This window comes from Xanthomonas massiliensis (genome assembly GCF_900018785.1).
Taxonomy (GTDB): Bacteria; Pseudomonadota; Gammaproteobacteria; order Xanthomonadales; family Xanthomonadaceae; genus Xanthomonas_B; species Xanthomonas_B massiliensis.
The window spans coordinates 907858-964511 of sequence record NZ_FCOY01000007.1; the positions used below are offsets into that span (position 1 = coordinate 907858).

The window sequence follows — 56654 nt, forward strand, 5'->3', positions numbered from 1 at the left end:
CGGACGGGCCGGCTGCCCCGCGCCGCTGCCGCAGCGCCCCCCTGGACGCCAGCCGGTGCCGGAAGCGCCAGCCGCGGCCGGCGGCGCTAGCCCATCCCGCCGTTGATGCCGATCACCTGGCCGTTGATGTAGCCGGCCATGTCCGAACACAGGAAGGCGACCAGCGCGGCCACCTCCTCCGGCGTGCCGGCGCGGCCGGCCGGCACGAGTTGCCGGATCGTCTCGGCCGGGAACGCGTCGGCGGCCATGGCCCCGGCGATCACGCCGGGCGCGACCACGTTGGCGGTGATGCCGCGGCTGGCCATCTCGCGCGCCAGCGAGCGGGTGGCGCCGTGCAGCCCGGCCTTGGCCGCCGCGTAGTTGGCCTGGCCGCGGTTGCCCAGCACCGCCGCCACCGAGGACACGCTGACGATGCGGCCCCAGCGCGTGCGCGCCATCGGCAGCAGCAGCGGCTGGGTGACGTTGAAGAAGCCGTGCAGCGAGACGTCGATGACGCGCTGCCACTGCGCCTGGCTCATGCCGGCCATCGGCGCGTCGTCGTGGATGCCGGCGTTGTTGACCACCACCTGCACCGGACCGGCCTGCAGCAGCGCGGCGATCGCCGCGGCGCTGGCCGCGGCATCGGCCACGTCGAAGGCCACCGCCTCGGCGCTGCCGCCGGCAGCGACTATGGCGTGCACCACCGCCTCGGCCCGCGCCGGGTGGCCGTGCGCATGCACGATCACGTGCATGCCCTCGGCCGCCAGGCGCCGGCAGATCGCGCCGCCGATGTCGCCGCTGCCGCCGGTGACCAGGGCACGGCGTGGCGGGGATGGGCAAGACGAAGGCATGGCGGGCGACCGGGAAGACGGGAGGGCGGCCATCCTAGCCCGCGCGGCGGCCGCGCCACATCCCTGCGTCCGGCCGGTGCCCGCCCCCGGCCTGGCGCCGCCGCCGATCGCCCTGGCCGGATGGCCACGCGTTCACGCCGGGTGGGGCGCCAGCATCACCGCCGCCCGGCCCTCGGCCAGCACGCTGCCCTCGTGGAGGATGCGGAACGCGTACTGCTGGCTGTCCTCGCCCTGCATCAGCACCTCGGCCTCGCCGCGCAGCGGGCCCGCCAGCCGGTCGATGCGCGCCACGTGCAGGCGCACGTCGCGCAGCGCCACCAGCCGGCCCGGGCGCGGCGCCTCGCCGCGGCCGCGCCCGAGCAGGCCGCCGTGCACCGCCATCGCCTGCGCGCCGTATTCGCACAGGTGCACCGCGTGCAGGCACCCGTCGCGGCGCAACGGGTGCCGCGGGTCGCGATGGCCGTCGCTGGCCAGGACGATGTGGCCTTCGTCCCAGGCCAGCACCCGTTCCCACAGGCACATCAGCCCCTGGTGCGGCACCAGCGCGGCGATGGCCTCACGCGTGTCCATGGCCGTCCCCGTCCTGGCCGTTCCCGCCGGGGGCGGCGTCGCCGCGCGCGTGCTCGCGCGAGACCAGCAGCGCCAGCACGAAGTTGAGCAGCACGCCCAGCGCCACGGTCGAGCCGATCGCGCGCAGCACCGGGATCGACGAGGCGGCCAGCAGCGCGAACACCAGCAGCGTCATCAGGCTGCACACGATCAGCGCGTGCAGGGTGCGCAGCTGGTCGGCGCGGTCGTCGCCGGCATGGTCGAAGAACAGCGCGTAGTCCAGCCCCAGGCCGGCGGCCAGGATCAGCGCGATCAGGTGGAACAGGTTCAGCTCCACCCCCAGCCCGCGCTGCACCGCCAGGATCAGCAGCGTGGTCAGCGCCATCGGCAGCAGCACCCGCACGATGCGGCGCGGCGTGCGCAGGGCGATGGCGACGGTGGCCACCAGCAGCAGCGCCGCCACCGCCAGCGCCGCCAGCACGCGGCCGCGGTAGGCCGCCACCAGCGACTCGGAAGCGGCCTTGAGATCGAGCAGTCGCGCGCCGGTGCCGGCGACGGCGGCGGCGAGCACCGCCGGGTCGCGCACCCCCGACAGCGACACCAGCGCGGTGACGTGGTCCGGCGCCTGCAGCAGCAGGGCATCCACCGGCGCCGCCAGCGGCGTGCCGGCGAGCATGGCCGGGGTCAGCGGCGGGGCGGCGCGCGCCGCGGCCAGGTCGGCCAGGAACGGGGCGAAGGCATCCGCGCGCAGCGGCGTGGTGGCGACCGCCGCGGCCAGCATCCGCTGCGCCTGGGCGGCATCGGGCAGGCGTGCCTGGCGCGCCTGCTGGGTGCGCGCGTCGGGCAGGTAGCGCGCGGCCAGGTCGTAGCCGCCCAGCGCGCCGCGCGCGACCAGCGCATCGAGCCGCGCCTGCAGCGGGCGCGAGGCGCGCAGCGCGGCCTGGGCATCCGCCGCCTGCAGCGCCAGCACGTAGCGCACGTCGGGCGCGCCCAGCTCGGCGCGCAGCTGCTCGTCCTGCAGCAGGGCCTGGCGCGGCACCGGGGTCAGGCGCGACAGGTCGTTCTGCCAGAACGGGCCCGGCGCCCAGGCCAGCACCGCCAGCGCGGCGAGCGCGAGCAGGGCCAGCGACCAGCGCGGCCGCGGCAGCCGGGCGATGCCGCGCCACAGCCGCGCCATCAGCCGCGAGCGGGCGTGGTCGTAGGGCGAGGGATCGATCAGCGCCGGCAGCAGCCAGCGCGTGGTGGCCGCGGCCACCAGCAGCCCGGCGATGGTGAACACCGCCAGCTGGCGCAGGCCGTCCACGCCGGAGAACAGGAAGGTGACGTAGGCGATGCAGGTGGAGGCCACGCCGGTGGCCAGGGTCGGCCACAGGTGGCGCGCATTGGCGCGCGGGTCCAGCCCCGGGCGCTGGTGGCTGAACAGATGCACCGGGTAGTCCTGCACCACCCCGATCAGGGTGAAGCCGAACGCCACGGTGATGCCGTGCACGCCGTCGAACAGCAGCGCCACCGCGGCCAGCCCGGCCAGGCCGGCGCTGGCCAGCGGCAGCACGCCCAGTACCGGGATCTTCCAGCTGCGGTAGGCGACCAGCAGCAGCACGACCAGGCCGACCGTGTCGAGCGAGCCGATCCACTGCGCCTCGGCCTGGGTGCGCCCGCCGATCTCCACCGAGAACGCGCCCGGACCGGTGAGGGTGAGCCGGGTGGGCGTGGCGGCGGTGGCGGCGGCGACCGCGGCGCGCACCGCGTCCACCGCGCGCTGCTGGCCGCTCGGGTCGAAGCCGGCCGCGTGGGTCTGCGCGACCAGCAGCGCCTGGCGGCCGCCGCGGTCGAACCACACCCCGTCGATGTGCTGCGGCCCGTGCGCCGGCTGCAGCGCCTCGGCCACGTGCAGCGTCTCCAGGGTCGGGTCGCGCGGCAGCAGCGGCTCCACCAGCGCCGCCGCCGGCGAGCCCAGGTCCTCCACCCGCGCCTGCAGCGCCTCGGCCAGGGTGGCCTGGTCGAGCAGCGCGGCGTCGAAGCTGTCGCTGAGCAGGTAGCGATAGGGCAGCAGGCGCGGCGGGATCGCCTCCAGGCCGGCGGCCTCGCCGTTGGCGACGTACTCGAAGGCCGGATCGGCGGCCAGCGCGGCGCGCACCGCGCGCGACTGCCGCGCCAGCGTGGCCGGGTCGCTGCCCGACAGCGCCATCAGCAGCAGGCGCGAGCCCGGGCCTTCGCCGAGCTCGTCCAGCAGCAGCTTCTGCGCCGGCGTGCGCGCGGCCGGCATGAACTTGCGCAGGTCGCCGGACAGTTGCAGGCGGTTGCCCAGCCACGCCCCCGCCAGCACCAGCAGGCCCAGCCACAGCAGCGCCAGGACGATGCGCTGGCGCGAGGACAGCGGGCGCATCAGGCGCGTTCCCGGCACGGCGCCGGGCTCACCGGCGCTGCCCGTGGCACAGCGCGGCCAGGGCGTCGGCATCGTCGAGCGTGGCGGCCGTCGCCGCCGCGCCGGCCAGCAGGGTGCGCTGCGCCGGGCCCTGGGCCGGCTCGCTCTCGATGCAGCGCAGTTCCGCGCCGCTGCCGAACAGGCGCAGCACCCGCAGCTGCGCGGCCAGCGCCGGCTCGCGCGGCACCAGTTCCAGCCGCCACTGCTGGCGGCTGCCGTCGGCCTGCAGGCGGTACAGCGCGTCCAGGCGCGCCCGGTCGCCGGCCAGCAGCGCGCCGAAGCTGTCCTGCAGCAGCGCCAGCTGCGGCGCGCGCGCCAGGTCGAAGCGGCGCTCGGGTCGGCCAGGGCGCACCAGCGTGGCCTGCTGCCCGCGCAGGGTGGTGGTCTCGCGGTACGGCGCCTGCACCTCGCGCACCAGGGTGTCCGCGGCCGGGCGCGCGTAGCGTCCCTGCAGCCGCAGCGGGGCCTTCAGCAGCGGCGAATCGCGCAGCTCGACGAACGGCGTGGACGCCGGCGCCGGGCGCGCGATCTTCTGCAGGATCCAGCCGGGATCGGGCGACTCAGGCGGGGCGGCGTGCAGCAGGCCGGCCAAGGCGGCCAGCAGCAGCGCCGGCCACGCGTGGGAGGGACGCATCGGCATCGGGGAATGTCCAGAAATCGTAGAAGTTGAACCAGTTGTACGGGGCGGCGCGGGCGTGATGTTCCAGCCGCGCGGCGTAATCGGCGATGAGCGGGGCCAGTGCCTGGCGGCGGCGGCCGCGCGGCACCGCCGGCACCGGGCCGCGGTCCTCGAATACCAGCCGGTAGCGGTTGCCGCCCTCGTACAGGCCGAAGGCCAGCACCACCGGCACCCCGAGCGCGGCGGCGAGCAGCCACGGCGACAGCGGGAACGGGGCCGGCGCGCCGAGGAACGGGGCCGCCTGCACCGCCTCGCCGGGGCGCGCGCGGTCGGCCAGCAGGGCCACCAGCGCGCCCTCGTCCAGCGCCTGGCCGATCGCCAGCGCCACGCCGGTGCCGTCGCCGCCGGCGTCGATGATGCCCGCCGCCAGCGCCGGGTTGAGTTCGCCCAGCAGCGCGGTCAGCACCGGGTTGTGGGCCACGTCCAGCACCACCCGCAGGCGCGCGTCCGGGGCCTGCGCGGCGAGCACGCGCAGCGCGTCGAAGCTGCCCAGGTGCGAGCCCAGCACCAGCACGCCGCGGCCCTCGTCCATGCGCGCGCGCAGCGCCGCCAGGCCTTCCACGCGGATGCGGAAGCGGTGCAGCTCGCCGCCGAGCAGGAACACCCGGTCCAGGATGGTGGCGGCGAAGGCGTGGATGTGGCGGGCTACCTGCCACGGCCCGGCCGGGCGTCCGAGCACGCGCGCCAAGTAGCGCCGCGAAGCCCGGCGCTCGGGCCCGCGCACCAGCAGGAAGTAGGCGGTGATCGGATACAGCAGCACCCGCCCGATCCCGCGTCCGCCGCGGCGGACGACGCCGCACACCAGGGACAGTGCGAGGCGCCCGCCGCCTTCGGGCCGCTCGCTCCAGCCGCTCACGGCGCGGCCCCGGCCTCGACGATCTCGCCGCTGGCGATCGGACCGTGCGGGCCGTGCACGCGGAAGCGCCAGCGCGGCGCGGCGCCGTCCAGCTCGATGCGCGCGGGTTCGCCCGGCCGCAGCGGGCCGACGAACTTCACCTGCGGCAGGCGCACCTGCGCCCGGTCGCCGATCCCGGCCGCGGCGAGCACGTGTTCGAGCACGACCACCCCGGGCACCAGCGGATCGCCGGGGAAATGGCCGGCCAGGCACGGGTGGTCGGGCGCCACGACGAATTCGGCGGCGGCCGCGCTCATCGCAGCAGGTCGCGCCAGAAGGCCGGGCCGAGCGCGCCCAGGCGGCGCACGAAATCGGGCAGGTCGCGGTAGGGCCGTTGCGCGAAGCGGCGGTGGCGCAACAGGTATTCCCCGGCCATCAGCCCGCCGACCACGCCCCAGGCCAGCAGGTTGGCGAACAGCGAGGCGGTGCCGTCGGCCACGCTCCAGCGCGGCGCATGGCCGAGCCGGGCGAGCACTCCGCCGGGCACCGCGCACAGCGCCAGCCCGGCATCGACCGCGGCCAGCAGCGCCAGGCTCCAGGCCCACATCGCGGTCACCCGGCGGCCGTAGCGGTACAGGGCGGGGGTCATCGCCATGCCGGCCTGGCGGTGCAGGGCCTCGATGATCGCGGCCACCAGCGGCTGGCGCCCGCGCCGCAGGCTGCGCGCGAAGAACCACGCCGCCCAGGCGGTGAACAGCGCCGGCGGCAGCGCCAGCAGCAGCAGCGCCCGGGGGGAATGCCACAGCGGCACCAGCGCCGCGAGCAGCGCGGCCAGCGCCAGCCAGGCCCAGGGACGGCGGCAGGCCAGCGCCTCCAGCAGCAGCATCAAGCCCAGCAGCAGCGCGGCCAGCACCGCCAGCGGCGGGCGCCCGCTGGCCCCGGCCCAGTAGGCCAGCGGCGAGTACGCCAGCGCCAGCACCGCCAGCGCCGGCATCGCCCACGGCGGGGCGCGGCGCGGCGCCTCAGCGGGTACGGTGCGACTGGACATGGGCCGACAACGCCCGCAGCGAGGCGAAGATGCGGCGGTTGTCGCCGTCCGAGCGCATCTGGAAGCCGTAGTGCTTGCCGATCGCCAGCGCCAGCTCCAGCGCGTCGATCGAGTCCAGCCCCAGCCCCTGGTTGAACAGCGGCGCCTCCGGATCGATTTCCTCGGCGCGCACGTCCTCCAGGTTGAGGCTCTCCACCAGCAGGTCGGCCAGTTCGCGTTCGGCTTGGGTTTGCTCGGACATCCCGTGTTTCCAGTCCAGGTAAGGCACGAAAGGGGCGACAAGATCGGCCATCGCCGCGGCCGGTGCAAGATCGGGCGCCCCGGACCGCACGCTATCATGCCCGGCCCACGCTCCCGTGCCCGCCGCATGACCGATACCCCGCACGACGCCGTTCCCGCCCTGGCCCTCCAGGTCGACTACGTCCACGACGTGGCGCCGCAGGTCCTGCTGGACGACCCGCAGGTGCTGGCGCTGGTCGGCTACGGCGATGCGCCGCTGCCGGGGGACCCGCGCTGCCTGCGCGTCGGCCTGCGCCCGGCCGGGACCGCGGCGGCGCTGGAGGTGTGGCGCTGCCGCGGCCCGGTGCGCCACGGCCGCGACGGCGACATCGCCTGGGCCGGCGACGGCGAGGTCCAGTTCGGCGCCATCGAGGTGGCCGAGGTGGACGGCGACGTCGCCGCCGCGGCCGAGCACGCCTACGCGCGCCTGTCGGCGTTCGTCGCCGCCAGCGCCACCCCGCACCTGCTGCGGGTGTGGAACTACCTGGACGCGATCCTGGAAGGCGAAGGCGACGCCGAGCGCTACCGCCGCTTCAGCGTCGGCCGGGCGCGCGGCTGGCGCGGCCTGGACACCGCCACGCTGCCGGCGGCCACCTGCATCGGCCGCGAGGACGGGGTGCGCGTGGTCCAGGTGTACTGGCTGGCCACGCGCGAGCCCGGCACGCCGCTGGAGAACCCGCGCCAGGTCAGCGCCTGGCGCTACCCGCGCCAGTACGGGCCGCAGCCGCCGAGCTTCGCCCGGGCGATGCTGCCGCCGGCCGGCGCCTGGGCGCCGCTGCTGCTGTCCGGCACCGCCAGCGTGGTCGGCCACCGCACCCTGCACGCCGGCGAGCTTACCGCCCAGCTGCGCGAGACCTTCGACAACCTGGAGGCGCTGTTGCAGGCCGCACATGCGCGCCGGCCGTCGCTGCCGGCGCAGTGGAGCACCGAGTCGCGGCTGAAGGTGTACGTGCGCCACGCCGCGGACCTGGCGCAGGTGGCCGCGGCGCTGCACCACCGCTTCGGCGATGCGCTGCCGTGCCTGCTGCTGCAGGGCACGGTGTGCCGCGACGACCTGCTGCTGGAGATCGAGGGCAGCCACGACGGCTGACCGGCGGCGACGGATCAGCCGCGCAGCAGCGCCATCAGCGCATCGCGCGGCAGCTTGCCGGTCTCGGCGCGCGGCAGCGCCTCCAGGAAGCGGATGCGCCGCGGCAGGAACACCGGGTCCATGGCCGCGCGCAGCGCCGCCAGCAACGCGGCCTCGTCCAGCCCCGGGGCGACCACCACCGCGCCGATGCGGGCCACGCCGCGCTCGTCCGGCGCCAGCTGCGCCATGGCCGCGTCGTGCACGCCCGGGACCGCCAGCAGGCGCGCGGTCAGCTCGCCCAGCGAGGCGCGCTTGCCGGCGATCTCCAGCAGATCGGCCTGGCGCCCGCGCAGCACGAAGCGCCCGCCCTCGTCCACGTCGACCAGGTCCGACAGCACCACCGGCGTGTCCAGGTGCGGCGCCAGCACCTGCGCCCCGTCCGGGCGCGGGCGCACCGCCACGCCCGGCATCGGCGTCCAGGCCGCCTCGCGCGCGGTGCGGCGGTGGGCGACGATGCAGGTCTCGGTGGAGCCGAACACCTCGCACAGCGGTGCGCCGAAGCGTTCCTCGGCCTGGCGCGCCAGCGCCTGCGGCAGCGGCGCGGTGGCCGAGACGATGGCCGCCAGCGGCGGCAGCGCCACGCCCGATTCCACCAGCGCGCGCAGGTGCACCGGGGTGGTCACCAGCACCCGCGGCGCCGGCACCTCGGCCAGCGCGGCGGCCACGTCCTGCGGGAAGAACGGCCGCCCGCCATGCACCGCCACCGGCGCCAGCAGCGGCAGCATCACCGACAGCTCCATGCCGTACATGTGCTGCGGCGGCACCGTGGCGACCACGCTCGCTACCGCCCCCTCCCACAGCGGCGCCAGCGCGGCCAGGTTCTGCGCGGTGGACCGGGCGAAGGCGCCGAGGGTCTTCGGGTACGGCCGCGGCCGCCCGGTGCTGCCGGAGGTGAAGCCGACGATGAACGGCGCGGCGGCCGGCGCCCGCGGCACCGGGCCGTCGGCCTGCGGCAGCGCGTCCGGCAGCGTCCACACCGGGAACGGGGCCTCGACCGCGATGTCGGCCAGCGCGTAGGCCCCGGCGTGGCCCTCCAGCACCTCGGCCACCACCGCCGGCGCCCGCGACGGCGGCAACAGCGTCGTCTGCCCGCGCAGCGCGGCGGCGGCCAGGGCGACGATGAAGCGGTAGCGGTCCTCGCACAGGTTCACCACCTCGCCCGCCGCCGGCAGGCAGGCGGCCAGCCCGCGCACGTGCGCATGGAAGGCGGCCAGCGGCACCGCGGCGTTCCCCCCGTAGGCGAACGGCCGCGCCGCATCGCCCGCGCCGAGCACCACCGGCGGATCCAGGAGGGCGGAAGGAGAGACCGACATGGCAGCGACCCGGCAGCAGACGAAGGCCGCTAGTGTGGCGGCCCGGCGCCGACTTTGCATGCGCCGGCGCGGCGCACTAGCGGCCGGTCCCGGGCCGGCAGGCGCCCCCTCGAGGGCACCCGGGCGCCACCGGTGGCACCCCATTGCGCCGCCCGCCACGGCGCGGCCGCACCGCCGCGGCCAGGACGATGCCACCGGTGCCGGCACGGCCGCGCGCCATCGCCGGGATCGCCTCGCGCGGGGCAGCGCCGCGGCCAGGACGGTGCCACCGCTACACGCCGGGCCGGCGGCGGCGCGAGATCGAGCCGGTCAGCGCGCGCGACTGGGCGCGCTTCCTGTTCGCCTGGCAGCGTCCGCCCGCGGCGGCGCGGCCGCGCCATCGCCGGGATCGCCTCGCCCGGGCACCGCCGCCGCTGCCGGCCGTGACCATCGGCGCAATCGGGCGGGCGGGGCCGCTGCTACCCTTGGCGGCTTGCACCACTTTCCCGGATTTCCCATGCGCCACCTGCCGTCCGCGCTTGCGCTCCTGCTCGTCCCCCTCGTCGCGGCCAGCGCCGCGGCCCAGTCCCCCGCCCCGGCCCTGACCCTGGAACAGGTGATGGCCGATCCGGACTGGATCGGCCCGGCCGTGGAACAGCCGGCATGGCGCTGGGACGGGCGCGAGGTGACCTACCAGCTCAAGCGCGACGGCAGCCCGGTGCGCGACGCCTATGCACAGGCGCTGGACGGCGCCCCGGCGCGGCGCGTGGAGGATGCGGCCCAGGCCGACCTCGACGGCGCCGACCCGGTCTACGACGCGGCGCGCACGCGCATGCTGTTCGTGCGCAACGGCGACGTGTTCCTGCGCGAGCTGCGCGGCGGCCGCCTGCTGCAGCTCACCCGCACCGACGCGCGCGAATCGCGCCCGCAGTTCGCCGCCGACGGCGGGGTGATCTGGCGCGCCGGCAACGACTGGTTCCACTGGTCGCCGGCGGGCACGGTCAGCCAGGTGGGCGTGGTCCGGGCCGAGCGCGACCCGGCGGCGGCGCCCGGCGAGGACGTGCTGCGCGACCACCAGCTGGCGGTGCTGGACACCCTGCGCCGCGACCGCGACCAGCGCCAGGCGTTGCAGGACCAGGACAGCGCCCTGCGCCGCGCCGATCCCACCCGCGCCCAGGCGCCGGTGTACCTGGGTGCGGACGTGGAGATCGTCGACAGTGCGCTGTCGCCGGACGCGCGCCACCTGCTGGTGGTCACCCAGGCCAAGGGCGCCGACGCCGGCAAGGCGGCGATCGTGCCGCAGTACGTCACCGACACCGGCTACGTCAGGCCGCAGGAAGGACGCACCCTGGTCGGGCGCAACGACCCGCTGCCGCAGACCCTGTGGCTGGTGGATGCCGTGGCCGGCAGCGCGCGCCGGCTGGACACCGCGGTGCTGCCCGGCATCGACCGCGATCCGCTGGCGGCGCTGCGCAAGGCCGCCGGCAAGGCACCGCTGAAGGGCGATCGCGCGGTGCGCTTCGAGACCGACGGCGACGGCAGCGGCCCGGCCATCCACTGGAGCGACGACGGCGGCCAGGTGGCGGTGCTGGCCCGCGCGGTGGACAACAAGGACCGCTGGATCGCCACCGTGGACCTGGACAAGGCGGTGCTGCAGCCGCGCCACCGGCTCACCGACGCGGCCTGGATCAACTGGAGCTTCAACGACTTCGGCTGGATGCCGGACAACCGCACCCTGTGGCTGCTGTCCGAGCAGGACGGCCATTCCCACCTGTACACGCTGGCCCCCGGCGGCAAGCCGCAGCAGCGCACCTCCGGCAACTGGGAGGCCTCGCTGCCGCAGCCCGCGCCGGACGGCAGCGCCTTCTTCTTCCTGTGCAACCGCGCCTGGCCGGGCAAGTACGAGCTGTGCCGGCTGGACCTGGGCGATGGCCGCGTGCGCGAGCTCACCGACCTGTCCGGCGTGGAGGGCTATGCGCTCTCGCCCGACGCCAGCCGCGTGCTGGTGGCCTACTCGGGCAGCTACCTGCCAACCCAGCTGGCGCTGGTGGACGCCGTTGGCGGGCCGGCGCGCGTGCTCACCGACACCCGCACCGCCGCGTTCAAGGCCCAGCCCTGGGTCGCCCCGCAGTTCGTGCAGGTGCCGTCCCGGCACGGTGCCGGCAGCGTGTGGGCCAAGTACTACGGCCCGGCCACGCCGGAACCGGGCAGGAAATACCCGATCGTGATGTTCGTGCACGGCGCCGGCTACCTGCAGAACGTGCACATGCAGTACCCGGCCTATTTCCGCGAGCAGATGTTCCACACCCTGCTGGTGCAGCACGGCTACATCGTGCTGGACATGGACTACCGCGGCAGCGCCGGCTACGGCCGCGACTGGCGCACCGCCGTGTACCGCGACATGGGCCACCCGGAGCTGGACGACTACCTGGACGGGCTGGACTGGCTGGTGGCCGACAGGCAGGGCGACCGCGGCCACGCCGGCATCTACGGCGGCAGCTACGGCGGCTTCCTGACCTACATGGCGCTGTTCCGCGCCCCCGGCACGTTCAGGGCCGGCGCGGCGCTGCGCCCGGTGGCCGACTGGATGCACTACAACCACGAGTACACCAGCAACATCCTCAACACGCCCGACCTCGACCCGGAGGCCTACAAGCGCTCCTCGCCGATCGAGTACGCCGCCGGCCTGCGCGACCGCCTGCTGATCGCCCACGGCATGGTCGACGACAACGTGTTCTTCCAGGACTCGGTGGACATGACCCAGAAGCTGATCGAACTGCACAAGGACAACTGGGAGATCGCCCCCTACCCGATGGAGCGCCACGGCTTCACCCGCGCCGATTCGTGGCTGGACGAGTACAAGCGCATCTACCGCCTGTTCGAGGCCGAGCTGAAGTGAGCACGGTGGCGCCCGCGCCGATCCGCATCGTCGTCGCCCTGATCGACGACGGCGCCGGCCGCGCGCTGCTGGTGCGCAAGCACGGCTCGGACACCTTCATCCAGCCCGGCGGCAAGCCCGAGCCGGGCGAGGCGCCGCTGGCGACGCTGGCGCGCGAGCTGGACGAGGAGCTGGGCGTGGCCCTGGTGCCCGGCAGCGCGCGCGACCTGGGCGAGTTCGAGCACGCCGCGGTCAACGAGCCCGGCCGGCGCGTGCGCGCCCAGGCCTTCGCGGTGCGCATCGCCGGGGTCCCGCGGCCGCGGGCGGAGATCGAGGCGCTGCGCTGGATCGCGGCGGCGCCGCCGTACCCGGTGCCGGTCGCCCCGCTCAGCGCCACCTTCCTGCTGCCCCTGCTGCAGCGGAGCGCGGCGCCGGCGCGGCCGGCCACGCCCCGGCCCGCCCCCGCATCGCCACCGGCCGCGGCCGCGCCGCGTTCCAGCTTCGTCACGGTGATGGCGACGCTGTCGCTGGCGCTGGGCGCGCTGGGCGGGGTGTCCGGCCTGCTGCAGGCGCTGGCGCTGGCAGCGCTGCCCGGCGATGCGCTGCTGGGCCCGTTCCTGGCCGCCGGCGTGCCGCTGCCGCCGGTCCTGCGCTGGACGCTGGACCACCTGCAGGCGCTGAACCTGGCCGGCACGCTCGCCTCGGTCGTCATGGCCGGCCTGTCCTGGGGCCTGCTGGCGCGCCGCGAATGGGGCCGGCGCGGCTTCATCGCCCTGCTGGTGCTGGCGGCGCTGGCGAACTTCGTGGCGCTGGCGCTGCTGCCGTCCTTCGCCGGCGCCGGCAACGGCCTGGACGATGCGGCGTTCCGGCAGGTGCAGCAGGCCATGCAGGCGGTGCTGTGGACCGGGGCGCTGGCGGTGGCCGTCCTGCACGGCTGGATCGTGTGGATGCTGTGCCGGCCGGCGATCCGCGCCGAGTTCGCGCCGGCGCGCGGCTGAGGCGGCGCCGGAGCCGCCGCGAACGGCGCGGAGGGCATCCGTACCCGCAGGCCGTCGCGCCGGTGGCGGGGCCCCGGCCGCCGGGGCGCGGCCGCGTGCTGGGCGCCGGCGCCTCCGCGTGCGCTCTCCGGCCATGCCGGCTCGCTCGTCCCGGAACGGCATGGCGATGGCGTCGCCCGGGGTCCAGGGCCCCGGCCCGGGCCACGACCCGGACGGTGCCGGGGACCGGGCCCGGATTTCGTCGGGCAGGTCGCGCCGCAACGTGGCGACGAAGATGCAGTCGCGCTCGCCGGCGGCGCGTTCGTTGGCGTCGGAATGACGCAAGCGCCCAGCGGGTTGCGGGCGGACGCGGACTCGCGCGGATGCCGGCGGCCCGGACCTGCCCTCGGGGGATGCACGGCGATCCGGCGGCATGCCATGGAACCGGGCCATGGGCACCGGCCGGCATGCGACGGGTCCGGAGGCGCAGGGCGCGGGCCGCGGCACGCGGTGGCGACGCCGCGGCCGGTTCCGGCCGGCAGCGCCGGCAGACGGGGCGGGCGGCGCCCGGCCGCCTAGAATTGGCGGCATGGATACCTCCTTCGATCGCGTACGCGACTACCTCACCGGCCTGCAGGACCGCATCTGCGCGGCCATCGAGGCCGTCGACGGCCAGGCCCGCTTCGTCGAGGACCGCTGGCAGCGGCCCGCCGACGCCACGGCCAACGCCGGCCAGCAGGCGGGCGGCAACGACCGCCGCCCGGCTCCCGCCTCCGGCGGCCCGGCCCCCTCCCCTGGCGGCGGCCGCACCCGCGTGCTCAAGGACGGCGCCGTGTTCGAGCAGGCCGGCATCGGCTTCTCCGACGTGTCCGGCAGCCGTCTTCCGCCGTCGGCCAGCGCCCACCGCCCGGAGCTGGCCGGCGCCAGCTGGCGCGCCTGCGGGGTGTCGCTGGTGTTCCACCCGCGCAATCCCTACGTGCCCACCACCCACGCCAACGTGCGCTACTTCCGCGCCGAGCGCGAGGGCCGGCCGGTGGCCGACTGGTTCGGCGGCGGCTTCGACCTGACCCCGTTCTATCCGTTCGAGGAGGACGTGCGCCACTGGCACCGCACCGCGCGCGCGCTGTGCGCGCCGTTCGGCGCCGAGCGCTACGCCGCGCACAAGCGCTGGTGCGACGAGTACTTCTTCCTGCGCCACCGCGGCGAGACGCGCGGCGTCGGCGGCCTGTTCTTCGACGACCTGCACGGCGACTTCGAGCGCGACTTCGCCTACCTGCGCGCGGTCGGCGACGGCTTCCTGGACGCCTACCTGCCGATCGTCGCGCGCCGCAAGGACACGCCCTGGGGCGAGCGCGAGCGCGCCTTCCAGCTGTACCGGCGCGGGCGCTACGTGGAATTCAACCTGGTCTACGACCGCGGCACCCTGTTCGGCCTGCAGAGCGGCGGGCGCGCCGAGAGCATCCTGATGAGCCTGCCGCCGCAGGTGCGCTTCGAGTACGGCTACGCGCCCGAGCCGGGCAGCGCCGAGGCGCGCCTGGCCGACTACCTGGTGCCGCGCGAATGGGACTGAGCCGCCGCGGGGAACCCCAATGATCAGCTTCATCGACGGCGCCGCCGGGCGCATCCAGCTGCTGGTGGAGATGCCGCCGGGCGCGCCGCGCGGCATCGCCATGATCAGCCACCCGCAGCCGCTGCTCGGCGGCAGCCCGATGCACCCGGTGCCGCACGCCATCGCCCGGCACGTGCGCCAGGCCGGCTGGATCGCGGTGCGGCCCAGCTTCCGCGGCGTGGACGGCAGCGAGGGCCGCTACACCGGCGGCCCGGGCGAGGCCGACGACGCCGCGCGCATCGCCGCCCACCTGCGCGGCGACCATCCCGGCCTGCCGCTGGCGCTGGTCGGCTTTTCCTTCGGCGCGCACGTGTACGCGCGGCTGGCCTGCCGCCTCGAGGCCGAGGCGCCGGCCGCCGCCATCGTGTTGCTCGGCCTGCCGGTGGGCGACGTGCCGTCCGGGCGCGGCTTCACCGCCCAGCCGTTGCCGGCGCGCACCCTGCTGCTGCACGGCGAGTGCGACGCGATGGCGCCGCTGGAGAACCTGATGGCCTGGGCGCGCGGCGAGCGCCGGCCGGTCGCGGTGTTCGCCGGCGCCGACCATTTCTTCAAGGGCTGCCTGCCGCAGGCGCTGGCCTGGATGCAGTCGGTGCTCGACCGCGCGGCACGGCCGCCCGCCTGAACCGCCTCCTCGGCGCGGCGGGGACCGGCGCCGGAAACGACGACGGCCGCTTCCGCGGCCGTCGTCAGGAGGCGCTCGCGCGAACGCGGGCTACAGCGCCGCCTCGATCTCCGGCAGCAGCTTGAACAGGTCGCCGACCAGGCCGATGTCGGCGATCTCGAAGATCGGCGCCTCGGCATCCTTGTTGATCGCCACGATCGTGCCGGCGTCCTTGATGCCGGTCAGGTGCTGGATCGCACCGCTGATGCCCACCGCCACGTACAGCTCCGGGGCGATGATCTTGCCGGTCTGGCCGACCTGCAGGTCGCTGGGCACGTAGCCGGCGTCCACCGCCGCGCGCGAGGCGCCCACCGCCGCGCCGAGCTTGTCGGCCAGCGCGTAGATCACCTTGAAGTTCTCCGCCGAGCCGACGCCGCGGCCGCCGGAGACCACGCGCTTGGCGCTCTGCAGGTCGGGGCGGTCGGACTGCCCGCTCTGCAGGCCCAGGTAGCGGGTGTGGGTGGGCAGGGCCACGTCCACGCTGGCCGCCTCGACGGGCGCGTTGCCGCCCTTGGCGGCCTCCGGCCAGGACGCGGTGCGCACCGTGGCCACCACCACCGTGCCGGCCGGCACTTCCACGGTGATGATCGCGTTGCCGGCGTAGATCGGGCGCTTGAAGGTGCGCTCGCCTTCCACCGCCATCAGGTCGGAGACCTGGTTGACCCCGAGCAGGGCGGCCACCACCGGCAGCAGGTCCTTGCCGAAGGTGGTGGAAGGGGCGAACACGTGGGTGTAGCCGCCGGCCTTGGCCAGCGCGGCGATCTGCGGGCCGAGCACCTGGGCCACGGCATGGGCATCGGCCGGGTTGGCGACGGCCAGCACCTTGCCGACGCCGGCGAGCTGCGCGGCCTCGGCGGCGACGGCGGCCGGCTCGGCGGCCAGCACCAGCACCTCGATGGCCTCGGGGTGGAGGGCGGCCGCGGCGCTCACGCTGCGCGCGGTGGAGGCATTGAGGCGGCCGTCGGCGTGTTCGGCGATGACGAGGACTTTGGACATGGGGAGGGGTTCCTTATCGCAATGGGGGGTGTATAAGAGACATGGCGATGACGAGGACTTTGGACATGGGGAGGGGTTCCTTATCGCAATGGGGGCGGGACGAGGGGCGCGGGCGCTCAGGCCAGGCCCTTGGCCTTGAGCGCGGCCACCAGCTCGGCCGCGTCCTTGACCATCACCCCCTTGCTGCGCTTGGCCGGCGGCGCATAGTGGGTGATCGCCAGCTCGGGGCCGGCGTCCACGCCCAGCTCCGCCAGCTGCAGCGTCTCGATCGGCTTGCTCTTGGCCTTCATGATGTCCGGCAGCTTGATGAAGCGCGGCTCGTTCAGGCGCAGGTCGGTGGTGACCACCGCCGGCAGGTCCACTTCCAGCGTCTCCAGGCCGGCATCGACCTCGCGGGTGACCGTGGCCTTGCCGCCCTCGATCTCCAGCTTGCTGGCGAAGGTGGCCTGCGGCCGGCCCCACAGCGTGGCCAGCATCTGCCCGGTCTGGTTGGCGTCGTCGTCGATGGCCTGCTTGCCCAGGATCACCAGGTCCGGCTGCTCCTTCTCGATCAGCTTGAGCAGCGTGCGCGCGGCCTGCAGCGGCTGCACCGCCTGGTCGGCGACCACGTGGATGGCGCGGTTGGCGCCCATCGCCAGGCCGTTGCGCAGGTGCGCCTGGGCATCGGCCGGGGCGATCGTGGCGACCACGACCTCGGCGGCGATGCCCTTGTCGCGCAGGCGCAGGGCCTCCTCCAGCGCGATCTCGTCGAACGGGTTGGGCGAGAGCTTGACGCCCTCGGTGACCACGCCGGTGCCGTCCGGCTTGACTTGGATGCGGACGTTGTAGTCCACCACGCGCTTGTAGGCGACCAGTACCTTCAGACTCATGCGTTGCTGCCTTCCTGTTTGTGGAGTCGTTTGCCGAGGGTGCGGATGATGCTGGAAAAATCCAGCGCGCCGTTGCCGTCGTCGCTGTGCAGGCGGTACAGCTGCTGCGCCAGCGCCCCCAGCGGGGTGGCCGCGGCGGCGGCCAGGGCCGCCTCCTGCGACAGCCCCAGGTCCTTGAGCATCAGGTCGCTGCCGAACCCGCCGCTGTAGCCGCGCGTGGCCGCCGAGCCGTCCTGTACCCCGGGCCATGGATTGTAGACCTCGAGGCTCCAGTTCCGCCCGGAGCTCTTGAGCATGATCTCCGAGAGCACCTTCGGGTCCAGGCCGTGCGCCACGCCCAGGTTCAGCGCCTCGGCGGTGCCGATCATGTGGATGCCCAGCAGCATGTTGTTGGCGATCTTGGCGACCTGGCCGGCACCGGCGGCACCGGCGTGGAAGATGTTCTTGCCCATGGCCTGCAGGTACGGCATCGCCCGGGCCAGGGCGCTGTCCTCGCCGCCGACGATGAAGGTCAGGGTGCCGGCCTGGGCCCCGGCGGTGCCGCCGGAGACCGGCGCGTCGAGCATCTGCAGGCCGCGCTCGGCCGCCGCCGCGGCCACGGCCTTGGCGCTGGCCGCATCGATCGTGCTCGAGTCGATCAACAGGGTGCCCGGGGCGACCTGGGCGATCAGCCCGTCCGCGCCGAGGTAGAGCCCGCGCACGTGCTTGCCGGCCGGCAGCATGGTGATGACCACCTCGGCCCCCGCCACCGCCTCGGCGGCGCTGGCCGCGGCCCGGGCGCCGGCCGCGGCCAGGCGCGCGACCGCCTCGGCGGACAGGTCGAACACGGTCAGCGCATGGCCGGCCTTGCACAGGTTCTGGGCCATCGGCCCGCCCATGTTGCCGAGGCCGATGAAAGCGATCTGGGTCATTGCGGAACCTCCCGTCGTGGATCGTGTGGTGTCAGCCCAGGTCGGCCAGCGGATGGGCGCCGGCCGGCCAGGGAGCGTCGAAGAAGCCTTGCAGCCAGCGCGCGTCGGCGCCGGCCAGGGTGGCCGGGCGCCAGTGCGGCGTGCGGTCCTTGTCGATCAGCAGCGCGCGGATGCCCTCGCCGAAGTCGCCGCTGGCCGCGCAGTGCAGCGAGACCAGGTATTCCATGCGGAAGGTGTCGGCCAGCGAGAGCAGGTGGGCGCGGCGCTGCATTTCCCAGGACAGGCGCAGCGAGCCGGGCGCGCCGGCCGCCATCGTCTTCTGCGCGCGGGCGATCCACGGGTCGGCATCCGGCAGCGCGGCGATGGCCGCCACCGCCTCCTCCACGGTGGCGTGCCGGCAGGCGTCGCTGAGCGCGTCGAAATGGCGGCGCAGCGGGCCGTGCTCCAGCGCCAGGGCGAAGCCGCGCAGGGCGGCGTCGAGCAGGCGCTCGTCGTGCGCGCGCGCGCCTTGCCAGTCGAGCGCGCGCAGCGCCGCGAACACCTCCTCCTGGCGCGCGCCGGCGATGGCGTGGTCGGCCAGCCCGGCGAAGATCGCATCGCCCGCGTCGAGCTGGGCGGCGGTCAGCGCCAGGAAGCGGCCGGTGCGGCCGGGCACGCGGTCCAGCAGCCAGCTGCCGGCCACGTCCGGGTACAGGCCGATGCCCACCTCCGGCATGGCCAGGCGCGAGGTCTCGGTGACCACGCGATGGCTGGCGCCGGCCATCAGGCCGATGCCGCCGCCCATCACGTAGCCGTGGCCCCAGCACAGCAGCGGCTTGGCGTAGGTGTGGATGCGGTAGTCGAGCCGGTACTCGGCCTCGAAGAACGCCCGGGCGTAGGCGTTGTCGCGCACGTCCGTGCTGCCGCTGGCGCGGAAGTCGAGGATGGCGCGGTACAGCGCCTGCAGGTCGCCGCCGGCGCAGAACGCCTTGGGCCCGTTGCCGCGCAGGATCACCAGGGCGATCGCCGGGTCGTCCTCCCAGGCGACCAGGCGCTCGCCCAGGGCCCGCGCCATCGGCAGCGAGACGCCGTTGAGCGTGGCCGGCGAGTCCAGCGTGGCCACCCCGATGCGGCGGCCGTTGCCCGCCTCCCAGGTCTCGAACACGACCGCCGCGTCGGTGTCCGCCATCAGCCGTCCACCCAGGCCGGTTCGCGCTTGTCCAGGAACGCGGCCACGCCCTCCTTCTGGTTGGCGCCGTCGAACAGGTCGACGAAGGCCTCGCGCTCGAGCACCAGGGCGCCGGCGTGGCTGCCGCTGCGCGCGGCCTGGATCAGCTTCTTCGAGGCAGCCACGCTGTCCGGGCTCTGGCGCCCGGCCTTGCGCGCCCACTGCACGGCGCGCGCCAGCGCGCTGCCGGTGGGCACCACCTCCTCGACCAGGCCGATGCGCAGCGCGGTGTCCGCATCGACCCGCTCGCCGAGCAGGATCATGCGCTTGGCCCAGCCCTCGCCGACCAGCCGGGTCAGGTTCTGGGTGCCGCCGGCGCACGGCAGCAGGCCCACCGATGCTTCCGGCAGCGCCAGCTGCGCCTGCTGCTCGGCGATGCGCAGGTCGCAGGCCAGCGCCACTTCCAGGCCGCCGCCCATGGCGTAGCCGTTGATCGCGGCGATGGACACCCCGCGGAACGCGCTCAACGCCTCGAAGGCACGGCCGAAGGCGCGTGCGGCGGCGCGCGCGGCGGCCTTGTCGCCGGAGGCGAACTGCTTGAGGTCGGCGCCGGCGGAGAAGAACTTGGCGCCGCGGCCGGTGACCACCAGCGCATACACGCTGCGGTCGGCGTCGAGCGCGGCGACCAGGTCGTGCAGCGCCTGCAGGCTGTGCACGGTCCAGGTATTGGCCGGCGGGTTGTCCAGGGTGACCACCGCCACGTGGCCGTCGCGGGCCACGTCCAGGCCGGTCCAGGACGCGTTCTCCCAGGCGCTCATCGCAGTTCCTCCTCGGTGGTGAGCAGGTGGCGCGCCACGATCAGGCGCATCACCTCGTTGGTGCCTTCCAGGATGCGATGCACGCGCGCGTCGCGCAGCAGCCGCTCGACCGGGTATTCGCGGATGTAGCCGTAGCCGCCGTGCAGCTGCAGCGCCTCGTCGCAGACCTGGAAGCCGACGTCGGTGGCGAAGCGCTTGGCCATCGCGCACCACACGGTCTTGTCCGGCGCATCGGCATCGAGCTTGCGCGCGGCGGTGTGCACCATCTGCCGGGCCGCGACCAGGTGGGTGGCCATGTCGGCCAGGCGGAACTGCAGCGCCTGGAACTCGGCCAACGGCTTGCCGAACTGGCGGCGCTGGCCCATGTAGCGGCGCGCCGCGTCCAGCGCGCCCTGGGCGGCGCCCAGCGAGCACGCGGCGATGTTGATGCGGCCGCCGTCCAGGGCCTTCATCGCCAGCTTGAAGCCCTCGCCCTCGCGGCCGAGCAGGTTGCCGGCCGGCACGCGCACGCCCTCGAAGGTGATGCCGCGGGTGGGCTGGCTGTTCCAGCCCATCTTGTCCTCCTTGCGCCCGTAGGTGATGCCGGGTGCGTCGGCGGGGACCACCAGCGCGCTGATGCCGCCGGCACCGGCGCCGCCGGTGCGCGCCATCACCACCAGCACGTCGGTGGCGCCGGCGCCGGAGATGAACGCCTTGCTGCCGTCGATCACGTACTCATCGCCCTCGCGCACCGCGCGGGTCTTGAGCGAGGCGGCGTCCGAGCCGCTGCCCGGTTCGGTCAGGCAGTACGATCCCAGCGCCCGGCCGCTGGCCAGCAGCGGCCCCCAGTGCGCGCGCACCTCCTCGCGGGCATGGGCGACCAGCAGCCAGGTGACCATGTTGTGGATGCTCAGGAACGCCGAGGTGGACGGATCCACCGCGGCCAGTTCCTCGAACACCACCGCGGCATCCAGCCGCCTCATGCCCAGCCCGCCCACGTCCTCGGCGGTGTACATGCCGCAAAAACCCAGCTCGGCCGCCTTGGCGATGGCCTCGCGCGGGAACTCGCCTTCCGCGTCCCACTGCGCGGCGTACGGGGCCAGCTCGCGTTCGGCGAAATCGCGGGCGGCCTCGCGGAAGGCCTGCTGCTCCTCGCTCAGGCCGATGGCGTCGTCGGGCAATTGCATGGCGGCGTTCATGGCGTCCTCCCCGGATGGGTCACTTCAGGCTGATGGTGGTGTTGACGCCGTGGCCCAGCGTCTCGTCGTCGAACCAGCGCGCGGTCACCGTCTTGGTCTGGGTGTAGAAGGTGACCACCTGCTTGCCGTACGGGCCCAGGTCGCCGAGCTTGGAGGCGCGCGAGCCGGTGAAGGAGAACAGCGGCACCGGCACCGGGATCGGCAGGTTGATGCCGACCTGGCCGACGTCGATGTCCTCCTGGAAGCGGCGCGCGGCGGCGCCGGACTGGGTGAACACCGCGGTGCCGTTGCCGTTCGGGTTGGCGTTGACCAGGGCGATCGCCTCGTCCAGCGTGTCCACGTCCAGGATCACCAGCACCGGGCCGAAGATCTCCTCGTCGTAGATGCGCATGCCCGGCTTGACCCCGGAGAAGATGGTCGGGCCGACGAAGTTGCCGTGCTCGTAGCCGGGCACCTGCGGATTGCGCCCGTCCAGCTCCAGCGTGGCACCCTGGGCCACGCCCGATTCGATCAGACCCTCGATGCGGCTGCGCGCGGCGCAGGAGATCACCGGGCCGACATCGGTCCCGGGCTCGGTGCCGGCGCTGACCTTCAGCGTCTTCGCCTTGGCGACCAGGTCGGCGATCCACGCCCTGGTCTCGCCCACCAGCACCAGCGTGGAGGCGGCCATGCAGCGCTGGCCGGCCGCGCCGAACGCGGCCCCGGCGATCGCGTTGAGGGTCTGCTCCTTGTTGGCGTCCGGCAGCACCACGGCATGGTTCTTGGCGCCCATCATGCATTGCACGCGCTTGCCGGCCTGCGAGGCGCGGTGGTAGACGTGGGTGCCCACGCGGGTGGAGCCGACGAAGGACACCGCCTTGATGTCGGGGTGGTCGCAGATCGCGTTGACCACGTCCTCGCCGCCGTGGACGACGTTGAGCACGCCCTTGGGGATGCCGGCCTCCAGCGCCAGCTCGACCAGGCGCATGGTCACCATCGGGTCCTGCTCGGACGGCTTGAGCACGAAGGTGTTGCCGGTGGCGATCGCCATCGGGAACATCCACAGCGGGATCATCGCCGGGAAGTTGAACGGGGTGATGCCGGCGCACACGCCCAGCGGCTGCAGCAGGGTGTAGGTGTCCACGCCGCTGGCGACGTTGTTGGCCAGCTCGCCCAGCTGCAGGTTGCCGATCGCGGCGGCGTGCTCGACCACCTCCAGCCCGCGGAACACGTCGCCCTCGGCATCGGGCAGGGTCTTGCCCTGCTCGGCGGTGAGCAGCGCGGCCAGTTCCTTCATGTGCTCGCGGATCAGCTGCTGGTACTTGAGGAAGATGCGCGCGCGGGTGCCGATCGAGGTCTTGCGCCAGGTCTTGAAGGCCTCGCGGGCGGCGGCGACGGCGGCGCCCACCTCCTCCTGGGTGGCGAACGGCACCTGCGCCAGCACCTGCTGGGTGGCGGGATTGATCACGTCGCGCCACTGGCCGGTCGTGGACGTCACGAACTGGCCGTCGATCAGCAACGGAATGCGGGGCGGGGCGCTCTGGGTCATCGCGGTGCTCGTTTCTGGGGCGGATGGCTTCGCATTGTTCGCAGCCTGGTTCAGGCCGGGAATAGCTTGATTCGCTTAATCCTGCGAACATCCACGCATCTCTTGCGAATGTTGCGAACGATGGACGAGATCCCGCGCCACCTGGGTGTGCGCCTGCAGCGCCTGCGCGAGCGGCGCGGCCTGAGCCAGGCCGCGCTGGCGCGCGCGCTGCGGCTCTCGCCGAGCTACCTGAACCAGATCGAGCGCAACCAGCGTCCGCTGACGCTGGCCGTGCGCCTGCGCCTGGAGGCGCTGTTCGGCCATGTCCCGGAACTGGACGGCGACGACGACCCGGCGGCGCTGGCAGCCGAGCTGCGCGGCGTGCTGGCCGACGTCGGCCATGGCGGCGTGTCCCAGGCCGAGCTGAAGGCGCTGGCGGCCAACCAGCCGGAGATGGCGCGGGTGATGATCGAGCTGCACCGCGCCCAGCGCGCCAACAAGGACCGCGCCGACGCGCTGGCGCAGCAGCTGGGCGCGGCCGAGCAGTCGCCGGCCTGGCGCCCGGATGCCGGCGAGCAGGTGCGCGACTACTTCAACCGCCGCCAGAACCATGTCGCCGAGCTGGACGACCTGGCCGAGGCGCTGGCGCGCGACCACGGCCTGGTGCCCGGGCAGATGGCCCCGCGCATCCGCCAGCGCCTGCTCGACCGCCACGGCGTGCTGGTGGAGGCCGTGCCCGGCGAGGTGCACGGCGTGGCCCACGGCAAGCGCGGCTACGATGCCGGCGCGCGCGTGCTGTACCTGCCCGACTACCTCAAGCCCGGCCAGCAGGCGTTCCAGATGGCGGCCCAGCTCGCGCTGCTGGAACAGGGCGCGCTGATCGACCGGCTGATCGCCGACGCCGGCTTCGACGACGCCGAGCGCATCGCCCAGGCGCGCATCGGCCTGTCCAACTATTTCGCCGGCGCGCTGGTGATGCCCTACGGCGAGTTCCTGCGCAGCGCCGAGGCCAGCCGCTACGACATCGAATGGCTGGCCCAGCGCTTCGGCGTCGGCTTCGAGGCGGTGTGCCATCGCCTGTCCACCCTGCACCGGCGCGGCATGCCCGGCCTGCCGTTCTTCTTCGTGCGCGTGGACCGGGCCGGCAACGTCTCCAAGCGCCATTCGGCCACCGATTTCCACTTCTCCCACGTCGGCGGCTCGTGCCCGCTGTGGATCGTGTACGAGGCCTTCAACCAGCCCGGCCGCGTGCTCACCCAGGTCGCGCGCATGCCCGACGGCCGCCGCCACTTCTGGCTCGCGCGCCAGGTCAGCTCGGGCCCGGCCGGCTACGGCCAGCCCCGCAAGACCTTCGCCGTCAGCCTCGGCTGCGACCTGCACCTGGCCGACCGGCTGGTCTACGCCCAGGGCCTGGACCTGCACAATCCCGGCCGGGTCACCGCGATCGGCCCGGGCTGCAAGGTCTGCGAACGCCGCGACTGCGTGCAGCGCGCGTTCCCGGCGCTGCGGGACCTGGGCGACCGGCCGGCGACGCCGCCCGCGGTGCGGTGAGCGGCCGCGGCCCGATCTGCCGGGCGCGAGCTGGCCGAAAAGCCGCGCATGCCCGCCGCAGCGCCCGATGCCGCCGCGACGCCTTGTCACCCCGGGGCGGCAGGGATCCGGGCGCGCCCTCTTGGCCCGCCCGTCACGCCCGGGCTTCCATGATCCGAAGCCGTGGCCGCCGAGCGGCGATGCAAGGAGAAATCCGGTGAACAAGCTTCCAGCAGGCGCATGGGTGGTGGTGGCCGACGGCGTGGGCGCGCGGGTGTTCCGCGTCGTCGACGGCGAACGCCCGGTCACGCTCGAACCGGAGGAACGGCTCGTGCTGCAACCGGACGATGCCCAGGGGCCGTCCGGGATCGTCCCCGACGAGATGACCCCGGAGCAGCTGCGCGAGGCCACCTTCGTCAAGCAACTGGCCAAGGGCCTGAACCACGGCGCGACGACCGGCCAGTACGCCCACCTGGTGCTGGTCGCCGATCCGCGCACGCTGGGTACGCTGCGCCCGCTGCTCGACCCGCAGGCCGACGAGAGGATCGTGCTGGAGATCCACAAGACCCTGACCGGCGCGACCCTGGATGCGATCGAGCGCGAAATCGCCACCGCCGCACGACAGGCGTCCTAGCGGACCTCGCAGGGCGAGGGTGGTGCGCGACGAGCCCGGGCTCACCGCAGCTGAATCGGCGTCCGGCCGCGAGCCCGGGGACTTGGCTTCGCGGGCCGGCCATGGCAGACTATGCGGCCTGCGACATTGCCCCGTCGCCAAGTGGTAAGGCACCTGACTCTGACTCAGGCATTCGGTGGTTCGAATCCATCCGGGGCAGCCACATTCCAGAAGGCCCGATCCGACGGATCGGGCCTTCTTCGTTTGCGGCCATCGGTGTCCCGCGTGCCCCGATACGGCCGGCAGCGCGGCGGCGTTCGCCGAGGACCGGCCGCCGTTCGGAACGCAGGCATGCCCGCACGCGGCCGGGGGCGCAGCGTCTCCATCCGCCTGCCGCTATCGGCTCCTGTCGCGGCGGACGCCATGCCATCGCCATCGCGCCGCGGCTGTCGCGACGTCCCGATGGTCGCACCGCCACCTCGCACCACTCCGCACGAGACACCATGCGGCAGAAATCCGGCGGCAAACCGGCCGGCCCAGACCCCGCGCGACCGAATCCATGCTGGCCGCGTGCCAACGCCGTGCATCCGGCATGCCATCCCATTTCGATACAGGCCCCGGAGCGTTCCCGCCCCTTCTTCGTCCTCACGAAACGACGGGGACCCATGGCTTCAACCCAACTCAGAGACGCGGCGAGGTGCAAGCGATCCGGCACCGGGAAACGAGCATCGAGTCCATGCCCGGCATCACGTTGATGCCGCGCATCGGCCGCCCTCCTATTCGATCCAAACCCCGCGATGGTCCCGATCTTCCCGATCCACGGAGCGACAGGAACTGCATGGCTTCGCACCTCATCCGCGAGGCACTGCGAGACGCCGCAATGCCGGCACCCGGAAACGAGCATCGAGTCCATGCCCGGCAGCGCGCCGATGCCGCGTATCGAGCCGCCCTCCCATTCGATCCAGACCCCGCGGTGGTCCCGATCTCCCCGATCCACGGGGCGACAGGAACTGCATGGCTTCGCACCCCATCCGCGAGACGCCGCAAAGCACCGCAATCCCGACGGCGGTAAACGAGCATCGAGTCCACGCGCGGCGATGCACCCACGCCGCGCGCCCACGCCGTGGGCCCGGGTCCGGGTCGGTCATCCCATTCGATGCAAACGCGGTGCGGTCCCAGCCTTCGCGGTTCGCACGAAACCACAGCGACCGCATGGCTTCGTCACCCACCTGCGCAACGCCGCGCGGCGCAGCAATCCCGGCATCAGTAAACGAGGGGCGCACCGCCAGCGGCGAACGCACGCGCGGGCCAGCGCGGCGTGAAGCGCCGCCGCCGCACGATGTCGCCGGCCCATGACAACGACCCGCGCCGCCCGCACGGGTGCAGTTGCTCGCCCCTATCCGGCGCACCAGGCGATGCGACAACAGGCCTGGGCCCGGCCGGCCGGCGCCGGCACGCGCCACGACGAGGCACGCATCGCGCCACCGCCCCGTCTCGCCAGGCCACAAACGACGAAAGCCCGGCCGGAGCCGGGCTTTCGCGTACACCCGCCGGCGGCCAGGGCCGCCGGACCGGGTACGGATCAGCGCTTGGAGAACTGGGTCGCGCGGCGGGCCTTGTGCAGGCCGACCTTCTTGCGCTCGACCTCGCGCGCGTCGCGGGTCATGAAGCCCGCCTTGCGCAGCTCGATCTTCAGCGACTCGTCGTACTCGACCAGGGCGCGGGCGATGCCCAGGCGGATCGCACCGGCCTGGCCGGTGGTGCCGCCGCCGATGGCGGTCACGGTGATGTCGAAGTTCTCGGTGTTCTGGGTCAGTTCCAGCGGCTGGCGCACGATCATGCGCGCGGTCTCGCGGCCGAAGAACTCGTCCAGCGGACGACCGTTGACGGTGATGTTGCCGGTACCCTTGCGCAGGAACACGCGGGCGGTGGAAGACTTGCGACGGCCGGTGCCGTAGTTCTGAGAGATGGCCATTGTGTTTACCTTGGAAGTCCGCCGTTAGATGTCCAGCACCTGCGGCTGCTGCGCCGCATGCGGGTGCTCGGAGCCCTTGTAGACCTTGAGCTTGCGGTACATCGCCCGGCCCAGCGGCCCCTTGGGCAGCATGCCCTTGACGGCGATCTCGATGACCCGCTCGGGATGGCGCTCAAGCGCCTCGGCCAGCGTCTCGGTCTTCAGGTTGCCGATGTAGCCGGTGAAGCGGTGGTACAGCTTGTCGCTGAGCTTCTTGCCGGTCACGGTGATCTTCTCGGCGTTGATCACCACCAGGTAATCGCCGGTGTCGACGTGCGGGGTGTAGACGGGCTTGTGCTTGCCGCGCAGGCGGCGGGCCAGTTCGGTGGACAGACGGCCCAGCGTCTTGCCCGTGGCGTCGACGACGTACCAGTCGCGCTGGACGGTCTCGTTCTTGGCGATGAAAGTGCTCATGTGCGGACTCGCGGTTGTCGGGCTGGTTCGGCCGCCGGCCGAACGTCGCCTCGCGTTGTGGATGGTGCGAAGCCGGCAATCATACCGGCCCTGGATTCGGCGCGCAAGTCAAGCCCTGCCTGCGGCTGGCGGGCCACGGCCGCGGCGGCGAGAATCCCCTTCCTTATCCGCACCGGAGCCGCGATGGACGCCCGCTACCTGCAGACCCCGCTGGACCGATGGTTGACCGAGGCCCAGCGCGCCCTGGACACGGTGTTCGGGTGCCCGGCCGCCGCCCGCCCGTACCCGGCCGGGGACGCGCCGGCCCCGGCGCTCGACGCCGGCGAGCGCCGCCATGCCGCCGGACTGATGCGCATCAATCACGTCGGCGAGGTCTGCGCCCAGGGCCTGTACTTCGGCCAGGCCGCCGTGGCCCGCGACGACGCCACGCGCGAGCACCTGCTCGAGGCCGCGCAGGAGGAGACCGACCACCTGGCCTGGTGCGCGCGCCGGCTGCGGGAACTGGACAGCCGCCCGAGCCTGTTCAACCCGCTGTGGTATGCCGGCAGCTACGCGATCGGCACCCTGGCGGGGCTGCGCGGCGACGGCTGGAACCTGGGCTTCGTGGTGGAGACCGAGCGCCAGGTGGAGGCACACCTGGACGAGCACCTGCACACGCTGCCGGCGGCCGACCGGCGCAGCCGCGAGGTCGTCGCGGTGATGAAGGCCGACGAGGCCCGCCATGCCGACAACGCCGAACAGGCCGGCGCGCGCGTGCTGCCGCCGCCGATCCCGGCACTGATGGCCGCCGCCTCGGCGCTGATGAAGACCATCGCCTACCGGCTCTGAGGACATCCCGGCCCCATCCGGAGCAGGGCCCCGGTTGCCGGGTCGCTCCGAAGCCATGGAACCGGAGGCCGCCGGGGCCCGGGGGCGCGGCGCTCGCCCGGCAGGCTTCGGGGCAGGCGCACGCCGCCGGATCGGCTACGACGCCAGCTTCAGGCCGATCACGCCGGCCACGATCAGCCCGATGCAGGCCAGCCGCATCGGCGAGGCGCTCTCGCCGAACAGCACGATGCCCAGCGTGGCGATGCCCAGCGCCCCGATCCCGGTCCAGACCGCATAGGCCGTGCCGATCGGGATGCGACCCATGGCGCGGGTGAGCAGCCACAGGCTGGCGGCCGCGCCGGCCACGGTGGCCAGGCTGGGCCACAGCCGGGTGAAGCCCTGGCTGTACTTGAGCGACAGGGCGAACACGATCTCGAACGCGCCGGCGAGCATCAGGTAGATCCAGGCCATGTGTCTTGCTTCCTCCTCGTGAAACGGAAGCGGCCCGGCGCTTTCGCACCGGGCCGCCGTCGGCGACGGGCTGCGGCGCCGGCCGCAGGGCGGGTCGTCCCGCCATGGCTGCCGCCCGCAGGCGGCGCCGGGATCACTCCACCAGGTTGCGCCCGTGGAACAGTTCCTCGATCTCGCGCTTGAGCAGCGCCTCGATCTTCATGCGCTCCTTGAAGGACAGGTTCTTGGCCTTCTCCTCGAACAGGTACTGGTCCAGGTCGAAGTCCTTCAGGTGCATCTTGGTGTGGAAGATGTTCTCCTGGTAGACGTTGACGTCGATCATCTCGTAGCGCGACTTGATGTTCTTGGCCAGGAAGTTCTGGATCGAGTTGATCTTGTGGTCGATGAAGTGCTTCTTGCCCTTCACGTCGCGGGTGAAGCCGCGGATCCGGTAGTCCATGATCACGATGTCCGATTCCAGACTCTCGATCAGGTAGTTCAGCGCCTTCAGCGGCGAGATCACCCCGCACGTGGCCACGTCGATGTCGGCGCGGAACGTGGCGATGCCCTCCTGCGGATGGGTCTCCGGATAGGTGTGCACGGTGATGTGGCTCTTGTCCATGTGCGCCACCACCGCGTCGGAGATCAGCTCCTTGCCGGCCTGCTTCTTGTCGATCACCGGTTCCTCGGAGATGAGGATGGTCACCGACGCGCCCTGCGGGTCGTAGTCCTGGCGCGCGATGTTGAGGATGTTGGCGCCGATGATCTCGGCCACGTCCGTCAGGATCTGCGTCAGGCGGTCCGCATCGTACTGTTCATCGATATACTCGATATATCGCTGACGCTCTTCCTCGGTACGCGCATAACAGACATCATAGATGTTGAAGCTCAACGCCTTGGTGAGGTTGTTGAAACCTTGCAACCTCAGGCGAGGCAATGGCTTGACCACGGGGCCTGTCCTCAGGGGAGATGGGTAACGTGCAATTATGCGCCAATCGGCGCCCCGGCGGTGAAGGCCCGGGCGCGGCCGCGGCGTGGCAGCGTCCCAACCGTTAAGTTTCAGGATCCGACCACGATCATGATCAAACCCGGGCTTTCCCCCCTGCTGCCGGCCATGCGCGGTGCCGCCGCCAGCCCGCTCGCCCTGGAAGCGTCCACCATCGACCGCTTCCTTCTGCACAGCCACCGCCGCCGCTACCCGGCGCGCGCCGACGTGTTCCGCCCCGGCGATCCGGCCAGCACCCTCTATTACGTGATCAGCGGCTCGGTCAGCATCATCGCCGAGGAAAACGAGGACCGCGAACTGGTGCTGGGCTACTACGGCCCCGGCGAGTTCGTCGGCGAGATGGGCCTGTTCGTGGCCACCGGCGAGCGCGAGGTGATCCTGCGCACGCGCACGGTCTGCGAGCTGGCCGAGATCAGCTACGAGCGCCTCAACCAGCTGTTCCAGGGGCCGCTGGCCGGCGATGCCGCCAAGCTGCTCTACGCGATCGGCGTGCAGCTCTCGCGCCGGCTGATGTCCACCAGCCGCAAGGCCAGCCGGCTGGCGTTCCTGGACGTGACCGACCGCATCGTGCGCACCCTGCACGACCTGGCGCGCGAGCCGGAGGCGATGACCCACCCGCAGGGCACCCAGCTGCGCATCTCCCGCCAGGAGATCGCCCGCCTGGTCGGCTGCTCGCGCGAGATGGCCGGGCGCGTGCTCAAGAAGCTGCAGGCCGACGGCGTGCTGCACGCGCGCGGCAAGACCCTGGTGCTGTATGGCACCCGCTGAGGCGGGCGACCGGGCGCCGGGACGGTGCCGGTGAATGACGCCGTCGCCGTCGCCGCGCTGATCGCCTTGCCGCTGCTGTGGCTGGGCGGCGGCCTGCTGCTGTGGCGCCCGCTCAAGCGCCGCCAGCGTGAGGGCCGCGCCGGCGGCGCGCTGGCCTGGCTGGCGCTGGCCTGGCTGCTGGCCGGCATCGTGTTCGTGTTCGCCGGCGGCGCGCTGGTGCTGCATCGCCTGGCCACGGCCTGGCCGGCGGCCTGACGATCGTACCGGTCGCGCTCAGGGGGCCGGCGCGGAGGTCGCGGCCGGCGGCGCGCCGCCGCGATCGGCGCAGCCCCAGTTGAGGAGCGGCGTGCCCGGCGGCAGCACCTGGCGGAAGAAGGCCTCGCGCGAGCGCTTGGGGTTGACCACCACCGGCGCGGCCGCGGCCAGCAGCAGCGGCAGGTCCGCGGTGCTGTCGGAATAGGCCACGGCGATGTCGCCGTAGCCGCGTTCGCGCAGCATGCGCATCTTCTCCTCGCTGTGGCAGTGGCGGCGGGCCACCACCGCGCCGAACGCGGGCCCCACCTGGCTGCCGATCACCGGCACGTCCTGCTCGGCCACGAAGCCCAGGATCGCCCGCGCCAGTTCCGGCGGCGCGCCGGTGGCCACCACCACGCGGTCGCCGGCGGCGCGGTGGCGCCTGAGCACCGCCAGCGCCACCGGCAGCAGGCGGCGGCGGATGCCGGCTTCGTGGGTGAGCACGTACTGGTCGATGACGCGGTTGAACTCGCGCCGGTAGCGCATGCCGAAGCTGGCGATCCACACGTAGCCGGAAATGCCGTAGCGGCGCGTGGGCAGGAACGCCACCAGCGGCCCCAGCAGCGGCGTGAGCAACAACGCCACCAGCAGGCGCAGCGGGTTGCGCGCGAGCATCCAGGCGAACAGGTGGCTGCCGGAATCGCCGTCGTAGAGGGTGTGGTCGAAATCGAACACCACCAGCGGCGCGTCGGCGGCCGGGGTCGGGTACGGCCCGCTCATGCGCCGGACTGGAACAGCTCGCGCAGCGCCTCGCCGGGCTCCTCGGCGCGCATGAAGGCCTCGCCGACCAGGAAGGCATTGACGCCCTGGCTGCGCATGCGCTGCACGTCGACCGGGCCGAGGATGCCGCTCTCGGTGACCAGCACGCGATCGCGCGGCACCGCGTCCTTCATCGACAGGGTGGTGTCCAGCGAGACCTGGAAGGTGCGCAGGTTGCGGTTGTTGATGCCCAGCAGCGGCGCCGGCACCTGCAGGGCGCGCTCGAGCTCGTCGATGTCGTGCACCTCCACCAGCACGTCCATGTCCAGCTCCAGCGCCAGCCCGGACAGGTCGGCCAGCTGGACGTCGTCCAGCGCGGCCACGATCAGCAGGATGCAGTCCGCTCCCAGGGTGCGGGCCTCGTACACCTGGTACGGATCGATGGTGAAGTCCTTGCGCAGCACCGGCAGCGTGCAGGCCTCGCGCGCGGCCTGCAGGTAGGCATCGGCGCCCTGGAAGAAATCCACGTCGGTCAGCACCGACAGGCAGGCGGCACCGCCGAACTCGTAGCTCACCGCGATATCGGCCGGATGGAACTCCGGGCGGATCACGCCCTTGGACGGGCTGGCCTTCTTGACCTCGGCGATCACCGCCGCCTCGCCGTCGGCGATGCGCTCGCGCAGGGCGGCGGCGAAGCCGCGCGGCGGCGAGGCATCGGCGCTGCGCGCCCGGAGCTCGTCCAGCGGCACGCGGGCACGGCGGGCGGCGACCTCCTCGGCCTTGCGGGTCAGGATCTTGTGCAGGATATCGGTCATTGCGGCAGGCGGACGGACCACGAACGGACCCGCCCATTCTGGCACGCGTGCGCCGTGCCGCCTTCATCCGGGGCCGCGGACACGCTTCGCGCAAGGCGCCGCCACGCCGCGCCGGTGTCCCCCGGAACCGGCTCGGGCATCGCCGCCGCGTGCCGGTGCGGCATCCCGCTGCCCGCCGGTGCAGGCGCCGTCGCCGGCGCCGCGGAACGCACGCCCGCCGCGCGCAGGCGCGAAGGCCGGCACGCGCCAGGGCAGTGCCCGGCGATCACGCGATTCACGCCGCCGGCTGCGCCAAGGCACGGGTGCAGGCGACGTACTCGTCGAGCTTGGCGCGCGCGCGCCCGTCGGCGATGGCCGCGCGCGCCAGTTCGATGCCGGCGGCGACGCTGTCGGCCACGCCGGCCACGTACAGCGCGGCGCCGGCGTTGAGCACGACGATGTCGCGCGCCGGGCCGGGCCGGTCGGCGAGCACGTCCAGCAGCATCGCCCTGGATTCGGCCGGATCGGCGACCCGCAGGTTGCGGCTGGCGGACATGGCGATGCCGAAGTCCTCCGGATGCAGGTCGTATTCGCGCACCTGGCCGTCGCGCAGCTCGCCGACCAGCGTGGACGCGCCCAGCGAGAGCTCGTCCATGCCGTCGCGGCCCCACACCACCAGGGCGCGCTCGGCGCCCATGCGCTGCAGCACGCGCGCCTGGATGCCGACCAGGTCCGGGTGGAACACGCCCATCAGGATGCTCGGCGCGCCGGCCGGGTTGGTGAGCGGGCCGAGGATGTTGAACAGCGTGCGCACGCCCATCTCGCGGCGCACCGGCGCGACCACCTTCATCGCCGGATGGTGCACCGGCGCATACATGAAGCCGATGCCGGTGCGCGCGATCGCCTGCGCCACCTGCCCGGGCTGCAGGTCCACCACCGCGCCCAGCGCCTCCACCGCGTCGGCGCTGCCGGAGCGGGAGGACACGCTGCGGTTGCCGTGCTTGGCCACGCGCCCGCCGGCCGCGGCGACCACGAACATCGCGCAGGTGGAGATGTTGAAGGTCTGCGCGCCGTCGCCGCCGGTACCGACGATGTCTACCAGGTGGCGGCGGTCGGCGACCTCGACCTTGCGCGAGAACTCGCGCATCACCTCGGCGGCGCCGGCGATCTCGCCGACGGTCTCCTTCTTGACCCGCAGGCCGGTGAGGATGGCCGCGGTCATCAGCGGCGATACCTCGCCGCGCATGATCTGGCGCATCAGGTCGACCATCTCGTCGTGGAAGATCTCGCGGTGTTCGATGGCGCGCTGCAGGGCTTCCTGCGGGGTGATGGGCATGGGGGGGGACCTCCGGATTCAGGCCAGGACGAGGTAATCGCTGCCCTGGCGGATGCCGGCATGCGGACCGGCCGAAAGATGGATGTGGCGCCCGCCCGCCGCGGTGACGGGCAGGCAGTCGTCGACCTCGAGCAGGGCGTCCTTGTGCGGCTTGAACCAGCGCGCATCGGCCTGGGCCTTGCCCTTGCGCTTGGCCTCGTCGGCGTCGGCGGCCACCACCAGCCGGTAGCGGTGGGCCTCGCCGAACACGCCGGGCGCGTAGCCGCCGAGGTTGACGAAGAACAGGCGCGGGCCGCCGGCCGGCGCGGGGGTGTCGGCCACGCGCACCTGCCAGTCCTCCACCCCGTCGACCTCCAGCCAGGAATCGATGTGCAGCCCGCGCGGCGCGCCGAACCATTGCGCGCGCAGCTGGGCGTGGGTGTCGGCCAGGGTGGCGCCGACGGCGAACACCACGTCGTGCACTTCCACGTGGGCACGGGCATGGCGCCCGCCCAGCATCACCACGAACAGCCGGGCGCCCTCGCCGCTCATGGCGCGGGCCGGGCGGCCAGGGCCAGGCGCACGCCGAAGCCGACGAACATCACCCCGGCCAGGCGGTCCAGCCAGTGCATCCCGCGTGCGATCCACGCGCTGCGCCGCGCCCGGTCGGCCAGCAGCGCGTAGCCGGCGTTGACCGGCAGCGCGTTGACCGTGAACAGCACACCGAGCGCGGCGAAGGCCAGCGACTTGTGCGGCGTATCCGGCGCGATGAACTGCGGCAGGAAGGCGAGGAAGAACAGCACCACCTTGGGGTTGAGCACATTGGTCAGGAAGCCGCCGGCGAACACCTTGCCCGGCGAGGCTGCCGGTACCGCAGCGGCGGCCGTTCCGGCCAGTGCGGCCACGCCGGCCGGCGCCCGCAGCAGGCGCACGCCGATCCACAGCAGGTACGCCGCGCCCAGCCACTTGACCAGGTTGAACGCAGTCGCCGAGGCCGCCAGCAGCGCGCCCAGGCCGAGCGCGGCCACCGCCACGTGGACCAGGCAGCCGGCGGCGATGCCGGCCACCGCCACCAGGCCGGCGCGGCGGCCGTGGCGCAGCGACTGGCCGACCACGTACAGCACGTCCGGCCCGGGCGTCAGGTTGAGCAGCCAGCCGGCCAGCACGAACAGCGCGAGCGGCCCCGCCGCGATCACCGCACCGGCCCTTCCAGGAAATTCTTCAGCAGCGCGTGGCCGTGCTCGGTCAGGATCGACTCGGGATGGAACTGCACGCCTTCCACCGGGTACTGGCGGTGGCGCAGGCCCATGATCTGCTCGACCGATCCGTCCGGGTTCTCGGTCCAGGCGGTGACCTCCAGCGCATCGGGCAGCGAGGCCTTGTCCACCACCAGCGAGTGGTAGCGGGTGGCGGTATAGCCGTCGGGCAGGCCGGCGAACACGCCCTTGCCTTCGTGCCGGACCGGCGAGGTCTTGCCATGCATGATGGTGTCGGCGCGGACCACCTGGCCGCCGTACACCTGGCCGATGGCCTGGTGGCCCAGGCATACGCCGAGGATCGGGATGGCCGGGCCGAGGCGCTCGATCACCTGCAGCGATACGCCGGCCTCGTCGGGCGTGCCCGGGCCGGGCGAGACGACGATGCGCTCGGGCGCCAGTGCCGCGATCTCCTCCACGGTGAGCGCATCGTTGCGCACCACCTTCACCTCCGCGCCGAGCTGCTGCAGGTACTGCACGAGGTTGAAGGTGAAGCTGTCGTAGTTGTCGATCATCAACAGCATACAAGGCCTATCTGCTTGTTTCCAAAAGGCTTCGACCGTCCCAGCCGGGTTCCATGCGCGCATGGGCACCCGCACTGTCTTCCGGTACCCCGGCGGCGGGAAGGACGCGGCGCCGGAGCTGCGATTCTCGCACGTATGGATGGGGGCGGACCCGGCGATTGGCCCGCGGCCCGTTCCCGGAGCGGCAGGCACGTCCCGCCCGCGCCTGGGCGTCCCCGCTTCGGCAGGCATTGCCGGCCCGCCTGCACCGCGGACAGTCCCTGTCACGGGAGCGGGCAACATCGCGGCTCCCGTGCCGACGCGGCGCCGCGACGGACGCGGCGGCCTACTGGAACTGCTTGCGCAGGCTCAACGTGATCAAGCGGCCGATCGGGTCGAGCAGATCCGGCTGGTAGCTCGCGGGCACGGCGCCGGTGCCGTCGACGACCTTCACGCGCCTGTCGAACAGGTTGTTGACCGTCAGGGTCACGCGCGTGCCGCGCAACCACGGATGGTCGTGCGCCAGCTGGGTGCGGTTGAAGTTGGCGAACACCCGCAGGTTGAACGTCGTCAGCCCGGAAAAATCCAGGTCGCCGGCATCGACCGCGCCGCCTTCCGTGCGCGTGCCGCTGCGCGAGGTGAAGCCGAGCCTCACCCCGTACGTCATGCGCGTATAGGCGATGCTGCCATCGATCTGGTGGCGCGCCACGCCACCGCCGCTGCCGATCGCATCGCCGCCCAGCAGGTCCAGCCACGGCATGCCGTCGCGCACGAGGACGCGGTCGGAAAACACCACGGTGTCGTACAGCGACCACACGATCTGCCCATGCATCAGCGATGGCGGCATCGCGCCACCGGCGCCGCGCGCGCCGCCGCCAAAACCGCGATCGCCGCCACCACCGCCGTCTCCCTGGCCCCCGCGCGCCTGGTCCGGCGGCGGGGCATCGCCGCCCGCGCCGCCGGTGTCGCTGCCGGTACCGTTGCCACCGCTGCGCGACCGGAAATTGCCGCGCGTCGTGTCCGACGGCGACGAAGCGCTGCTGAAGAAACCATCGACCGAATGCGCGTCGTTGAACCCGAAGCGCAATTGCCGGCGTTTCTCCTCGGCGAAATTGAGCGGGCGGTTGTCCACTTCCACCAGGTTGCCGTCGTCGTCGGTGAGGTAGCGATCGCTCAATGCCGCCTGCAGCGCGGCCGTGGCCGGCGGCAGGCTGCTGATCGGGTCGCGCGTGTCGGTGTCGGTGTAATTGACGATGATGGACAGCCGCCGCTGATCGAAGGGCTTGAAGCTGATGCCGGTGCGGAAACGGTGCTGGTTGCTGGCCAGCAGATCGGGATTGCCGCCGCTGATCGACGTGACGCTGACGGTTTGCCCGGTGGCGTAATCGAACACGCGCGTACCGGTGCTGGTAATGACCGGGTTGGCCAACTGGGCCGGCGTCGGCGCGGTCCTGCCGGTGTCGACGTTGGCGGTGAAGGTGAGCCGCGCAAGCGGCGACCAGCGCAGGCCATAGCCCCAGCGGCGCATGTCCTGGCCGTAATCGGAAAGATGGTCGACCAGGGCATGCGCGTTGAGCGACAGATCGCCGAGCATGCCGAGCACGTCCTGGCTGCGGCTGGTCAACGGCAATTCGATGCTCGCGGTCGCGTTGGCATCGTTGCGGTCGAAGTCGGCGACGCGCCGCTGGCCGCCCATGCGTGCGACGTTGTCGATGCGGCTGTGGGTATCGGCCAGGCCCAGGCTGACGATCGCATCGCCGGCCGGCAACGTCAGCAGCGTGCCATGCACCAGCACCTGCAGATTCTTGGTGTCGGTGGTCGAGGTGGCGATGTTCGGCGCGTTGCGCGGGAACATGGCCCCGGTCAGCAGGCCGTAGGGATCGAACCCCGGATCGCCGGCATCCAGCAATGCCTGCGCGGCACTCTTGTCCACGCCGGCATCGGTGACGGTGCGGCTGCCGCTGCGGTTCCAGTAGCCCACCACCGAAAGATGCCAGGCGCTGTCGAAATCATGGTTGAGCGTGCCGCCGAAACGACTGCTCCAGCCCCTGGCATGCTGGCGCAACGCCACCGGCACGTAGCGGTACACGGTCTGGTCGGCGGCGGACTGCGCGAACGGATCGTCCGCCGGCACGGTCAGGGCCGTGCCGGCATAACCGCGCGCGCCATCGCTGCCGTTGAGGTTGCCGGTGTAGTTCAGGGCCAGCGAGGTGCGCCCGCCCAGCTCCCTGCTCCATACCGCGTTGCCGTCCACGGCGTGATTGGCGTTGCCGAGGCTGCGCACCGCGCGCGGGTCCAACGGGTGTTCCGCCTGTGTGTCGTAGCCGGGCATCACCGGCACGGTCGCGATGTCGCGCTCGTCCTCGGTCAGCATCGCGTTGGCGGTGTATTTCAGGTCGAGGTTGAGGCGATCATCGTCGTGCAGGATGAAGCGATCGAGATCGGCGACGCCGGTTTCCATGCCGCCGGCGCTCGGTTCGCTGCCGTCGAGTTGCGCGGTGTAGCGGTTGAAGCGCGGCACCAGCACCACGTTCACCACTTTCTGGTTGGGCGGATAGCCATACAGCAGGGCTTCCTCCTCCGGCAGCACGTCGACGCGGCGGATCGCCTCGGTGGGGATGTCCTTGATTTCCTGCATGCCGGAAATGCGCTTGCCGTTGAGCAGCACGATCGGCGTCGAATCGCCGCTGTCGCTCGTGGTCATCGGTGCGATCAGGCCGAGCAGCTCCTCCACGGTGGACGCGCCATAACTCTGCACTTCCATGCGCCCCAGCTGCACTTCCGGCCGGATCGTGCCGATGGCGGCCCCGGGCTCGCTCCCGACCCGGCTCGCGGTGACCTTCACCTCGTCGAGGGTGCTGATGGAAGAAGAGGCATCCCCGCTGTCGTTCTGCGCGGACGAGGCTGCCTGGGCCGTGGCCTGCTGGGCGTGCGCCGTGCCGGTGGCCAACGCGAGCACGAATAGGGATCGATGGAATTTCATGCCACCAGCAACGTACGGAGCGACACGGCGTTGACAATGCCCCTGCACGAGGCGGCCGACCACCATGGGCGGACATTATCCCCCGGAACCCCGCCCGCCTGTCGCCCTGAAAGCGGGGAAGCCATCGATCCTGACGGGACGGAACCGGCCATGGCACGCAGGTAGTGCCACGCGCCAGCCTTGCACCCTGCGATGGCGCCAGAAAACGGGCGCCACCGGCCATGCCGATGACGCCCGAAGGGGGCTGCCGGGTTGGCCGCGCCGGTCAGGGTGTGCCGGTCACCGTGCATTGCAGGCCAATGACCACCTGGCCACCCACCGGGAAGACAGGCACCACGGCGCCCGATCCCTGCAGCTGGGCGGCGGTCAGCGGCGAGGGGCAGCTCGCGCCGCCGGAACTGCTGCAGGTCGGCGTGGCGCCCGCGCAGTTCAGCCCGGTCACCGCCGGGTCGGTGATCGTGGCCCCGTCGGCCGCGGCCGGGCCGGCATTCGCCGCGGTCAGGGTGTAGGTCACCGTCTGGCCGACCGCCGCGCTCGTCGGGGTGACGGTCTTGGACAGCGAAAGGTCCGCCTGCGCGGTATTGGTGAACGTGCACACGATCGCGTTGCCGGCCGCCGTCGCCGCCGCATCCAGCGTCACCGTGCGGTTGACCAGGTCGGGGGTGGCCGTGCCGCCGGTGCCCATGCCCGTGCAGGTGGCCGCAGTCAGCTGGAAGCCGGCGGAAGGCGCGGCCTCGGTGATCGTGGTGGCCGCGGCGGCATCGGTCAGCGTGTAGGTGGTGCCGGTGGCCGGCGCGCCGGCGGTGGTGGTGGTGATGGCGTGGCTGCCGATACCGTTGCTGCCGCTGAAGTCGAACGTGCCGACACCGCCCAGGCTGACCTTCCTGACGGTCACGGTCGGGGGCGCGTTCGCGGCGGCATTGGTGATGGTGCAGGCGATCTTGTCGTTCGCGGCCGGGGTCACGCTCCAGCCCGGGGCCGTGGTCGAGCCCGTCGAGGTCGGCGTGAATGCCACCCCGTTGCGGGTACAGGCGATGGTGGCCGTATACGCACCGATGGTGGAAACGCTGCCGGAAGCCATCACGTCGCGCAGGTAGTACGTGGTGCCGGTCGCGGCCGGATAGGCGCCGGTGCTGGCCTGCTGGCCGGTACCGGAGCCGGCGGTGGTCGCCGAGCGCACCGTGCCGGCGGCCGTGGTGGTGCCGATCTCGACCGTGAACTGGTCGCTGGAGTTCAACCGCGGCGAGCCGATCACCTTGTTCAGGGTGATGGAGGTGCCGTTGCCGTCCACCGAGCCGTTGCACCCGACCGAGCTGGTCACCAGCGCCGGATCGCGGAAGGCCGAGGACGGGATGATCTCGGTGGTGCCGGCCGGCGTCGTCCAGCGCAGGCGGTTATGGTTGATGCCATTCTGGTTGGTCCAATAGACCCGGATCAAGGCACAGCTATTGGCGTTGGCAGCGGAGAACGTGCCGATGGTCTCGTAGGTGTTCTCGTTGGCCGTCCAAGCCGCCAGGGCGCCCACCGGGATGCCGTAGACCGCGTTGCGGTAATCGGTATTGGAGTACTGGTCGGACAGCTCCACGACCAGGTTGTCGTCGTGCGCCGCCGACAGCGTGTAGGAGCCGGCCTGCGGGAACTGGATCAGCGCGTAGGCGATGCGCCCCTGGGCCTGGTAGAGGCAGGCCTGGCTGGTTGCCCCACCGGAAGTAGTATCGTCACAGAGGGTATCGGCCGCCGCCTGGCGAAAGTCGATATCGGCACTGGTACCGGTGCGCACGGCGTTGGACGGGTCGGCGGTCAGGGCGCGAAACGGCGCCATCGCCCCGCCATTGGGGAAATTGACGAACCTGGGCTTGCCGGCCGGTCCGATGTAGTTGCTGTCGGAAGCAACACCGTAGGTCCCACGGTAATCCTCCCAACGCACCTGCGCCGCCGCCACGCCGGGCAGTAGCACGGAGGCCAGCGTCGCCAGCGCCAGGCCAAGACGGTACAGCCGGCACCGGCCGACGGTGAGATATCGCATTGCCATGAAAGTCCCCACTCAATAGCTGCCCACAAAGTTGATGAACCAACCCTTGTGGTCGTAGTCGAAATCGGTCAGGTCGTCGCTGAACTGGGTGAAGTTGTAGCCCGCACCCAGGCGCAGGTTGGAGGTGATGTCGCGGTCGACGCCCACCATCCAGCCCTGCTTGGTGCCGCCGTCCTTGACATCCAGCCAGCGATACTCGGCCATGGCGTGCCAGTTGAACAGCACTTCGTAGCGTACCTGCGTGGCGGCGAAGTGGGTGGCCGAGTCGAACCACTGGCCCTCCCCGCGCCCGTAGCGCATCTCGCCGCGGCGCAGCGCCAGCTTGCCCGAGGTCTCCCAGCGGTCGTTGATCCGGTACACGCCCTCGAACGACAGCACCTGGGTCTTCTGGTCGTACTGCGCCCCGCCTTCCTGCCCGGTCGTCGCCAGGTCGTAGAGATAGGTGTAGCGGCCGAACAGGCCCCAGCGTGAGCTGTTCCACGGACGGTAGGCGAAGCCGACGTTGCTCTCGATGAACTTGGCGCCGTCGGCGGCGTTGATCTCGTCGCGGGTGCGCGAGTAGTTGAAGCGACCGGCCAGGCGCCAGCTGTCGTTGACCTTGTAGCTGAGGCGGTTGGTCGACACCCACTGGGTACGGCGCTCGGCCCCGGTGTCCTTGCGCCACTCGATCTTGCTCTGCCAGTCGGCGATCGAGGAGGTGCGCCCGCCGCTGAGGCTGACCGCGCGCCGGTGCACCACGCCGCCGTCGGTGTCGGTGAGCTCGCCGTCGGACAGGGTGAAGCCGGTGTTCCAGCCCACGGCCGGATAGAAGTCCATGCCGAAGGTGTGGGCCAGGCCGGATTCCTGGTTCTCCTTCAGGAACTGGCTCTCGTTGTACATGTTGACCTGGTCGGACAGGCGCCAGCGCTGGCCCATCGTCCAGCCGTTGTTGGCCGAGCTGTTGAACAGCGGGTCGTACCAGGTGGTGTCGGTGGAATAGGTGTAGCTGCCGTACAGGCTGTGCTGCGGCGTCAGCCGGTACTCGCTGCTGACCTGGGCGGCATGGCCGCGGTCGCCGTCGGAGACCTCCGCGCCCAGCGTGGACAGGTTGGCGAAGTTGTACTGCGCGCCCAGCGTGTACAGGTCGTTGTCGCGGTAGCGGCCGTGGTCGTCGTCGAGGGTCTTCTGGACCACGCCGTAGGCATCCAGGGAGGTGCCGATGCGGCGGGTGTAGCGCAGCGCGCCGAGCACGCCGGTGGCGTCGCCCGTGGTGCGTTCCTCCTCCACGCGACGCACTTCGGCGGCCAGGGTGTCGGCATCGGTCAGCCGCCACTCGCCGGTGACCTGGGCCTGGGTCAGGCGCTCGTCGCCGCGCTCGGCACGGCTGAAGCGCGCGTAGGTGGTGAAGGTCTCGCCGAAACGGCCGAGCATCTCCGCGCCGTACTCCTCCACGTCCTGGCCCATGTCGTCGCGCGAGACCGAGAAGCCGGCATCCACGTGGCGCCACCAGGCGGCCACGCTGAGGTCGTCGTCGGTCAGGCCCAGCTCCTTGAAGTTGGCCTTGGCCTCCACCGCGTTGGCATCGCCCTTGCGCGGGCCGTCGGCGTTCTGGCGCACGAAGCTCAGGCCGCCGTTGTCGGAGAAGAACACCGGCACCGCGGTGGCCTTGCTCTCGCTGTGCTCGACCTTCAGGTAGGTGCCCTTGCCGGCGCGCAAGGTCAGGTCGGCGGACTTGAGCGAGTAGTCCTCGCCTTCGCGGCCCTCGTCCACCCAGGTCACGCCGACGCCGACGTGGTCGCCGAGCCACTGCTTGGCGCGGATGCCGGCGGTCAGGTTGTTGTTGTCGAAGGTGGTCGGCACCCACTCGTAGTCCACGATCAGGCGCTGCTCGTAGCCGGACAGCGGCGCGTCGCGGGTGATCGAGGGCAGGTTCTCGCGGGTGATCTGCGACAGCGGGCGGGTCAGCAGGATGCGGCCCTGGATGGCGTCGATCTCGTAGTCCACGCCACGCACCAGCGCCACCCGCGTCTGGGTGCGGCCGGTGGTGGTGTCGCGCACTTCCAGCACCACCTCGTCCGAGCCGGACAGGATCTCGGTGTGGCGCAGGTAGTACAGGCTGCCGCCGGTGCCGATGAACTCGCTGTGGCCCGGCGCGCTTTCGGCCTGAGAGCCGAACACGCGCAGCTGGCTGACCGGGTCGCCCCAGGCATTGGCCGCGCGCGAACGCCAGCTCAGCGCGCCGCCGTACAGCGAACGCACGTACTGGCCGTACTCGCTGTCGGTGATGCCGGTGCTGAAGTTGCCCCACAGCGCCTGGTTCTTGTCCCAGTCCACGCGCACGTAGAAGCGACCCTGGGTATCCACGTCGCGCGTGGTGGTCGAATCGTCGCCATAGGTGGGGTAGTACAGGTCCGGGTCGAGGGTGCGGAACACGTCGGTCGGGTCGGCCCGGCTGAAGCCGGAGAACAGCTCGTCCAGCGGCCGGTTCTGGGTGTCGGCCTGGGCGGTGATCAGGTACTTGCCCGACGCCTTGCCCTTGACGTAGAAGGCCAGCCGGCCATCGCTGAGGATGTCGTCGTCGCGCCCGGCGTAGGCCAGGTCCTGGCCCTTGCCGGTGGCCTTGTTCTGGTAGACGGTGACATCGGCCAGGCCGACGCCGAAGAAGTAGCGTCCGCTCACGTCGACCTCGAGCTGCTCGCGCACCACCGGGCCGGTACCGCCCTGCTGTGCCTCGATGTCGAACACGTGCCTGCCGATCGGCTCCATGTACTCGGCGACGAACTTGCGCTCCAGGTCCACCGGGTAGGACTCGCCGTTGATCCTGAGCCCGTAGCCGTCGGGGATGTTGCGGCCGGTGATGCGGATGCGCGAGCCGTAGACCGGGATGTTCTGCAGGCGCAGCCCGTTGCCCGAGAACGCGTCGGCGATCAGCGACTGGGTGGTGGCGTCCTCGCTGCTGAGCGCGGTGCCCAGGGACTTTTCCACGCTGTCGCGCAGCTGTTCGGTGCCGCGCTTGGCCTGCGCCGGGGTGACCAGCTGGACGCTGCGGCTGTAGGTCTCGTCGTAGTTGCCGCCGGCGTCGTAGGCGCGCAGCACGTAGACCAGCTCGTCGCCGGTGCGCAGGCGCAGGTTGGACTGCAGCGCGCCGTCCCACTTGTAGTCGGTGACCGAGTCGGCCGGCAGCCGCATCGTGGCCACCGGCGAGACCAGGTCGGCATCGCTGGAGCGGTAGACCGACAGCTCGTAGTGGTCGATGAACGCCGCGTAGTTGCTGCGCACGTAGAACTGCAGCGGCTCGACGATGCGGGTGCCGTCGAAGGCCACCATCGACGGACCGCTGATGGTCAGTTCCGGCGTGCCCAGGTCGGGGTCCTCGGTCGCCCAGATCACGCCGCCGCCGGGCAGCTGGATCTGGAACTTGCCGGTGGCCACCGCCTTGCCCGGTGCATCCAGGGCGACGCTGACGCGCCGGTCCGGCTGCAGCGCGGCCGAGCCGGAGGCGGCGGACGTGCCGTGGGTGACCGGCTCGTCGTAGCTGCGCGTGCGCAGCTGGAACAGCAGGCTGCCGTCGTCGGTACGGCAGGCATCGTCCTGGCACTTCACCTCGGCCGTGGCGGCATCGGCTGCGGCGGGCGCCGCGGGCGACTGCGCCTGGGCGGAGGCCACGACACCGTAGAGGACGCCGAGCAGGGCGCTATCGAGCAGTTTCTTCTTCATCGGTCGGCCTCCTCACTTGTCCCCAAGGCCGACAGGAACCGTCGGATCACTACTGGATTGCACACGCACTTTCCCCCTGACTTCCGGGCTCAGCCGCCCGCGAAGCGCTTCGTAGACCGCATTGGCGCGCCGCAGCCCGAGACGGGCGTTGTAGTCGTGCGAGCCCCTGACATCGGTATGGCCGACGATGGACACCACCCCGCCGCCCATGGCTTCCAGGCGTCTGGCCACCTGGTCCAGCAGGCCGTCGAACTCGGGCCGGATGGCGGCCTTGTCGGTGTCGAACAGCACCGTCCCCAGCAGCAGGCCGCTGGCGTCCTCGCCGGCGACCAGCGAATGCGGGTCGCGCACGTCGGTGCGCAGCGTGACCGCCAGGCCGGCGGCCGCCTCCGGCGTGACCTTCTTCATCAGGACGTCGCGGACCGCGCCGGCGCGGGCGAGCGCCAGGGCCTGGCTGTCGCCGTCGGCGGCGATCACCACCTCGCCCCCGCGGTAGCGCTCGACCTGGTCGGCCATCGCCTGGATCGCCGGCAGGTAGGTCTCGCCGACCTCGGCGCTGCCCGGGGCGAAGATCACCTGGCCCAGCTCCAGTTCCACCTGCTGGCGGCCGCCCTCCAGGCGCACCACCGGCAGCCGCACGCCGAAGTCGAAGCGGACCGGCAGGCCGGGGGTGATCCGGCGCACCAGCGGGTTGGGCGTGGTGAACGTCGCACCCTTGGGCAACGTGGCCGGATCCACCTTCAGGATGAAGTTGCGGCCATGGCCCCAGTCGCCGCCGGAAATGTCGGCGACATGGAAGCGCCCGAACTGGTCGGTCTCCATCAGCAGGCCTTCGACCGAGGCCACGCGCACGCCCGGGATGCCGCGCTCGTCGATGCCGTCGTTGGTGACCACGTAGTCCACCACGTAGCCGGCTTCCGAGCGCGACACGCGCCGCTCCACCTTGGGATCGGCCGCGGTCAGGCCGCGCGCCGCATCGCCGCTGCGCTCCACCCGGGTGTTGCCCGCCGCATCCATGTGCACGGTCACGCCCTGGCGGCTGGTCAGCACGAAGTCGTCGGTGAACGCCAGCTCGCGCAGCGTCTGCCGGATCACCACCGCGTGGGCGGCGGCCGGGTCGGCCTCGGACTGGCGTCCGGCGACCGGGCCGATCTTGATCCCGTGCAGCATCGGCGAGCTGGCGTCGGCTTCCGGCTGCGGGCCGCGGCCGCGATCCACCGTGGTGGAATTGGCCACGTAGGCCTCCGGCGCGAAGCCGCCCTGCACCTGCACGCCGGTCATCTCGGCGCTGTCCTGCCAGCCGTCGCCGTCGCGATCGTCGAACACCGTGCCGAAGATCAGACTGTCGTCGAGCAGCGGGTCGCGGTCCAGGGTGACCTGGGCGGTGGCGACGTTGGAGACGGTATTGCCCGAGCTGTCGGTCGCCAGGGCCTGGTTGACGTGCACGCCCGCGCTCACGCCGGCACCCACGCGCAGCAGGTACACGATCGTCGCCGAACGCCCGACCGGGATGTCGATGCCGCCGATGCGCAGCGGGGTCTGGCTGGACGCCAGGGTGAAGGCACCGTCGCTGTCGGCCACCGACATCGAGCCGGACACGTAGGTGAAGCCCTGCGCCGGCGTGTCGATCACCGTGGCGTCGACCACGTTGGTGTCGCCCACGTTCTCCACGGTCAGGGTGTAGCGCACCAGGTCGCCGATCTTGACCGTGCTGCTGCCGGCGGTCTTAGTGATGCGCAGGGCCGCGCTGTCGGCCACCGTGTGGTCGGTCGAGCAGGTCTGGCAGGTCGGGTCCGGCACGCCGGGCACCGTGCTGCCGGAATAGGCCGGCACCACCACGTTGTCGATGTGGCCCACGGCGTCGGCATTGACCGTGGCCTGGTAGGTGAAGGCATAGCGGCCCGGGGCACTGCCGGCAGGCAGCGTGCACACCAGGCCCGCGCCCGAGCTGGCACAGCCGGCGGGCAGCGCGGTCACGGTCAGGCCCGTGCTCGGCGTATCGGTCAGCACCACCGGGCTCAGCGTGGCCGCATTGCCCACGTCCACCGTCAGCGTGTAGTCGATCACATCGCCGACGTGGACCTCGGCACCGGTCCCCGGATTGGAGGCCTTGCCCACGCTCACCACCGGCTTGTTGACCGGGTGCTCGGTCGCGCACGTCGTGCAGGTCGGGTCCGTGCCCGGCACCGCGCCGCCCGTGGCCACCACCTGGTTCTTCACCGAGGTGGTCGCATCGGCCGTCACCGTCGCCGTGTAGCTCACCGTGTACTCGCCCACGGCCTTGCCCGCCGCCAGCGTGCAGCTCAGCGGGTTGGCCGCCGTGCAGGTGAAGTCCGGCGCCGTCACCGTGCCCAGGCTCAGGCCCGTGCCCAGCGTGTCCGTCACCACCACCGCGCTCAGCGTCGGCGCATTGCTCACCTTCACCTTCAGCGTGTAGGTCAGCTGCTCGCCCACCGTCACCGCCGTGCCCGAGGCCGGGTTCGCGCTCTTGCTCACTTCCACCGTCGGCTTGGCCACCGGATGGCTGGTGTCGCAGCTGCCCGACGCATCGCAGGCCGGCAGCGGGTTCGACGGATCGGCCGGGTCGTTGCCGCCCGTGGCGGTCACCGCGTTGCCCACCGTCGCCCCGGCCGCCTCGGTCACCTTGGCGGTGTAGCTCAGCGTGTAGCTGCCCGCCGCGGTGCCTGCCGGCAGCGTGAACGTCAGCGGGTTGCCGCCGGTCGCCGCCGTGAACGCGCCGGCCGAGGTCACCGCCTCGAACTGCAGGCCCGCACCCAGCGTGTCGGTCAGCACCACCGGGCTCAGCGTGGCCGCGTTGGCCACCGTCACCTTCAGCGTGTAGGTGATCGCGTCACCCACGTGCACCGCCGTGCCCGTCGCCGGGTTGGCGCTCTTGCTGTAGGTCACCGCCGGCTTGTTGACCGGGTGCTCGGTCGAGCACATCGTGCAGGTCGGGTCCGTGCCCGGCACCGTACCGCCCGTGGCCACCACCTGGTTCTTCACCGAGGTCGTCGCATCGGCCGTCACCGTCGCCGTGTAGCTCACCGTGTACTCGCCCACGGCCTTGCCCGCCGCCAGCGTGCAGCTCAGCGGGTTGGCCGCCGTGCAGGTGAAGTCCGGCGCCGTCACCGTGCCCAGGCTCAGGCCCGTGCCCAGCGTGTCCGTCACCACCACCGCGCTCAGCGTCGGCGCATTGCTCACCTTCACCTTCAGCGTGTAGGTCAGCTGCTCGCCCACCGTCACCGCCGTGCCCGAGGCCGGGTTCGCGCTCTTGCTCACTTCCACCGTCGGCTTGGCCACCGGATGGCTGGTGTCGCAGCTGCCCGACGCATCGCAGGCCGGCAGCGGGTTCGACGGATCGGCCGGGTCGTTGCCGCCCGTGGCGGTCACCGCGTTGCCCACCGTCGCCCCGGCCGCCTCGGTCACCTTGGCGGTGTAGCTCAGCGTGTAGCTGCCCGCCGCGGTACCCGCCGGCAGCGTGAACGTCAGCGGGTTGCCGCCGGTCGCCGCCGTGAACGCGCCGGCCGAGGTCACCGCCTCGAACTGCAGGCCCGCACCCAGCGTGTCGGTCAGCACCACCGGGCTCAGCGTGGCCGCGTTGGCCACCGTCACCTTCAGCGTGTAGGTGATCGCGTCACCCACGTGCACCGCCGTGCCCGTCGCCGGGTTGGCGCTCTTGCTGTAGGTCACCGCCGGCCCGACCGTGACGCTGGCCTGGCCTTCGTTGTTGCCCATCTGGGGGTCGACCACCCCGCTTGGCGGGGCGACAGAGGCCCTGTTGACGATCGTCGTGGCCGCCATCGCGGGCGTCGCGCAGGCGCCCGCAGCCACGAAAAGGCCCAAAGCCAAGGCCTTGAAGAAATTCCAATTGTCCCCGAACACGGCGTTCCCCTGTCTTCGGCGGTCTGGCCGCCGTCCCCGTTGCGCCGCCCCGAATCCCCCTGGGGATCCCGTGGAACAGCTGCAACCGCAAGCGTGATCTCTTGCAATCCGTCACACACGAACTGCAATGCCCATTACAAATTGGGCGGGGATGTTAGACGTGGTTCACAAAAATTTCCACACTTGCCTGCGCCGGGGCCGTACCCGAGGCACGCAGCCGCACCCGCCATCGGCCCGAAAAGCCAATGCTGGCAAGGCTTTAGGGCGCTCCCAAGGCTCCCGTTCGCGCCCTGCCGGCGCGATGGCAGCGACTGCCCGAAGCCACAAAATGTGCCCCGGGCACCACCGGGTGACACGCTTCGCCATACGTCGTGACACGCGCACGGCGGCCGCGCACCGGCACCGCCGGCGCTCGCTGCATGGAGAAGGGGAAGAGGGGCCGGCCGCAGGTCGCGGGCCGGCCAGGGATCAGCGCGCGGTGGCGCTGCGCGGCAAGGCCGCAAGCACCGCGGCGGCCTCGGCGAGGAAGGCTTCCACGGCCGCGGCCGGCGTGGCCCAGGAGGTCACCAGGCGGATCGCCACGCGGCCGTCGTCGCACGCCTGCCAGCGCTCGAACGCGTAGTGCACCTCCAGCGCCGCGACCGTGGCGGCCGGCAACAGCGGGAAGATCTGGTTGGTCGGCGAATCCACCAGGAACCCGACACCGAGCGCGGCCAGGCCGTCGCGCAGGCGCATCGCCATCGCATCGGCATGCGCGGCCAGCTCCAGCAGCAGCGGCGTGCCCGACGCGCCCGGCTCGAACAGCGCGGCGAACTGCGCGCCCAGCACCATGCCCTTGGCCAACAGCGCGCCGCGCTGCTTGATCAGGTAGCGCAGGTCGGGCTTGAGCGCCTCGTTCACCACCACCAGCGCCTCGCCGACCAGCGCGCCGTTCTTGGTGCCGCCGATGTAGAACGCGTCGGCCAGCGCGGCCAGTTCCGGCAGCGACAGGTCGTTGCCGGCGGCGGCCAGCGCCGCACCCAGGCGCGCGCCGTCCACGTACAGCAACAGGCCGTGATCGCGGCAGAACGCCGCCAGCGCGGCCAGCTCGGCGCGCGAGTAGACCGTGCCCAGCTCGGTGCTCTGCGAGACGTACACCAGGCGCGGCTGCACCAGGTGCTCGCTGGCGTGCTCGGCCAGCACCGGCGCGATCGCCGCCGGGGTCAGCTTGCCGTCCGTGGCCGGCACCGTCACCACCTTGTGGCCGGTGGCCTCGATGGCGCCGGTCTCGTGGGTGGCGATATGGCCGGTGGCCGCGGCGATGGCGGCCTGGTGCGGGCGCAGGAACGCGGCCAGCGCCACCAGGTTGGTCTGGGTGCCGCCGACCAGCAGGTGCACGTCGGCGGCCGGTTGCGCGCAGGCCTGGCGGATCAGCTGTGCCGCCCGTTCGGTGTGCACGTCGCGTCCGTAGCCGCGGTTCTGGTGGCTGCCGGCCTCGGCGATGGCCTGCAGCAGGCGCGGGTGCGCGCCCTCGCTGTAGTCGTTGCGGAAGCCGTGCTTGAACGCGCGCGGAGTGCTGTCGTACATGGTGCTCAGAGTCCCTTGGCCGCCTGCGCCACGGCGCGGAACAGCGCGCGGCCCTTGTTCATGGTCTCCTTCCATTCCAGGTCCGGGTCGGAGTCGTAGACCACGCCGCCGCCGGCCTGCACGTACAGGTGGCCGTCCTGGATGACGGCGGTGCGGATGGCGATGGCGGTATCGGCATCGCCGTGCCAGCCGATGTAGCCGACCGCGCCGGAATAGACGTTGCGCTTGACCGGCTCCAGCTCGCGGATGATCTCCAGCGCGCGCACCTTGGGCGCGCCGGACACGGTGCCGGCCGGGAAGGTGGCGCGCAGCACGTCCATGTAGCTCAGCCCGGCCTTCAGCGTGCCGGTGACCTCGCTGACGATGTGCATGACGTGGCTGTAGCGCTCGATCACGAACGAGGCGGTGACCTGCACCGTGCCCGGCTCGGCGACCCGGCCGACGTCGTTGCGGCCCAGGTCGATCAGCATCACGTGCTCGGCGCGCTCCTTCGGGTCGGCCAGCAGCTCGGCCTCCAGCGCCTTGTCCTCCTCCGCCGTGCTGCCGCGGCGGCGGGTGCCGGCGATCGGCCGCACCGTCACCGTGCCGCCCTGCAGGCGCGCCAGGATTTCCGGCGAGGAACCGACCACCTGGGTGCCGCCGACGTCGATGAAGTACATGTACGGCGACGGGTTGAGCGCGCGCAGCGCCCGGTACACGTCCACCGGGCGGGCGCGGAACGGCACCCGCAGGCGCTGGCTGGGCACCACCTGGAAGATGTCGCCGGCGCGGATGTGCTCCTGCGCGCGGCGCACCACGTCGTGGTACTGCTCGCGGCTGAAGGAGGAGCGGAAATCGGCCTCGTCGATGGCCTCGGCCGACTGCGTCTGCGGGTAGCCGGCCCCGGCCTGGCGCAGGCGGTGGGCGAGTTCGTCCAGGCGGCGGTTGGCGCGCACCCAGGCCTGCGGCTGCGCCGGGTCGGCGTGCACGATCAGGTACAGCCGGCCCTTGAGGTTGTCGAACACCGCCAGTTCCTCGGACAGCATCAGCAGGATGTCCGGGGTGCCCAGTTCGTCGGGGGCGTCGCTGTGGCCCAGCCGCGGCTCGATGTACTCCACGCACTCGAAGCCGAACCAGCCCACCAGGCCGCCGGCGAAGCCCGGGAGATCCTCGATGCGCGGCACCGACCAGGCCGCGCGCAGGCGCTCGACCTCGGCCAGCGGATCGTCGACGTGGCGGCTGTCGGTGACCTCGCCGTAGTCCAGGGTCTGCAGGGTGTGGCCGCGGAAGGCGTACACGCGCCGCGCCGGCAGGCCGATGATCGAATAGCGGCCGAAGCGCTCGCCGCCCTCGACCGACTCGAACAGGTAGGTGTAGGGGCCGTCGGCGAGCTTCAGATAGACCGAAAGCGGCGTGTCCAGGTCGGACAGCACTTCGCGGACGACGGGGATGCGGTTGTGGCCTTCAGCGGCCTGCTGCTGGAACTGCTCGGGCGTGATCAAGGCGATATTCCTTCCGGGGACTTCCCGTGCGGGAAGAAGTGGCGGCACGGACGACGGCGACGGGCCGCCATCGCCACGCGCGGCAAGCGGAAGGAAAGGAGCGCGGGGTCGTCAGCGCGGACACCGTTTTACTGTACCGCAACATGGCCCGGATCGCAGCGGGATCAGGCCGCGGCGGCGGCCAGCAGCGGGCAGTCGGGCGGCAGGTGCATGCGCACCCGGCCGGGGTCGCAGGCGACCTCGAAATGCCGCGCGGCGAGCGGTTCGCCGTCGAGGTTGAGGGTCAGCGCCTGCGGCGCGTCCACCGCCAGCGCCGCCAGCGCCACGCGCACGGCGGCGTGTTCCAGCGCGGCCTGCTGGCCGTCGGCGACCAGCTTGCCCAGGGTGCCGACCACGTCCTGCAGGTCCGGGATGACCGTCAGTGCGATCTCGCCGTCATCGATGCACGCCTGCGGGCACAGCACCTGGCCGCCGCCGGCCTGGCGCCCGTTGCCGATGCCCAGGGCGACGAAGCCGCCGTCCCAGGCGAAATCCTCGCCGTGGAGGCGGGCCTGGATCGGCTCGATGCGGCCCAGCCGGGTCAGCCCGGTGAGGAAGTAGGCGAAGCCGCCCAGCGCCTTCTTCAGGCGCTCGTCGGTGTCGCGGGTGACCTCGGTGCCGAAGCCGCCGCTGACCATGTTGATGCACCAGCGCGTGTGCCCGTCGCCGCGCACGCGCAGCAGGTCGATGGCCACGGCCGGCGCCGCCTCGACCAGCGCCAGCGCCTCGGCCGGCGCGACCGGCAGTTGCGCGGCGGCGGCGAAGTCGTTGGCGGTGCCCAGCGGCAGCACGCCCAGCGTCGGCAACGCCTCGGCGCGCTCCTCGCGCCGCGCCATCGCCCCGGCGACCGCTCCGAGGGTGCCGTCGCCACCGCCGGCGATGATCGTGTCGGCCGCCGCGGCCACCGCCTCGTCCACCCAGCGCGCCTCGTCCCCCGCTTCCCAGGTCACCCGCACCTGCAGGTCCACCCCGCGTTGGCGCAGTGCGTGCACGGCGGCGCGCACGCCCGGGTTGCCGGCGGCCTTGCCGTTGAGGATCAGGAACCAGCGCGGGCACGACATGGACGATCTCCGTGGGGAAGCGGCGCGCACGGTAGCACCGGCGCCGCCGGGTGGCCGTGAACCGCTGTCATCGTGCCGTCATCGTCGGCCCGGAACATGGAAGGCCATAGCAGGGACGACGGGCGGAGGCAGGATAAGCCTCCATTTGAATTTCCGGCCCCGCGTCTCCCCGGCGCGGGGTCGTCTTTTTTTCGCCGTCCCCGATCGGGGACGGTCCGCGCCGGCCGCATGCATTCTCCGGCAACGGCCCGAGGCCGGCCCGACCCGGGCGGGAGCGCGGTTCCAGGCAGCGGGACCGGGAACGCGTGCCGAAGCGTCACCATGGCGGGCCACCGCGTCGGCGCCGTCGCACCGGCCGCCTGGCCTGGCCCGCACCGGCATCGCCCGGCGCGGGTACCGAAGCGATGGCGCCAAGGCAGGATGATCGGACCCACGCATCCGCGGACCGGCCCTGTCCGGTGCCGGAATGGACCGGAACGGGATGTGCCGCGCCGGCGCCCGGCCGGGCGGTGCGAGGCGCGCCGCTCAGCGCGGCGGCAGGAACTGCAGGAACGCCGGGGCATGCACGGCCACGCGCTGCACCGTCGGGCCGAGCAGGCCGGTGGCCGGATCGCGCTGGACCACGACGATGGCGTCGGCCCCCTGCACCGCGATCAGCAGGAACCGGCCATCGGGGCTGAAGGTGAATTCACGCGCATTGGCGCCGTCGGTATCGCGTGCCTGCAGCCGGGTCAGGTGGCCGTCGTCCGGATCGACCGCGAACACCACGATGCGGTTGTCCTCGCCGCGATTGACCACGTAGAGGAAGCGCCCGTCCGCGGACAGGTGCAGGGCGCCGGCACCGTCGGTGCCGGCGAAACCGGCCGCGTGCAGGTCGTGGATCGCGCCCAGCGCCAGCCGCCCGTCGCGCAGGTCCAGTTCGGCCACCTGGCCGCGCATTTCCAGGGTCAGCCAGGCGCGGCGCCCGTCCGCGGAGAAGGCCAGGTGGCGTGGCCCGCTGCCCGGCGGCAGGGCCAGGAACGGCGGATCGGCCGGCACCAGCGGGTGCTCGGGGTGGTCGGCCGGCGCGTAGCGATAACGGTAGAGGCGATCGCCGCCGAGATCGGCGACCAGCACGTAGCGGCCGTCCGGGGTGAGCGCGGCGGCGTGGACGTGGCTGGAGGCCTGGCGTTGCGGGTCCACCGCGCTGGCCTGGTAGGCGGCCACCTGCGTCACCGGCCGCAGCCGGCCGTGCGCGTCCAGCGGCACCACCGCCAGCAGGCCGCCGGGATGGGCCTGGACCGAGTAGTTGGCCACGAACAGGTAGCGGCCGTCGGGCGCCAGCGACGCATGGGTGGGATGGTCCGACAGCGAGGCGACGCTCTCGCGCACGACCAGGCGATGGCGCGCGTCCAGCTCCAGGCGGCTGACCCGGCCGACCGGATCGGCATCGCCCGCGCCGTTCTCGTTGACCGCGTAGACGTTGCGCCCGTCCGGCGCCACCACCAGCCACGAGGGATTGCGCGCGGCCACCGCCTGCGCCGGCGTGGCCGACAACCGCCCGCGGGCGGCATCGAAGCGATACACGTAGATGCCCGGCGCGGCGGCGTCGGCCGTGGTGTAGGCGCCGACCAGCAGGTCCAGCGGGGCGGCGGCGGCCGGCATCGAGGTGAGGGCGGACATCAGCAGGAAACGCAGCATGGGGGCGGCCTCCGCGGCGCGACCGGCGGGATGGAAGGCCGATTATCCATCGCCCGGGCACGCGGCCAGCGGGAAGCCGGTCGCCCAGTCGCGGCACCGGGCACGGCCGCGCGCAGGGGCATGCTCTCGGCACCTCGCCGGGATGCCGCGCTCAACCGGCGGCGAAATCGTGCAGTGCCTGGCCGTCGAGGCGGAACACGGTCCATTCGTCCATCGGCCGGGCGCCCACCTGCCGGTAGAAGGCGATGGCCGGCGCGTTCCAGTCCAGCACCGACCATTCGAAGCGGCCGCAGCCCTCGGCCACGGCCTGGCGCGCCAGCGCGCGCAGCAGCGCCAGGCCGGCGCCGCGGCCGCGCGCGGACTCGCGCACGAACAGGTCCTCCAGGTAGAGGCCCGGCCGCCCGGTCCAGGTGGAGAAGTTGTGGAAGTACAGCGCCAGCCCGACCACCTCGCCGTCGAGCTCGCACACCAGCGCATGGGCGACGTGGCCGGGATCGAACAGCGCCGCGTGCAGCTGGGCGTCGCTGGCGCGGGCGGCCTCGGGCTCGCGCTCGTAGGCCGCCAGTTCGCGGACCAGCGCGCCGATCACCGCCACGTCGTCCGGGACCGCCGCGCGTACCTGCGGATCGCTCATCGCACCGCCTCCGCCACCGCCGCCCGCATCCCGGCGATGGTGGCCGCGTAGGCCTGGCGGGTGCGCGGCTCGCGGAAGATCGCCGAGCCGGCGACGAAGGTGTCCGCGCCGGCGGCGGCGACCGCGCCGATGTTGTCCACCTTGATGCCGCCGTCCACTTCCAGCCGCACCGCGCGGCCGCTGGCGTCGATCCGGCGCCGCACCTGGCGCAGCTTGTCCAGCGTGGAGGGGATGAAGCTCTGGCCGCCGAAGCCGGGATTGACCGACATCAGCATCACCAGGTCCAGGTCCTCGAGCACCCAGTCGAGCACGTCCACCGGCGTGGCCGGGTTGAGCACCAGCCCGGCCTGGCAGCCCTGGGCGCGGATCAGCTGGATGGTGCGGTGCACGTGGCGGCTGGCCTCGGGATGGAAGCTGATGGTGCTGGCGCCGGCGGCGGCGAAATCCGGCACCAGGCGGTCCACCGGCTCGACCATCAGGTGCACGTCGATCGGCGCGGTGACGCCGTGGCCGCGCAGCGCCTGGCACACCATCGGGCCGATGGTCAGGTTGGGCACGTAGTGGTTGTCCATCACGTCGAAGTGGACCCAGTCGGCACCGGCGGCGAGGACGTTGTCGACCTCCTCGCCGAGGCGGGCGAAATCGGCCGAGAGGATGGACGGGGCGATGATGCAGTCGGACATGGAGGACCTCGGGAAATCAGCGGGAACGGCGCCCGGACTTGATGCGCGAGTAGGCGGCGTTGATCTCGCGCGCGCGGCGCTCGGCCAGCTCGCGCAGTTCCGGAGCGGCCTGGGCGACGCGGTCGGGGTGGTACTGCGACATCAGCCGCCGGTAGGCGCGATCGACCTGCTCGTCGCTGGCCTGCCGGTCCAGGCCGAGCGTGCGGTAGGGATCGGGCGCCGCCTCGGGGCGGCGGAACCAGCCGGCGTCGTAGGCGTGGCCCAGCAGCAGGCCGAGGGCGGCGCCGAACAGGGGGCTGGCGCGCAGCAGCAGCACACCGGCGACGAGACCGAGCAGCTTTCCGTACCAGCGCATCGGGCGGTATCCGGCGGAGCGTGACGTGGGCGGCCATTCTACCGTCACAGCGCCGGTCCGCCGCCGTACACTAGGCGGCCCGCCGGTTCCGCGGGCCCCCGGGTCCCGGACGGCGTCCATGCCAGTCAAGGAGTGCCCGTGTCGACCCCGCCGTTGCGCCCGTACCTGCTGGAAGCGGATCTCCCCGGTCTGCCGCTGCGTCACCGTGGCAAGGTCCGCGATGTCTTCGAACTCCCCCGCGAACGCCTGCCCGCGGGCACCCCGCCCGGCGACTACCTGCTGATGGTGGCCACCGACCGGCTCTCCGCCTTCGACGTGGTGCTGCCCGACCCGATCCCGGGCAAGGGCGAGATGCTGTGCCAGATCTCCAACTTCTGGTTCGGCAAGACCGCGCACCTGATGCCCAACCACCTCACCGGCATCGACGTGGCCAGCGTGCTGCCGGCCGGCGTGGACCCGACGCCGTACCTGAAGCGCTCGGTGGTCACCCGCAAGCTCAAGCCGGTGCCGGTGGAGGCGATCGCCCGCGGGTATCTGATCGGCAGCGGCTGGAAGGACTACCAGCGCACCGGCAAGGTCGGCGGCATCGTCCTGCCCGACGGCCTGCGCCAGGCCGAGAAGCTGCCCGAGCCGATCTTCACCCCGTCCACCAAGGCGGCGGTGGGCGACCACGACGAGAACATCGATTTCGACGCGATGGTGCGGCTGGTCGGCGGCGAGCTGGCCGAGCGGGTGCGCGATGCGACCTTGCGCATCTACCAGTACGCCGCCGAGTACGCCGCCGGGCGCGGCATCCTGCTGGCCGACACCAAGTTCGAGTTCGGTACCGACGCCAACGGCCGCCTGTACATCATGGACGAGATGCTCACCCCGGATTCCTCGCGCTACTGGCCGGCCGACCAGTACCAGGTCGGCATCAGCCCGCCGAGCTACGACAAGCAGTTCGTGCGCGACTACCTGGAGACGCTGGACTGGGACAAGACCGCGCCCGGGCCGAAGTTGCCGGCCGAGGTGATCGAGCGCACCCGCGCCAAGTACGCCGAGGCATTGCAGCGGCTGGCGGGCATCTCGGTGGACTGAGTCCCCGCCCGGCTCGAGCGAGGGCAACCTGCCGCGACGCAATCCCCTCGACCCGGGTGGCGACGTCCGGGTCCCTTCCCTTGCGCGCGCAGCGCGTAGGGGAAGGGTGCTTCTGGCTGGAACCTACCTCCTCCCAACCTCCCCCTGCCTCGCAAGGGGAGAGGCTTTGGGCAAACAGTCGAGTCGCGGGCATCGCGTACTTCCATTGCCAACGCCGTGCGGGCCGCGCCGGATAACGCGCTTCTAATCGCGGCGACATACGTTCGCACATCCGCCATGCCCGGGACGACGGCTTGTACGACGTACTTCCGGAGCCCACCGGTGTTCGTGCCGGACCGCCCCCGCCAGGGGCGACCGGGCGCGCACCGACAACCGGGGAGGAATGGCCCGGAAAGCATTCGT

The 56654-nt window shown here is 72.5% G+C and carries 47 protein-coding genes, 1 tRNA gene and 1 pseudogene; 12 read left to right on the top strand and 37 right to left on the bottom strand.

Features of this window, described 5'->3' with window-relative positions:
• Positions 1-86: 86 nt before the first annotated feature.
• From fabG to BN3794_RS14190, 8 genes are all read right to left on the bottom strand, one after another.
• Complete coding sequence (gene fabG, locus BN3794_RS14155; protein ID WP_066098280.1) at positions 87-830, bottom strand: 3-oxoacyl-ACP reductase FabG; 744 nt, start codon at positions 828-830, stop codon at positions 87-89.
• A gap of 132 nt (positions 831-962) precedes the next feature.
• Entirely contained in the window at positions 963-1400 is a 438-nt protein-coding gene (locus BN3794_RS14160; protein ID WP_066098282.1) for a hotdog family protein, read from the bottom strand.
• Positions 1387-3765, bottom strand: coding sequence for an MMPL family transporter (locus tag BN3794_RS14165; protein ID WP_066098931.1), 2379 nt, complete (start codon positions 3763-3765; stop codon positions 1387-1389). Before BN3794_RS14165 ends, BN3794_RS14160 begins: the two co-directional genes overlap by 14 nt.
• 28 nt (positions 3766-3793) lie before the next feature.
• Complete coding sequence (locus BN3794_RS14170) at positions 3794-4444, bottom strand: LolA-related protein (RefSeq protein ID WP_066098284.1); 651 nt, start codon at positions 4442-4444, stop codon at positions 3794-3796.
• Positions 4365-5339: a lysophospholipid acyltransferase family protein gene (locus BN3794_RS14175; protein WP_066098286.1), complete on the bottom strand. Its 975-nt coding sequence runs from the start codon at positions 5337-5339 to the stop codon at positions 4365-4367. Before BN3794_RS14175 ends, BN3794_RS14170 begins: the two co-directional genes overlap by 80 nt.
• A complete protein-coding gene (locus BN3794_RS14180) occupies positions 5336-5635 on the bottom strand; it encodes an ApeI family dehydratase (protein ID WP_066098288.1) in 300 nt (99 codons plus the stop codon). Before BN3794_RS14180 ends, BN3794_RS14175 begins: the two co-directional genes overlap by 4 nt.
• Positions 5632-6312: a ketosynthase gene (locus tag BN3794_RS16635; RefSeq protein WP_066098290.1), complete on the bottom strand. Its 681-nt coding sequence runs from the start codon at positions 6310-6312 to the stop codon at positions 5632-5634. Before BN3794_RS16635 ends, BN3794_RS14180 begins: the two co-directional genes overlap by 4 nt.
• 28 nt (positions 6313-6340) lie before the next feature.
• Positions 6341-6607 carry a phosphopantetheine-binding protein gene (locus BN3794_RS14190; protein ID WP_066098292.1) on the bottom strand — a complete coding sequence of 89 codons (267 nt, stop codon included), beginning with the start codon at positions 6605-6607 and terminating at the stop codon, positions 6341-6343.
• Between the two features lie 126 nt (positions 6608-6733).
• On the opposite strand from BN3794_RS14190, the gene BN3794_RS14195 reads away from it, so the two are divergent.
• Complete coding sequence (locus tag BN3794_RS14195) at positions 6734-7735, top strand: chorismate transformation FkbO/Hyg5 family protein (RefSeq protein WP_066098294.1); 1002 nt, start codon at positions 6734-6736, stop codon at positions 7733-7735.
• Between the two features lie 14 nt (positions 7736-7749).
• Here BN3794_RS14195 and BN3794_RS14200 read toward each other — a convergent pair whose 3' ends face one another.
• Complete coding sequence (locus tag BN3794_RS14200; RefSeq protein ID WP_066098297.1) at positions 7750-9087, bottom strand: AMP-binding protein; 1338 nt, start codon at positions 9085-9087, stop codon at positions 7750-7752.
• Between the two features lie 496 nt (positions 9088-9583).
• Here BN3794_RS14200 and BN3794_RS14205 point away from each other — a divergent pair, with 496 nt between their 5' ends.
• From BN3794_RS14205 to BN3794_RS14220, 4 genes and pseudogenes are all read left to right on the top strand, one after another.
• Positions 9584-11965: a S9 family peptidase gene (locus tag BN3794_RS14205; RefSeq protein ID WP_066098299.1), complete on the top strand. Its 2382-nt coding sequence runs from the start codon at positions 9584-9586 to the stop codon at positions 11963-11965.
• Between the two features lie 5 nt (positions 11966-11970).
• Positions 11971-12354: pseudogene (locus BN3794_RS16890) on the top strand (NUDIX hydrolase); the annotation flags it as partial.
• Between the two features lie 1156 nt (positions 12355-13510).
• Positions 13511-14491, top strand: coding sequence for an oxygen-dependent coproporphyrinogen oxidase (gene hemF, locus BN3794_RS14215; protein ID WP_066098301.1), 981 nt, complete (start codon positions 13511-13513; stop codon positions 14489-14491).
• 19 nt (positions 14492-14510) lie between these two features.
• Positions 14511-15152 (top strand): alpha/beta hydrolase, encoded by a 642-nt coding sequence (locus BN3794_RS14220; RefSeq protein ID WP_066098303.1) that lies wholly within the window; start codon positions 14511-14513, stop codon positions 15150-15152.
• Between the two features lie 90 nt (positions 15153-15242).
• On the opposite strand, the gene BN3794_RS14225 is transcribed toward BN3794_RS14220, so the two are convergent.
• The 7 genes from BN3794_RS14225 to BN3794_RS14255 form a co-directional block, all read right to left on the bottom strand.
• Positions 15243-16187: an electron transfer flavoprotein subunit alpha/FixB family protein gene (locus BN3794_RS14225; protein WP_066098305.1), complete on the bottom strand. Its 945-nt coding sequence runs from the start codon at positions 16185-16187 to the stop codon at positions 15243-15245.
• A gap of 116 nt (positions 16188-16303) precedes the next feature.
• On the bottom strand, positions 16304-17050 hold the full coding sequence (locus tag BN3794_RS14230; protein ID WP_066098934.1) for an electron transfer flavoprotein subunit beta/FixA family protein: 747 nt from the start codon (positions 17048-17050) through the stop codon (positions 16304-16306).
• A 2-nt stretch (positions 17051-17052) separates the two neighbouring features.
• Complete coding sequence (gene mmsB / locus BN3794_RS14235) at positions 17053-17967, bottom strand: 3-hydroxyisobutyrate dehydrogenase (protein ID WP_066098307.1); 915 nt, start codon at positions 17965-17967, stop codon at positions 17053-17055.
• 31 nt (positions 17968-17998) lie between these two features.
• Complete coding sequence (locus BN3794_RS14240) at positions 17999-19135, bottom strand: enoyl-CoA hydratase/isomerase family protein (protein ID WP_066098309.1); 1137 nt, start codon at positions 19133-19135, stop codon at positions 17999-18001.
• Entirely contained in the window at positions 19135-19932 is a 798-nt protein-coding gene (locus tag BN3794_RS14245) for an enoyl-CoA hydratase (protein WP_066098311.1), read from the bottom strand. The genes BN3794_RS14240 and BN3794_RS14245 overlap by 1 nt, the downstream gene beginning before the upstream one ends.
• Entirely contained in the window at positions 19929-21110 is a 1182-nt protein-coding gene (locus BN3794_RS14250) for an acyl-CoA dehydrogenase family protein (RefSeq protein ID WP_066098313.1), read from the bottom strand. Before BN3794_RS14250 ends, BN3794_RS14245 begins: the two co-directional genes overlap by 4 nt.
• 19 nt (positions 21111-21129) lie before the next feature.
• Positions 21130-22638, bottom strand: coding sequence for a CoA-acylating methylmalonate-semialdehyde dehydrogenase (locus tag BN3794_RS14255; RefSeq protein WP_066098315.1), 1509 nt, complete (start codon positions 22636-22638; stop codon positions 21130-21132).
• Positions 22639-22758: 120 nt separating this feature from the next.
• Here BN3794_RS14255 and BN3794_RS14260 point away from each other — a divergent pair, with 120 nt between their 5' ends.
• The 3 genes from BN3794_RS14260 to BN3794_RS14270 all read left to right on the top strand — a co-directional run bounded on the left by BN3794_RS14260 (position 22759) and on the right by BN3794_RS14270 (position 24983).
• On the top strand, positions 22759-24168 hold the full coding sequence (locus tag BN3794_RS14260) for a short-chain fatty acyl-CoA regulator family protein (protein WP_147675787.1): 1410 nt from the start codon (positions 22759-22761) through the stop codon (positions 24166-24168).
• A 196-nt stretch (positions 24169-24364) separates the two neighbouring features.
• The gene (locus BN3794_RS14265; RefSeq protein WP_160330932.1) at positions 24365-24781 is read left to right on the top strand and encodes a host attachment protein; all 417 of its coding nucleotides are present in this window, start codon (positions 24365-24367) and stop codon (positions 24779-24781) included.
• Positions 24782-24908: 127 nt separating this feature from the next.
• Positions 24909-24983: transfer RNA gene (locus tag BN3794_RS14270), tRNA-Gln, on the top strand.
• 1359 nt (positions 24984-26342) lie between these two features.
• Here BN3794_RS14270 and rpsI read toward each other — a convergent pair.
• Both rpsI and rplM read right to left on the bottom strand, forming a co-directional pair.
• Complete coding sequence (gene rpsI / locus BN3794_RS14275) at positions 26343-26735, bottom strand: 30S ribosomal protein S9 (protein WP_066098322.1); 393 nt, start codon at positions 26733-26735, stop codon at positions 26343-26345.
• Between the two features lie 24 nt (positions 26736-26759).
• Complete coding sequence (gene rplM / locus BN3794_RS14280; protein WP_066098324.1) at positions 26760-27188, bottom strand: 50S ribosomal protein L13; 429 nt, start codon at positions 27186-27188, stop codon at positions 26760-26762.
• A gap of 183 nt (positions 27189-27371) precedes the next feature.
• Between rplM and coq7 the strand changes: the two genes are divergently transcribed.
• Positions 27372-28016 carry a 2-polyprenyl-3-methyl-6-methoxy-1,4-benzoquinone monooxygenase gene (gene coq7 / locus BN3794_RS14285; RefSeq protein WP_066098326.1) on the top strand — a complete coding sequence of 215 codons (645 nt, stop codon included), beginning with the start codon at positions 27372-27374 and terminating at the stop codon, positions 28014-28016.
• Positions 28017-28151: 135 nt separating this feature from the next.
• On the opposite strand, the gene sugE is transcribed toward coq7, so the two are convergent.
• Together sugE and speD are read right to left on the bottom strand one after the other, a co-directional pair.
• Positions 28152-28466 (bottom strand): quaternary ammonium compound efflux SMR transporter SugE, encoded by a 315-nt coding sequence (gene sugE / locus BN3794_RS14290; RefSeq protein WP_066098329.1) that lies wholly within the window; start codon positions 28464-28466, stop codon positions 28152-28154.
• A gap of 133 nt (positions 28467-28599) precedes the next feature.
• Positions 28600-29394: an adenosylmethionine decarboxylase gene (gene speD, locus BN3794_RS14295; RefSeq protein WP_066098331.1), complete on the bottom strand. Its 795-nt coding sequence runs from the start codon at positions 29392-29394 to the stop codon at positions 28600-28602.
• Positions 29395-29559: 165 nt separating this feature from the next.
• On the opposite strand from speD, the gene crp reads away from it, so the two are divergent.
• Entirely contained in the window at positions 29560-30219 is a 660-nt protein-coding gene (crp, locus tag BN3794_RS14300; RefSeq protein ID WP_066098333.1) for a cAMP-activated global transcriptional regulator CRP, read from the top strand.
• A 30-nt stretch (positions 30220-30249) separates the two neighbouring features.
• Entirely contained in the window at positions 30250-30474 is a 225-nt protein-coding gene (locus BN3794_RS14305) for a hypothetical protein (RefSeq protein WP_147675788.1), read from the top strand.
• Positions 30475-30492: 18 nt separating this feature from the next.
• Here BN3794_RS14305 and BN3794_RS14310 read toward each other — a convergent pair whose 3' ends face one another.
• The 17 genes from BN3794_RS14310 to BN3794_RS14390 form a co-directional block, all read right to left on the bottom strand.
• Entirely contained in the window at positions 30493-31233 is a 741-nt protein-coding gene (locus tag BN3794_RS14310) for a haloacid dehalogenase-like hydrolase (protein WP_066098335.1), read from the bottom strand.
• Positions 31230-32027 (bottom strand): indole-3-glycerol phosphate synthase TrpC, encoded by a 798-nt coding sequence (trpC, locus tag BN3794_RS14315; protein ID WP_066098337.1) that lies wholly within the window; start codon positions 32025-32027, stop codon positions 31230-31232. The genes BN3794_RS14310 and trpC overlap by 4 nt, the downstream gene beginning before the upstream one ends.
• A 274-nt stretch (positions 32028-32301) precedes the next feature.
• Positions 32302-33342 (bottom strand): anthranilate phosphoribosyltransferase, encoded by a 1041-nt coding sequence (gene trpD / locus BN3794_RS14320; RefSeq protein ID WP_066098339.1) that lies wholly within the window; start codon positions 33340-33342, stop codon positions 32302-32304.
• An 18-nt stretch (positions 33343-33360) separates the two neighbouring features.
• Positions 33361-33873: a DUF1543 domain-containing protein gene (locus BN3794_RS14325; RefSeq protein WP_066098341.1), complete on the bottom strand. Its 513-nt coding sequence runs from the start codon at positions 33871-33873 to the stop codon at positions 33361-33363.
• Entirely contained in the window at positions 33870-34517 is a 648-nt protein-coding gene (locus BN3794_RS14330; RefSeq protein ID WP_066098342.1) for a LysE family translocator, read from the bottom strand. Before BN3794_RS14330 ends, BN3794_RS14325 begins: the two co-directional genes overlap by 4 nt.
• Positions 34514-35101 (bottom strand): anthranilate synthase component II, encoded by a 588-nt coding sequence (locus BN3794_RS14335; RefSeq protein ID WP_066098345.1) that lies wholly within the window; start codon positions 35099-35101, stop codon positions 34514-34516. Before BN3794_RS14335 ends, BN3794_RS14330 begins: the two co-directional genes overlap by 4 nt.
• A gap of 325 nt (positions 35102-35426) precedes the next feature.
• Positions 35427-38063 (bottom strand): TonB-dependent receptor, encoded by a 2637-nt coding sequence (locus BN3794_RS14340; RefSeq protein ID WP_147675789.1) that lies wholly within the window; start codon positions 38061-38063, stop codon positions 35427-35429.
• Positions 38064-38328: 265 nt separating this feature from the next.
• Positions 38329-40089, bottom strand: a complete 1761-nt coding sequence (locus tag BN3794_RS16950) for a prealbumin-like fold domain-containing protein (protein WP_066098350.1) — start codon at positions 40087-40089, stop codon at positions 38329-38331.
• An 18-nt stretch (positions 40090-40107) separates the two neighbouring features.
• Positions 40108-43791, bottom strand: a complete 3684-nt coding sequence (locus tag BN3794_RS14350; RefSeq protein WP_066098352.1) for an outer membrane protein — start codon at positions 43789-43791, stop codon at positions 40108-40110.
• A 12-nt stretch (positions 43792-43803) separates the two neighbouring features.
• Positions 43804-47526, bottom strand: coding sequence for an isopeptide-forming domain-containing fimbrial protein (locus tag BN3794_RS14355; protein ID WP_160330933.1), 3723 nt, complete (start codon positions 47524-47526; stop codon positions 43804-43806).
• Positions 47527-48141: 615 nt separating this feature from the next.
• A complete protein-coding gene (locus tag BN3794_RS14360; RefSeq protein ID WP_066098355.1) occupies positions 48142-49239 on the bottom strand; it encodes a threonine aldolase family protein in 1098 nt (365 codons plus the stop codon).
• A 5-nt stretch (positions 49240-49244) separates the two neighbouring features.
• A complete protein-coding gene (trpE, locus tag BN3794_RS14365) occupies positions 49245-50720 on the bottom strand; it encodes an anthranilate synthase component I (protein ID WP_066098357.1) in 1476 nt (491 codons plus the stop codon).
• A gap of 164 nt (positions 50721-50884) precedes the next feature.
• Positions 50885-51820 carry a lipid kinase YegS gene (yegS, locus tag BN3794_RS14370; protein WP_066098359.1) on the bottom strand — a complete coding sequence of 312 codons (936 nt, stop codon included), beginning with the start codon at positions 51818-51820 and terminating at the stop codon, positions 50885-50887.
• A 525-nt stretch (positions 51821-52345) separates the two neighbouring features.
• Positions 52346-53500 (bottom strand): lactonase family protein, encoded by a 1155-nt coding sequence (locus BN3794_RS14375; RefSeq protein ID WP_066098361.1) that lies wholly within the window; start codon positions 53498-53500, stop codon positions 52346-52348.
• Between the two features lie 151 nt (positions 53501-53651).
• Complete coding sequence (locus BN3794_RS14380) at positions 53652-54134, bottom strand: GNAT family N-acetyltransferase (protein WP_066098363.1); 483 nt, start codon at positions 54132-54134, stop codon at positions 53652-53654.
• Positions 54131-54817, bottom strand: a complete 687-nt coding sequence (rpe, locus tag BN3794_RS14385) for a ribulose-phosphate 3-epimerase (protein WP_066098365.1) — start codon at positions 54815-54817, stop codon at positions 54131-54133. The genes BN3794_RS14380 and rpe overlap by 4 nt, the downstream gene beginning before the upstream one ends.
• A 16-nt stretch (positions 54818-54833) precedes the next feature.
• Positions 54834-55172, bottom strand: a complete 339-nt coding sequence (locus BN3794_RS14390) for a J domain-containing protein (protein WP_066098367.1) — start codon at positions 55170-55172, stop codon at positions 54834-54836.
• A 153-nt stretch (positions 55173-55325) separates the two neighbouring features.
• Between BN3794_RS14390 and BN3794_RS14395 the strand changes: the two genes are divergently transcribed.
• Entirely contained in the window at positions 55326-56252 is a 927-nt protein-coding gene (locus tag BN3794_RS14395; protein ID WP_066098369.1) for a phosphoribosylaminoimidazolesuccinocarboxamide synthase, read from the top strand.
• Positions 56253-56654: the final 402 nt, after the last annotated feature.

What these genes read in the sequence shown, in the direction of transcription:
- fabG (WP_066098280.1), bottom strand. Translation starts at nt 830, where the DNA reads ATGCCTTCGTCTTGCCCATCCCCGCCACGCCGTGCCCTGGTCACCGGC.
- BN3794_RS14160 (WP_066098282.1), bottom strand. Translation starts at nt 1,400, where the DNA reads ATGGACACGCGTGAGGCCATCGCCGCGCTGGTGCCGCACCAGGGGCTG.
- BN3794_RS14165 (WP_066098931.1), bottom strand. Translation starts at nt 3,765, where the DNA reads ATGCGCCCGCTGTCCTCGCGCCAGCGCATCGTCCTGGCGCTGCTGTGG.
- BN3794_RS14170 (WP_066098284.1), bottom strand. Translation starts at nt 4,444, where the DNA reads ATGCCGATGCGTCCCTCCCACGCGTGGCCGGCGCTGCTGCTGGCCGCC.
- BN3794_RS14180 (WP_066098288.1), bottom strand. Translation starts at nt 5,635, where the DNA reads ATGAGCGCGGCCGCCGCCGAATTCGTCGTGGCGCCCGACCACCCGTGC.
- BN3794_RS16635 (WP_066098290.1), bottom strand. Translation starts at nt 6,312, where the DNA reads ATGCCGGCGCTGGCGGTGCTGGCGCTGGCGTACTCGCCGCTGGCCTAC.
- BN3794_RS14190 (WP_066098292.1), bottom strand. Translation starts at nt 6,607, where the DNA reads ATGTCCGAGCAAACCCAAGCCGAACGCGAACTGGCCGACCTGCTGGTG.
- BN3794_RS14195 (WP_066098294.1), top strand. Translation starts at nt 6,734, where the DNA reads ATGACCGATACCCCGCACGACGCCGTTCCCGCCCTGGCCCTCCAGGTC.
- BN3794_RS14200 (WP_066098297.1), bottom strand. Translation starts at nt 9,087, where the DNA reads ATGTCGGTCTCTCCTTCCGCCCTCCTGGATCCGCCGGTGGTGCTCGGC.
- BN3794_RS14205 (WP_066098299.1), top strand. Translation starts at nt 9,584, where the DNA reads ATGCGCCACCTGCCGTCCGCGCTTGCGCTCCTGCTCGTCCCCCTCGTC.
- hemF (WP_066098301.1), top strand. Translation starts at nt 13,511, where the DNA reads ATGGATACCTCCTTCGATCGCGTACGCGACTACCTCACCGGCCTGCAG.
- BN3794_RS14220 (WP_066098303.1), top strand. Translation starts at nt 14,511, where the DNA reads ATGATCAGCTTCATCGACGGCGCCGCCGGGCGCATCCAGCTGCTGGTG.
- BN3794_RS14225 (WP_066098305.1), bottom strand. Translation starts at nt 16,187, where the DNA reads ATGTCCAAAGTCCTCGTCATCGCCGAACACGCCGACGGCCGCCTCAAT.
- mmsB (WP_066098307.1), bottom strand. Translation starts at nt 17,967, where the DNA reads ATGACCCAGATCGCTTTCATCGGCCTCGGCAACATGGGCGGGCCGATG.
- BN3794_RS14240 (WP_066098309.1), bottom strand. Translation starts at nt 19,135, where the DNA reads ATGGCGGACACCGACGCGGCGGTCGTGTTCGAGACCTGGGAGGCGGGC.
- BN3794_RS14245 (WP_066098311.1), bottom strand. Translation starts at nt 19,932, where the DNA reads ATGAGCGCCTGGGAGAACGCGTCCTGGACCGGCCTGGACGTGGCCCGC.
- BN3794_RS14250 (WP_066098313.1), bottom strand. Translation starts at nt 21,110, where the DNA reads ATGAACGCCGCCATGCAATTGCCCGACGACGCCATCGGCCTGAGCGAG.
- BN3794_RS14255 (WP_066098315.1), bottom strand. Translation starts at nt 22,638, where the DNA reads ATGACCCAGAGCGCCCCGCCCCGCATTCCGTTGCTGATCGACGGCCAG.
- BN3794_RS14260 (WP_147675787.1), top strand. Translation starts at nt 22,759, where the DNA reads ATGGACGAGATCCCGCGCCACCTGGGTGTGCGCCTGCAGCGCCTGCGC.
- rpsI (WP_066098322.1), bottom strand. Translation starts at nt 26,735, where the DNA reads ATGGCCATCTCTCAGAACTACGGCACCGGCCGTCGCAAGTCTTCCACC.
- rplM (WP_066098324.1), bottom strand. Translation starts at nt 27,188, where the DNA reads ATGAGCACTTTCATCGCCAAGAACGAGACCGTCCAGCGCGACTGGTAC.
- coq7 (WP_066098326.1), top strand. Translation starts at nt 27,372, where the DNA reads ATGGACGCCCGCTACCTGCAGACCCCGCTGGACCGATGGTTGACCGAG.
- sugE (WP_066098329.1), bottom strand. Translation starts at nt 28,466, where the DNA reads ATGGCCTGGATCTACCTGATGCTCGCCGGCGCGTTCGAGATCGTGTTC.
- crp (WP_066098333.1), top strand. Translation starts at nt 29,560, where the DNA reads ATGCGCGGTGCCGCCGCCAGCCCGCTCGCCCTGGAAGCGTCCACCATC.
- BN3794_RS14310 (WP_066098335.1), bottom strand. Translation starts at nt 31,233, where the DNA reads ATGAGCGGGCCGTACCCGACCCCGGCCGCCGACGCGCCGCTGGTGGTG.
- trpC (WP_066098337.1), bottom strand. Translation starts at nt 32,027, where the DNA reads ATGACCGATATCCTGCACAAGATCCTGACCCGCAAGGCCGAGGAGGTC.
- trpD (WP_066098339.1), bottom strand. Translation starts at nt 33,342, where the DNA reads ATGCCCATCACCCCGCAGGAAGCCCTGCAGCGCGCCATCGAACACCGC.
- BN3794_RS14325 (WP_066098341.1), bottom strand. Translation starts at nt 33,873, where the DNA reads ATGAGCGGCGAGGGCGCCCGGCTGTTCGTGGTGATGCTGGGCGGGCGC.
- BN3794_RS14335 (WP_066098345.1), bottom strand. Translation starts at nt 35,101, where the DNA reads ATGCTGTTGATGATCGACAACTACGACAGCTTCACCTTCAACCTCGTG.
- BN3794_RS14340 (WP_147675789.1), bottom strand. Translation starts at nt 38,063, where the DNA reads ATGAAATTCCATCGATCCCTATTCGTGCTCGCGTTGGCCACCGGCACG.
- BN3794_RS16950 (WP_066098350.1), bottom strand. Translation starts at nt 40,089, where the DNA reads ATGCGATATCTCACCGTCGGCCGGTGCCGGCTGTACCGTCTTGGCCTG.
- BN3794_RS14350 (WP_066098352.1), bottom strand. Translation starts at nt 43,791, where the DNA reads ATGAAGAAGAAACTGCTCGATAGCGCCCTGCTCGGCGTCCTCTACGGT.
- BN3794_RS14355 (WP_160330933.1), bottom strand. Translation starts at nt 47,526, where the DNA reads ATGGGCAACAACGAAGGCCAGGCCAGCGTCACGGTCGGGCCGGCGGTG.
- BN3794_RS14360 (WP_066098355.1), bottom strand. Translation starts at nt 49,239, where the DNA reads ATGTACGACAGCACTCCGCGCGCGTTCAAGCACGGCTTCCGCAACGAC.
- yegS (WP_066098359.1), bottom strand. Translation starts at nt 51,820, where the DNA reads ATGTCGTGCCCGCGCTGGTTCCTGATCCTCAACGGCAAGGCCGCCGGC.
- BN3794_RS14375 (WP_066098361.1), bottom strand. Translation starts at nt 53,500, where the DNA reads ATGCTGCGTTTCCTGCTGATGTCCGCCCTCACCTCGATGCCGGCCGCC.
- BN3794_RS14380 (WP_066098363.1), bottom strand. Translation starts at nt 54,134, where the DNA reads ATGAGCGATCCGCAGGTACGCGCGGCGGTCCCGGACGACGTGGCGGTG.
- rpe (WP_066098365.1), bottom strand. Translation starts at nt 54,817, where the DNA reads ATGTCCGACTGCATCATCGCCCCGTCCATCCTCTCGGCCGATTTCGCC.
- BN3794_RS14390 (WP_066098367.1), bottom strand. Translation starts at nt 55,172, where the DNA reads ATGCGCTGGTACGGAAAGCTGCTCGGTCTCGTCGCCGGTGTGCTGCTG.